The sequence below is a fragment of the Kribbella qitaiheensis genome (assembly GCF_042657745.1).
Taxonomy (GTDB): Bacteria; Actinomycetota; Actinomycetes; order Propionibacteriales; family Kribbellaceae; genus Kribbella; species Kribbella qitaiheensis.
This window is the reverse complement of record NZ_JBHSKE010000002.1, coordinates 166,138-219,898: the sequence shown is the minus strand read 5'-3', so window position 1 is coordinate 219,898 and position 53,761 is coordinate 166,138. Positions and strand designations below refer to the sequence as shown.

The 53,761-nt window shown below is 68.0% G+C and carries 59 protein-coding genes (2 of these 59 running past the window's edge); 39 read left to right on the top strand and 20 right to left on the bottom strand.

Annotated features, from left to right (window positions below):
• The 11 genes from iolC to ACFPJ1_RS01165 form a co-directional block, all read left to right on the top strand.
• On the top strand, positions 1-553 hold the 3' portion of the coding sequence (iolC, locus tag ACFPJ1_RS01215; RefSeq protein ID WP_380100863.1) for a 5-dehydro-2-deoxygluconokinase. The gene continues 389 nt to the left of window position 1, outside the view; 553 of the gene's 942 nt are visible here — the last part of the coding sequence; its start codon lies off the left edge, out of view; the stop codon is at positions 551-553.
• Positions 554-615: 62 nt separating this feature from the next.
• Positions 616-1,506, top strand: coding sequence for a Cgl0159 family (beta/alpha)8-fold protein (locus tag ACFPJ1_RS01210; RefSeq protein WP_380100943.1), 891 nt, complete (start codon positions 616-618; stop codon positions 1,504-1,506).
• A gap of 49 nt (positions 1,507-1,555) precedes the next feature.
• Complete coding sequence (iolB, locus tag ACFPJ1_RS01205; protein WP_380100862.1) at positions 1,556-2,446, top strand: 5-deoxy-glucuronate isomerase; 891 nt, start codon at positions 1,556-1,558, stop codon at positions 2,444-2,446.
• 46 nt (positions 2,447-2,492) lie between these two features.
• Positions 2,493-4,412: a 3D-(3,5/4)-trihydroxycyclohexane-1,2-dione acylhydrolase (decyclizing) gene (gene iolD, locus ACFPJ1_RS01200; RefSeq protein WP_380100860.1), complete on the top strand. Its 1,920-nt coding sequence runs from the start codon at positions 2,493-2,495 to the stop codon at positions 4,410-4,412.
• Positions 4,405-5,298, top strand: coding sequence for a TIM barrel protein (locus ACFPJ1_RS01195; protein ID WP_380100858.1), 894 nt, complete (start codon positions 4,405-4,407; stop codon positions 5,296-5,298). Before iolD ends, ACFPJ1_RS01195 begins: the two co-directional genes overlap by 8 nt.
• Before the next feature lie 81 nt (positions 5,299-5,379).
• A complete protein-coding gene (locus tag ACFPJ1_RS01190; RefSeq protein ID WP_380100856.1) occupies positions 5,380-6,375 on the top strand; it encodes a sugar ABC transporter substrate-binding protein in 996 nt (331 codons plus the stop codon).
• A gap of 8 nt (positions 6,376-6,383) precedes the next feature.
• Complete coding sequence (locus ACFPJ1_RS01185; protein WP_380100854.1) at positions 6,384-7,427, top strand: ABC transporter permease; 1,044 nt, start codon at positions 6,384-6,386, stop codon at positions 7,425-7,427.
• Positions 7,424-8,311 (top strand): ATP-binding cassette domain-containing protein, encoded by an 888-nt coding sequence (locus tag ACFPJ1_RS01180; protein ID WP_380100853.1) that lies wholly within the window; start codon positions 7,424-7,426, stop codon positions 8,309-8,311. Before ACFPJ1_RS01185 ends, ACFPJ1_RS01180 begins: the two co-directional genes overlap by 4 nt.
• Positions 8,308-9,318, top strand: coding sequence for a Gfo/Idh/MocA family protein (locus ACFPJ1_RS01175; RefSeq protein WP_380100851.1), 1,011 nt, complete (start codon positions 8,308-8,310; stop codon positions 9,316-9,318). Before ACFPJ1_RS01180 ends, ACFPJ1_RS01175 begins: the two co-directional genes overlap by 4 nt.
• Entirely contained in the window at positions 9,315-10,181 is an 867-nt protein-coding gene (locus tag ACFPJ1_RS01170) for a sugar phosphate isomerase/epimerase family protein (protein WP_380100849.1), read from the top strand. Before ACFPJ1_RS01175 ends, ACFPJ1_RS01170 begins: the two co-directional genes overlap by 4 nt.
• The gene (locus ACFPJ1_RS01165) at positions 10,178-11,674 is read left to right on the top strand and encodes a CoA-acylating methylmalonate-semialdehyde dehydrogenase (RefSeq protein ID WP_380100847.1); all 1,497 of its coding nucleotides are present in this window, start codon (positions 10,178-10,180) and stop codon (positions 11,672-11,674) included. Before ACFPJ1_RS01170 ends, ACFPJ1_RS01165 begins: the two co-directional genes overlap by 4 nt.
• On the opposite strand, the gene ACFPJ1_RS01160 is transcribed toward ACFPJ1_RS01165, so the two are convergent.
• The 3 genes from ACFPJ1_RS01160 to ACFPJ1_RS01150 form a co-directional block, all read right to left on the bottom strand.
• Entirely contained in the window at positions 11,675-15,091 is a 3,417-nt protein-coding gene (locus ACFPJ1_RS01160) for a beta-N-acetylglucosaminidase domain-containing protein (protein ID WP_380100845.1), read from the bottom strand.
• A 262-nt stretch (positions 15,092-15,353) separates the two neighbouring features.
• Positions 15,354-16,355, bottom strand: coding sequence for a Gfo/Idh/MocA family protein (locus ACFPJ1_RS01155; RefSeq protein ID WP_380100843.1), 1,002 nt, complete (start codon positions 16,353-16,355; stop codon positions 15,354-15,356).
• A gap of 14 nt (positions 16,356-16,369) precedes the next feature.
• Positions 16,370-17,509 (bottom strand): phytanoyl-CoA dioxygenase family protein, encoded by a 1,140-nt coding sequence (locus ACFPJ1_RS01150; protein ID WP_380100842.1) that lies wholly within the window; start codon positions 17,507-17,509, stop codon positions 16,370-16,372.
• 94 nt (positions 17,510-17,603) lie between these two features.
• On the opposite strand from ACFPJ1_RS01150, the gene ACFPJ1_RS01145 reads away from it, so the two are divergent.
• On the top strand, positions 17,604-18,641 hold the full coding sequence (locus tag ACFPJ1_RS01145; protein WP_380100840.1) for a LacI family DNA-binding transcriptional regulator: 1,038 nt from the start codon (positions 17,604-17,606) through the stop codon (positions 18,639-18,641).
• A gap of 27 nt (positions 18,642-18,668) precedes the next feature.
• Here ACFPJ1_RS01145 and ACFPJ1_RS01140 read toward each other — a convergent pair whose 3' ends face one another.
• Complete coding sequence (locus tag ACFPJ1_RS01140; protein WP_380100838.1) at positions 18,669-19,652, bottom strand: LacI family DNA-binding transcriptional regulator; 984 nt, start codon at positions 19,650-19,652, stop codon at positions 18,669-18,671.
• 101 nt (positions 19,653-19,753) lie between these two features.
• Between ACFPJ1_RS01140 and ACFPJ1_RS01135 the strand changes: the two genes are divergently transcribed.
• Genes ACFPJ1_RS01135 through ACFPJ1_RS01125 form a run of 3 tightly spaced genes read left to right on the top strand, consistent with a single transcriptional unit; the run spans position 19,754 to position 22,358 of the window.
• Positions 19,754-20,791, top strand: coding sequence for a Gfo/Idh/MocA family oxidoreductase (locus tag ACFPJ1_RS01135; protein ID WP_380100836.1), 1,038 nt, complete (start codon positions 19,754-19,756; stop codon positions 20,789-20,791).
• Positions 20,788-21,561 (top strand): TIM barrel protein, encoded by a 774-nt coding sequence (locus tag ACFPJ1_RS01130; RefSeq protein ID WP_380100834.1) that lies wholly within the window; start codon positions 20,788-20,790, stop codon positions 21,559-21,561. Before ACFPJ1_RS01135 ends, ACFPJ1_RS01130 begins: the two co-directional genes overlap by 4 nt.
• A 53-nt stretch (positions 21,562-21,614) precedes the next feature.
• Positions 21,615-22,358: a GntR family transcriptional regulator gene (locus ACFPJ1_RS01125; protein WP_380100833.1), complete on the top strand. Its 744-nt coding sequence runs from the start codon at positions 21,615-21,617 to the stop codon at positions 22,356-22,358.
• 39 nt (positions 22,359-22,397) lie between these two features.
• Here the strand turns inward: ACFPJ1_RS01125 and ACFPJ1_RS01120 are convergent, their stop codons facing one another.
• Together ACFPJ1_RS01120 and ACFPJ1_RS01115 are read right to left on the bottom strand one after the other, a co-directional pair.
• Positions 22,398-23,654, bottom strand: a complete 1,257-nt coding sequence (locus ACFPJ1_RS01120; RefSeq protein WP_380100831.1) for a hypothetical protein — start codon at positions 23,652-23,654, stop codon at positions 22,398-22,400.
• Between the two features lie 24 nt (positions 23,655-23,678).
• Entirely contained in the window at positions 23,679-24,179 is a 501-nt protein-coding gene (locus ACFPJ1_RS01115) for a SigE family RNA polymerase sigma factor (RefSeq protein ID WP_380100829.1), read from the bottom strand.
• 322 nt (positions 24,180-24,501) lie between these two features.
• On the opposite strand from ACFPJ1_RS01115, the gene ACFPJ1_RS01110 reads away from it, so the two are divergent.
• From ACFPJ1_RS01110 to ACFPJ1_RS01075, 8 genes are all read left to right on the top strand, one after another.
• On the top strand, positions 24,502-25,779 hold the full coding sequence (locus tag ACFPJ1_RS01110; RefSeq protein ID WP_380100827.1) for a CpaF family protein: 1,278 nt from the start codon (positions 24,502-24,504) through the stop codon (positions 25,777-25,779).
• Positions 25,779-26,639, top strand: a complete 861-nt coding sequence (locus tag ACFPJ1_RS01105) for a type II secretion system F family protein (RefSeq protein ID WP_380100825.1) — start codon at positions 25,779-25,781, stop codon at positions 26,637-26,639. The genes ACFPJ1_RS01110 and ACFPJ1_RS01105 overlap by 1 nt, the downstream gene beginning before the upstream one ends.
• The gene (locus ACFPJ1_RS01100; RefSeq protein ID WP_380100824.1) at positions 26,636-27,574 is read left to right on the top strand and encodes a type II secretion system F family protein; all 939 of its coding nucleotides are present in this window, start codon (positions 26,636-26,638) and stop codon (positions 27,572-27,574) included. Before ACFPJ1_RS01105 ends, ACFPJ1_RS01100 begins: the two co-directional genes overlap by 4 nt.
• A 14-nt stretch (positions 27,575-27,588) precedes the next feature.
• Positions 27,589-27,786, top strand: a complete 198-nt coding sequence (locus tag ACFPJ1_RS01095) for a hypothetical protein (protein ID WP_380100822.1) — start codon at positions 27,589-27,591, stop codon at positions 27,784-27,786.
• Between the two features lie 188 nt (positions 27,787-27,974).
• Positions 27,975-28,328, top strand: a complete 354-nt coding sequence (locus ACFPJ1_RS01090; RefSeq protein WP_380100820.1) for a TadE family protein — start codon at positions 27,975-27,977, stop codon at positions 28,326-28,328.
• Entirely contained in the window at positions 28,325-28,813 is a 489-nt protein-coding gene (locus tag ACFPJ1_RS01085; protein WP_380100819.1) for a hypothetical protein, read from the top strand. Before ACFPJ1_RS01090 ends, ACFPJ1_RS01085 begins: the two co-directional genes overlap by 4 nt.
• A gap of 77 nt (positions 28,814-28,890) precedes the next feature.
• Positions 28,891-29,289 (top strand): pilus assembly protein TadG-related protein, encoded by a 399-nt coding sequence (locus tag ACFPJ1_RS01080; protein ID WP_380100817.1) that lies wholly within the window; start codon positions 28,891-28,893, stop codon positions 29,287-29,289.
• Between the two features lie 62 nt (positions 29,290-29,351).
• A complete protein-coding gene (locus ACFPJ1_RS01075; protein ID WP_380100815.1) occupies positions 29,352-30,146 on the top strand; it encodes an SDR family NAD(P)-dependent oxidoreductase in 795 nt (264 codons plus the stop codon).
• Here ACFPJ1_RS01075 and ACFPJ1_RS01070 read toward each other — a convergent pair.
• On the bottom strand, positions 30,143-30,991 hold the full coding sequence (locus ACFPJ1_RS01070) for an NAD(P)H-binding protein (RefSeq protein ID WP_380100813.1): 849 nt from the start codon (positions 30,989-30,991) through the stop codon (positions 30,143-30,145). The two genes, ACFPJ1_RS01075 and ACFPJ1_RS01070, sit on opposite strands and share 4 nt — an antisense overlap.
• 69 nt (positions 30,992-31,060) lie before the next feature.
• On the opposite strand from ACFPJ1_RS01070, the gene ACFPJ1_RS01065 reads away from it, so the two are divergent.
• From ACFPJ1_RS01065 to ACFPJ1_RS01055, 3 genes are all read left to right on the top strand, one after another.
• Positions 31,061-31,696: a TetR/AcrR family transcriptional regulator gene (locus ACFPJ1_RS01065; protein WP_380100811.1), complete on the top strand. Its 636-nt coding sequence runs from the start codon at positions 31,061-31,063 to the stop codon at positions 31,694-31,696.
• A gap of 75 nt (positions 31,697-31,771) precedes the next feature.
• Positions 31,772-32,893 (top strand): peptide chain release factor 2, encoded by a 1,122-nt coding sequence (prfB, locus tag ACFPJ1_RS01060; protein ID WP_380100809.1) that lies wholly within the window; start codon positions 31,772-31,774, stop codon positions 32,891-32,893.
• Positions 32,894-32,921: 28 nt separating this feature from the next.
• A complete protein-coding gene (locus tag ACFPJ1_RS01055; protein WP_380100808.1) occupies positions 32,922-33,704 on the top strand; it encodes a pentapeptide repeat-containing protein in 783 nt (260 codons plus the stop codon).
• A 16-nt stretch (positions 33,705-33,720) separates the two neighbouring features.
• Here the strand turns inward: ACFPJ1_RS01055 and ACFPJ1_RS01050 are convergent, their stop codons facing one another.
• On the bottom strand, positions 33,721-35,148 hold the full coding sequence (locus ACFPJ1_RS01050; RefSeq protein WP_380100806.1) for an MFS transporter: 1,428 nt from the start codon (positions 35,146-35,148) through the stop codon (positions 33,721-33,723).
• Between the two features lie 131 nt (positions 35,149-35,279).
• Here ACFPJ1_RS01050 and ACFPJ1_RS01045 point away from each other — a divergent pair, with 131 nt between their 5' ends.
• Entirely contained in the window at positions 35,280-36,116 is an 837-nt protein-coding gene (locus tag ACFPJ1_RS01045) for a helix-turn-helix transcriptional regulator (protein WP_380100942.1), read from the top strand.
• A 54-nt stretch (positions 36,117-36,170) separates the two neighbouring features.
• On the opposite strand, the gene ACFPJ1_RS01040 is transcribed toward ACFPJ1_RS01045, so the two are convergent.
• Both ACFPJ1_RS01040 and ACFPJ1_RS01035 read right to left on the bottom strand, forming a co-directional pair.
• On the bottom strand, positions 36,171-37,391 hold the full coding sequence (locus ACFPJ1_RS01040) for a cellulase family glycosylhydrolase (RefSeq protein WP_380100804.1): 1,221 nt from the start codon (positions 37,389-37,391) through the stop codon (positions 36,171-36,173).
• 163 nt (positions 37,392-37,554) lie between these two features.
• Positions 37,555-38,463 (bottom strand): LysR family transcriptional regulator, encoded by a 909-nt coding sequence (locus ACFPJ1_RS01035; protein ID WP_380100802.1) that lies wholly within the window; start codon positions 38,461-38,463, stop codon positions 37,555-37,557.
• A 73-nt stretch (positions 38,464-38,536) separates the two neighbouring features.
• Between ACFPJ1_RS01035 and ACFPJ1_RS01030 the strand changes: the two genes are divergently transcribed.
• Positions 38,537-39,439: an EamA family transporter gene (locus ACFPJ1_RS01030; RefSeq protein WP_380100800.1), complete on the top strand. Its 903-nt coding sequence runs from the start codon at positions 38,537-38,539 to the stop codon at positions 39,437-39,439.
• Here the strand turns inward: ACFPJ1_RS01030 and ACFPJ1_RS01025 are convergent.
• On the bottom strand, positions 39,423-39,977 hold the full coding sequence (locus tag ACFPJ1_RS01025) for an NADAR family protein (RefSeq protein WP_380100799.1): 555 nt from the start codon (positions 39,975-39,977) through the stop codon (positions 39,423-39,425). The two genes, ACFPJ1_RS01030 and ACFPJ1_RS01025, sit on opposite strands and share 17 nt — an antisense overlap.
• Positions 39,974-40,711, bottom strand: coding sequence for a TIGR03943 family putative permease subunit (locus ACFPJ1_RS01020; RefSeq protein WP_380100797.1), 738 nt, complete (start codon positions 40,709-40,711; stop codon positions 39,974-39,976). Before ACFPJ1_RS01020 ends, ACFPJ1_RS01025 begins: the two co-directional genes overlap by 4 nt.
• A 164-nt stretch (positions 40,712-40,875) precedes the next feature.
• Between ACFPJ1_RS01020 and ACFPJ1_RS01015 the strand changes: the two genes are divergently transcribed.
• Positions 40,876-42,048, top strand: coding sequence for a serpin family protein (locus tag ACFPJ1_RS01015; RefSeq protein WP_380100796.1), 1,173 nt, complete (start codon positions 40,876-40,878; stop codon positions 42,046-42,048).
• Between the two features lie 35 nt (positions 42,049-42,083).
• On the opposite strand, the gene ACFPJ1_RS01010 is transcribed toward ACFPJ1_RS01015, so the two are convergent.
• Together ACFPJ1_RS01010 and ACFPJ1_RS01005 are read right to left on the bottom strand one after the other, a co-directional pair.
• A complete protein-coding gene (locus tag ACFPJ1_RS01010) occupies positions 42,084-42,623 on the bottom strand; it encodes a TetR/AcrR family transcriptional regulator (protein ID WP_380100795.1) in 540 nt (179 codons plus the stop codon).
• Positions 42,620-43,084, bottom strand: coding sequence for an SRPBCC family protein (locus ACFPJ1_RS01005; protein WP_380100794.1), 465 nt, complete (start codon positions 43,082-43,084; stop codon positions 42,620-42,622). Before ACFPJ1_RS01005 ends, ACFPJ1_RS01010 begins: the two co-directional genes overlap by 4 nt.
• Positions 43,085-43,246: 162 nt before the next feature.
• Here ACFPJ1_RS01005 and ACFPJ1_RS01000 point away from each other — a divergent pair, with 162 nt between their 5' ends.
• The 5 genes from ACFPJ1_RS01000 (at position 43,247) to ACFPJ1_RS00980 (ending at position 47,438) form a co-directional block, all read left to right on the top strand.
• Positions 43,247-43,432, top strand: coding sequence for a hypothetical protein (locus tag ACFPJ1_RS01000; protein WP_380100793.1), 186 nt, complete (start codon positions 43,247-43,249; stop codon positions 43,430-43,432).
• Positions 43,433-43,612: 180 nt separating this feature from the next.
• Positions 43,613-44,455 carry a nitrilase-related carbon-nitrogen hydrolase gene (locus tag ACFPJ1_RS00995; RefSeq protein ID WP_380100791.1) on the top strand — a complete coding sequence of 281 codons (843 nt, stop codon included), beginning with the start codon at positions 43,613-43,615 and terminating at the stop codon, positions 44,453-44,455.
• Positions 44,456-44,503: 48 nt separating this feature from the next.
• Complete coding sequence (gene hydA, locus ACFPJ1_RS00990; RefSeq protein WP_380100788.1) at positions 44,504-45,910, top strand: dihydropyrimidinase; 1,407 nt, start codon at positions 44,504-44,506, stop codon at positions 45,908-45,910.
• Between the two features lie 27 nt (positions 45,911-45,937).
• Complete coding sequence (locus tag ACFPJ1_RS00985) at positions 45,938-46,930, top strand: TIGR03842 family LLM class F420-dependent oxidoreductase (RefSeq protein ID WP_380100787.1); 993 nt, start codon at positions 45,938-45,940, stop codon at positions 46,928-46,930.
• Positions 46,931-47,009: 79 nt separating this feature from the next.
• A complete protein-coding gene (locus ACFPJ1_RS00980; RefSeq protein WP_380100786.1) occupies positions 47,010-47,438 on the top strand; it encodes a cytidine deaminase family protein in 429 nt (142 codons plus the stop codon).
• Here ACFPJ1_RS00980 and ACFPJ1_RS00975 read toward each other — a convergent pair.
• On the bottom strand, positions 47,431-47,967 hold the full coding sequence (locus tag ACFPJ1_RS00975; protein ID WP_380100784.1) for a winged helix-turn-helix transcriptional regulator: 537 nt from the start codon (positions 47,965-47,967) through the stop codon (positions 47,431-47,433). The two genes, ACFPJ1_RS00980 and ACFPJ1_RS00975, sit on opposite strands and share 8 nt — an antisense overlap.
• A 29-nt stretch (positions 47,968-47,996) precedes the next feature.
• Here ACFPJ1_RS00975 and ACFPJ1_RS00970 point away from each other — a divergent pair, with 29 nt between their 5' ends.
• Together ACFPJ1_RS00970 and ACFPJ1_RS00965 are read left to right on the top strand one after the other, a co-directional pair.
• Positions 47,997-48,398: a VOC family protein gene (locus tag ACFPJ1_RS00970; RefSeq protein WP_380100782.1), complete on the top strand. Its 402-nt coding sequence runs from the start codon at positions 47,997-47,999 to the stop codon at positions 48,396-48,398.
• The gene (locus tag ACFPJ1_RS00965) at positions 48,395-48,727 is read left to right on the top strand and encodes a YciI family protein (RefSeq protein ID WP_380100780.1); all 333 of its coding nucleotides are present in this window, start codon (positions 48,395-48,397) and stop codon (positions 48,725-48,727) included. The genes ACFPJ1_RS00970 and ACFPJ1_RS00965 overlap by 4 nt, the downstream gene beginning before the upstream one ends.
• On the opposite strand, the gene ACFPJ1_RS00960 is transcribed toward ACFPJ1_RS00965, so the two are convergent.
• Together ACFPJ1_RS00960 and ACFPJ1_RS00955 are read right to left on the bottom strand one after the other, a co-directional pair.
• Positions 48,724-50,082, bottom strand: coding sequence for an FAD-binding oxidoreductase (locus ACFPJ1_RS00960; protein ID WP_380100779.1), 1,359 nt, complete (start codon positions 50,080-50,082; stop codon positions 48,724-48,726). The genes ACFPJ1_RS00965 and ACFPJ1_RS00960 overlap by 4 nt on opposite strands.
• 219 nt (positions 50,083-50,301) lie before the next feature.
• Positions 50,302-50,454, bottom strand: coding sequence for a hypothetical protein (locus ACFPJ1_RS00955; RefSeq protein WP_380100777.1), 153 nt, complete (start codon positions 50,452-50,454; stop codon positions 50,302-50,304).
• A gap of 241 nt (positions 50,455-50,695) precedes the next feature.
• On the opposite strand from ACFPJ1_RS00955, the gene ACFPJ1_RS00950 reads away from it, so the two are divergent.
• Positions 50,696-51,940: an MFS transporter gene (locus ACFPJ1_RS00950; protein ID WP_380100776.1), complete on the top strand. Its 1,245-nt coding sequence runs from the start codon at positions 50,696-50,698 to the stop codon at positions 51,938-51,940.
• Here the strand turns inward: ACFPJ1_RS00950 and ACFPJ1_RS00945 are convergent.
• Both ACFPJ1_RS00945 and ACFPJ1_RS00940 read right to left on the bottom strand, forming a co-directional pair.
• On the bottom strand, positions 51,882-52,322 hold the full coding sequence (locus ACFPJ1_RS00945; RefSeq protein ID WP_380100775.1) for an SRPBCC family protein: 441 nt from the start codon (positions 52,320-52,322) through the stop codon (positions 51,882-51,884). The genes ACFPJ1_RS00950 and ACFPJ1_RS00945 overlap by 59 nt on opposite strands.
• On the bottom strand, positions 52,319-52,681 hold the full coding sequence (locus tag ACFPJ1_RS00940; protein WP_380100774.1) for an ArsR/SmtB family transcription factor: 363 nt from the start codon (positions 52,679-52,681) through the stop codon (positions 52,319-52,321). The genes ACFPJ1_RS00945 and ACFPJ1_RS00940 overlap by 4 nt, the downstream gene beginning before the upstream one ends.
• Before the next feature lie 150 nt (positions 52,682-52,831).
• Between ACFPJ1_RS00940 and ACFPJ1_RS00935 the strand changes: the two genes are divergently transcribed.
• Positions 52,832-53,041 (top strand): type II toxin-antitoxin system VapB family antitoxin, encoded by a 210-nt coding sequence (locus tag ACFPJ1_RS00935; RefSeq protein ID WP_199234754.1) that lies wholly within the window; start codon positions 52,832-52,834, stop codon positions 53,039-53,041.
• Between the two features lie 5 nt (positions 53,042-53,046).
• A complete protein-coding gene (locus tag ACFPJ1_RS00930; protein ID WP_132295561.1) occupies positions 53,047-53,475 on the top strand; it encodes a PIN domain-containing protein in 429 nt (142 codons plus the stop codon).
• A 10-nt stretch (positions 53,476-53,485) separates the two neighbouring features.
• On the opposite strand, the gene ACFPJ1_RS00925 is transcribed toward ACFPJ1_RS00930, so the two are convergent.
• On the bottom strand, positions 53,486-53,761 hold the final stretch of the coding sequence (locus ACFPJ1_RS00925; protein ID WP_132295151.1) for a carbohydrate kinase family protein. 774 nt of this gene lie beyond the right edge of the window; the window shows 276 of its 1,050 coding nt (coding positions 775-1,050); the start codon falls outside the window, past its right edge — the gene reads right to left on this strand; its stop codon occupies positions 53,486-53,488.

The following is a 53,761-nucleotide window of genomic DNA, read 5'->3' as shown; positions in this document are numbered from 1 at the left end:
GCGGATCTACTGGTCCACGGTGACGGGGCTGTCGGCCGAGCCCAGCCGGTCGGCGCACTTCGCGGCCTGGGAGGCCCGCGAACGCAAGCCGATCACCGTGCTCGACCTGGACTACCGGCCGATGTTCTGGGCGGACCCGAGCGAGGCGCACACGCAGGTCAGCCGGGCGCTCGAGCACTGTACCGTTGCTGTTGGCAACAAGGAGGAGTGCGAGGTGGCCGTCGGCGAGACCGATCCGGACAAGGCGGCGCAAGCGCTGCTGGACCGCGGGCTCGACCTGGCCGTCGTGAAGCAGGGACCGAAGGGCACGCTCGCCCGGACCCGGGACGAGCGGGTCGAGGTGCCGCCGTTCCCGGTCGAGGTGGTGAACGGGCTCGGCGCCGGCGACGGCTTCGGCGGCGCCCTGTGCCACGGGCTGCTGGCCGGCTGGCCGCTGGAGAAGGTGATCCGCTTCGCCAACATCGCGGGCGCCATCGTCGCCTCCCGCCTGGAGTGCTCGACCGCGATGCCCACCGAGTCGGAGGTCCTGACCTTGATGGGTGAGCCGGCATGAACCACCCCACCAACCCCTCCGCCGGGCGCACAGGCATGAGCCCCGCTCAGCACGGGCTCAGCATGAGCGAGCTGAGCAACATCAACCTCACCGAGATCAGGGTCCGGCATCCTGAGCGGATTGCCGAGGCGTGGCAGCAGCGGCGGCGACGGGAGGTCGTCGGCGAGGACGGGCGGCTGCTGATCGTCGCGGCGGATCACCCGGCCCGCGGCGCACTCGGCGTGCGGGACGACCGGATGGCGATGGCGAGTCGGCCGGCGCTGATCGACCGGCTCTGCACCGCGCTGAAGCGGCCGGGCGTCGACGGCGTGCTCGCGACTCCCGACGTCCTGGAGGACCTGCTGCTGCTCGGCGCCCTCGAGGGCAAGCTCGTCATCGGTTCGATGAACCGCGGCGGCCTGCAGGGTGCCTCGTTCGAGCTGGACGACAGGTTCACGGCGTACGGCACGGCGGATGACATCGCCTCGCGCCGGCTGGACGGCGGCAAGATGCTGACCAGGATCTGCCTCGAGGACGCCGGCACGGTGGCGACGCTGGAGAGCAGCGCGCAGGCGGTCACGGAGCTTGCCGAGCGCAAGCTGATGGCGATGGTCGAGCCGTTCTGGTCGGTCCACAAGGAGGGCCGGGTGACGAACCTGCTCGATCCGGACTCGGTGATCAAGTCGGTGCATATCGCCTCCGGTCTCGGCGCGACGAGCGCGTACACCTGGCTCAAGCTCCCGGTCGTCGACGATCTCGCCCGGGTGATGGAGGCGACCACGCTGCCGACCTTGCTGCTGGGTGGCGACCCGACGGTTGCGCCCGAGGAGACCTACGCGTCGTGGGGCAAGGCGCTGAGCCTCCCTTCGGTCCGCGGCCTCGTAGTGGGCCGAGCTCTCCTCTTTCCCCCGGACGGCGACGTAGCTTCAGCCGTAGACCAAGCCGCCGCCCTAGTTCACGGAGGTGCCGCATGACCGCGCCGCATGTTCCTCAAGCTGTCGTAGCCACCCGAGGAGGTGCTGCATGACCGCCTGGTTCAGGCCCGCCGGTTCCACGGCGCGGGACGGCTTCGAGCTCGCGGTGAGCCCGGGCGAACAGGACTGGCACCACACCGGCCTGTACGTCGCGACGTTGCAGCCCGGACAGTCCGTCGAGTTCGACACGGGTGACTCCGAGTTCTTGGTGCTCCCGCTGAGCGGCTCCGCCGAGGTGGTCGTGGACGGGGAGACCCTGCCGCTGGGCGGTCGCGCGGACGTCTTCGCGGGCCCGACCGACTTCGCCTACGTGCCGCGGAGTACCACCGTCGCTGTGGTCAGCGCCGGTGGCGCCCGGATCGCCTTCCCGCACGCGAGGGCCGCCTCGGACTACCCGTTCCGTCGGATCGGCATCGAGCAGGTCGAGACCGAGCTGCGCGGTGCGGGGGTCGCCTCCCGGCAGGTGCGGAACTTCGGCACGCCGGCGGTGCTCGAGGCGGACTCGATCATCGCGTGCGAGGTTCTCACCCCGGCCGGGAACTGGTCGTCGTACCCGCCGCATAAGCACGACGAGCACAGGCCCGGCAAGGAGAGCGAGCTCGAGGAGATCTACTACTTCGAGCTGCAGCTGTCCGACGATGCCCCTGAGGGTGTCAAGGGCACCGACCCGATCGGCTACCAGCGGGTCTACGGCACCGAGGAGCGTCCCATCGACGTCCTGGCCGAGGTGCGCAGCGGGGACCTGGTACTGGTGCCCCACGGTTGGCATGGTCCTGCGATGGCGCCTCCTGGTTATGACATGTACTACCTGAACGTGATGGCCGGTCCCGGCACTGAACGCCAGTGGCTGATCGTCGACGACCCGCAGCACGGCTGGGTCCGGGAGCTGTGGAACACCCAGACGATCGACCCGCGCCTGCCGTTCGGGGAGGACCGATGACCATCTCCCCGACAGCAAGTCCGCGGCGATCTTTCGGAGGAGAGCGATGACGGTCCGTCTCACGGTCGCGCAGGCGCTGGTGCGATTCCTGAGCGTTCAGTACTCGGAGCGCGATGGGCAGCGGCAGAAGTTGTTCGCCGGCTGCTTCGGCATCTTCGGGCACGGGAACGTGGCAGGCCTCGGTCAGGCGCTGCTGCAGGCCGAGCTCGAGGACCCCGACGCGCTGCCCTACATCCTGGCCCGCAACGAGCAGGCGATGGTGCACAGCGCGTCCGCGTTCGCCCGCACTCGGGACCGCCTGCAGACCTATGCCTGCACGGCGAGCATCGGGCCCGGCTCGACCAACATGATCACCGGCGCGGCCCTGGCCACGGTCAACCGGCTGCCGGTGCTGCTCCTTCCCTCGGACGTCTTCGCGACCCGGGTCGCGACCCCCGTGCTGCAGGAACTCGAGAGCACGACCGGCGGCGACGTCTCCGTGAACGACGCGTTCCGCCCGGTCTCGAAGTACTTCGACCGAGTCTGGCGGCCGGAGCAGTTGCCATCGGCCCTGCTGAACGCCATGCGGGTGCTGACCGATCCGGTGGAGACCGGCGCCGTCACGATCGCGCTGCCGCAGGACGTCCAGGCCGAGGCCTTCGACTGGCCGCAGGAGCTGTTCGCCGAGCGCACCTGGTACATCGCCCGGCCATTGCCTGAGGCATCCATTGTCGACAAAGCGGTAGAGCTCCTCAGGTCGTCGGAGCGGCCGCTGATCGTGGCCGGTGGCGGCGTGGCCTACTCGCAGGCGCAGGACGCGTTGCGCGAGTTCGCCGAGGCCACCGGCATCCCGGTGGCGGAAAGCCAGGCGGGCAAGGGATCGCTGCGCTACGACCATCCCCAATCGGTGGGCGCGGTCGGCTCGACCGGTACGACGGCGGCCAACGCGCTGGCGCGGGACGCCGACCTCGTGATCGGCATCGGGACCCGCTTCGCCGACTTCACGACGGCGTCGCGGACTGCCTTCCAGAACCCCGACGTGCGGTTCGTGAACATCAATGTCGCGCGGTTCGACAGTGGTAAGCATGCCGGTCTCCCTCTCGTCGCGGATGCCAGGGAAGCCCTTGTTTCCTTGCGATCCGCGGTCGGTGAATGGTCTGTACAGGAAAAGTACAAGGATCTGACCGCAGAACTGGCGCGAGTTTGGGACGAGACCGTCGAGCGGGCGTACAACCCGCCTGCGGAGGTTGTGGAAAACGTCGCGGACGGACTGCTGACCCAGGGCGAGGTGCTCGGCGCCGTGAACGAATTGTCGGAGCCGCGTGATGTGGTGGTTTGTGCGGCCGGCTCGATGCCGGGCGACCTGCACAAGCTCTGGCGGACCCGCGACCCGAAGGGATACCACGTCGAGTATGGCTACTCCTGCATGGGTTACGAGATCGCCGGCGGGCTCGGCATCCGCCTCGGCGCACCCGACCGGGACGTCTTCGTGATGGTCGGCGACGGGTCGTACCTGATGATGTCGAGCGAGCTCGTCACCGCGGTCCAGGAGAACGTCAAGATCATCGTCGTCCTGGTCCAGAACCACGGCTTCGCCTCCATCGGTGCCCTGTCGGAATCCCTCGGCTCCCAGCGGTTCGGTACGTCGTACCGGCGGCGCAGCGGCGACGGGCGGCTCGACGGGGACTACCTGCCGGTGGATCTCGCGGCGAACGTGCGCAGCCTCGGCGTCGAGGTGATCGAGGTGAACAGCCGCGCCGAGCTGGAGAAGGCCATCGGTACGGCGAAGGGCGCCACCGGGCCGATCGCGATCCACGTGAAGACGGATCCGCTGATCGGAGCGCCGGACAGCGACTCCTGGTGGGACGTCCCGGTCAGCCAGGTGTCCGACCTGGAGTCGACGCAGACCGCCTCCGCGGCGTACGTGGAGTCCAAGAAGGCACAGCGTCCGTATCTGACGCCGATCGAGGGGGACAACCATGGGTGAGGTCAAGGTCGGCAGTGCGCCGGACTCGTGGGGCGTCTGGTTCGCGAACGACGACCAGCAGACGCCTTGGGAGCGGTTCCTCGACGAGGTCGCGGCCGCCGGCTACACGCGGATCGAGCTCGGCCCCTTCGGCTACCTGCCCACGGATCCGTCGCGGCTGAAGGAGGAGCTGGACAAGCGTGGCCTCGAGGTCACCGCCGGCACGATCTTCGAGCACCTGCACCGGCCGGACTCCTGGGACTCGACCTGGCGTGACGTCTCGGCCGCGGCCGAGCTTGCCGCGGCGATGGGAGCCAGGCACCTGGTGGTGATCCCCTCGATGTGGCGCGGCTCGAACGGGGAGGTGGTCGAACCGCGCCTGGATCATGAGGGTCAGGCGCGGCACGGCCACCAGGTCACCGAGCTCGGCCGGCGGATCGCCGCGGAGTACGGGTTGAAGACGCAGTTCCACCCGCACGCGGACGGGCACGTGGACAGCCAGGAGACGGTCGAGCGGTTCCTCGCCGAGACCGACGGGGAGCACGTCAACCTCTGCCTGGACACGGGGCACATCAGCTACTGCGGCGGCGACAACCTGCAGTTGATCCAGCAGTACCCGGAGCGGATCGGGTACGTGCACCTCAAGCAGGTCGACCCCGTCGTACTGGCGGCCGTGCAGGAAGAAGGACTGGGCTTCGACGAGGCCGTCAAGCGTGGCGTGATGTGCGAGCCGCCGCTCGGGATTCCCGAACTGGCACCCGTGCTCGACGCGCTGGCCGGCCTGGACGCGGACCTGTTCGCGATCGTGGAGCAGGACATGTATCCCTGCCCACCCGACGTCCCGCTCCCGATCGCGGAGCGGACTTTGTCCTACCTCAGGAGCCACGGGGGTGGTGTATCCGTTTGACGACCAGCAGAGTGACTCTGCATGGTCACACCCACACGCCGCGGCGTTACCGCGGAAACGTCTGAAAGGCTGGTTGTAGTCATGGTTCGGTGGCAGAAGAAGGCGGTGGCCACGGGGGCGGCGCTCGTGCTGGTCGCGGCGCTGGGTGCGTGCAGTTCCTCCGGTGGCAAGCAGGAGGAGGAGAGCTCCGGTGGGGCCGCGGGCAACGTCGCGAACACCCCGCGGATGAAGGTCGCGTTCATCACGCACGCGGCCCCTGGTGACACGTTCTGGGACCTGGTCCGCAAGGGCGCCGAGGCGGCCGCGGCGAAGGACAACGTCGAACTGCAGTACTCCGGTGCGCCGGAAGGCGCCGACCAGGCCAACCTGGTGCAGACCGCGATCGACCAGAAGGTCGACGGGATCGCGGTCACGCTGGCCAAGCCCGACGCGATGCAGGCCAACGTGAAGAAGGCGGCCGACGGCGGTATCCCGGTGGTCGCGCTGAACGGTGGCATCGAGGCCTGGAGGCAGGCGGGTGCGCTCGGCTACTTCGGTCAGGACGAGCGGATCGCCGGCCAGGCCGCGGGCCTGAAGCTGGTCGAGCTCGGCGCCAAGAAGGCCGTCTGCGTCATCCAGGAGCAGGGCCACGTCGGCCTGGAGGCGCGCTGCCAGGGCGTGAAGGACAAGTTCCCGAACGTCGAGAAGCTGTACATCACCGGCACCGACATGCCGGGCAGCCAGACCACGATGACGTCGAAGCTCCAGCAGGACAAGAGCATCGACTACGTCGTCACGCTGGGCGCGCCGTTCGCGCTGGCCGCGGTGAAGTCGGTCAAGGACGCGGGCTCGACCGCCAAGGTCGGCACCTTCGACACCAACAAGGACCTGATCGGCGCGATCAAGTCCGGCGATGTGCAGTGGGCCGTGGACCAGCAGCCGTACCTCCAGGGGTACCTCGCGGTCGACAGCCTGTGGCTCTACAAGACCAATGGCAACACCATCGGCGGTGGCCAGGCCACGCTGACCGGTCCTGCCTTCATCGACAAGGGCAACGTCGCAGCGGTGGAGAAGTTCGCCGCCGGCGGGACGCGCTGAGGATCGTCATGGCTTCCACACTGACGGTGCCGCCGACGGTCGACGACCGGGTCTCGACCCGGTCCCTGGGCGCGCGGCTGCTGAGCCGTCCCGAAGTCGGGTCGCTGGTCGGCGCCGTGGTGGTGCTGGTGTTCTTCCTGATCGTCGCGCCGCCGTTCCGCGAGCTCGCCACCACCGGCACGATCCTCTACCAGTCCGCGCTGATCGGCGTGATGGCCGTGCCGGTGGCACTGCTGATGATCGGCGGTGAGTTCGACCTCTCGGCCGGTGTCGCGGTGACGACGGCGGGTCTGACCGCAGGATTGTTCTCCTACCAGTTCAGCACCAACGTGTGGGTCGGCGTCGGAGTGTCGCTGGTCGTCATGATCGGTATCGGTGCGTTCAACGGCTGGCTTCTGATGCGCACGGGGCTGCCGAGCTTCCTGGTCACGCTCGGCACCTTCTTCATCCTGCAGGGCCTCAACCTGGGTGTCACCCGGGTGCTGTCCGGCACGGTCTCGTCGAACTCGATCAGCGACATGGACGGGTTCTCCTCAGCCCAGGCGGTGTTCGCCTCGGAGTTCAAGCTGGGCCCGCTCAACGTGAAGATCCTGGTCGTCTGGTGGATCGTATTCGTCGCGATCGGGACCTGGGTGCTGCTGAAGACGAAGGTCGGCAACTGGATCTTCGCCGTCGGCGGTGACGCGGCAGCCGCCCGGGCGGTCGGCGTACCGGTGAAGCGGGTCAAGATCGGCCTGTTCATCACGGTCGGGGTCTTCGCCTGGTTCTCCGGCATGCACCTGCTCTTCAACCAGGCTGTCGTGCAGTCCGGTGAGGGTGTCGGCAAGGAGTTCATCTACATCATCGCGGCGGTGGTCGGCGGCTGCCTGCTGACCGGTGGCTACGGCTCGGTGGTGGGTTCGGCGATCGGCGCGCTGATCTTCGGGATGACCCAGCTCGGCGTCGTCTACGCCGGCTGGAACGCCGACTGGTTCAAGGCGTTCCTGGGCGTCATGTTGCTGCTGGCAACCATCGTCAACCTCGCCGTGAAGAAGAGGGCGGATCTGAGATGAGTACCACTACAGGGTTCGCGCAAGAGGCCACCACCAGCCCGACCTCGCCGATCGTCCATCTGGACGACGTGGGCAAGAGCTACGGCAACGTGCACGCGTTGCGTGGTGTCACCCTGGCCGTCCGGCAGGGTGAGATCACCTGTGTGCTCGGCGACAACGGCGCGGGCAAGTCGACGTTGATCAAGATCATCGCCGGCTTGCACGAGCACACCGACGGTGTGTTGTCGGTGAACGGCGAGGAGCGCCGGTTCAGCTCGCCGCGCGAGTCGCTCGACAGCGGGATCGCGACGGTCTACCAGGACCTGGCGCTGGCCCCGCTGATGTCGGTCTGGCGGAACTTCTTCCTCGGCAACGAGATCACCAAGGCGCTCGGCACGATGGACGCCACCAAGATGAAGCGGATCGCCCACGAGGAGCTGACCAAGATGGGGATCTCGATCCCCAACCTGGAGCAGCCGGTCGGAATGCTGTCCGGCGGTCAGCGCCAGTGCATCGCGATCGCCAGGGCGATCTACTTCGGCGCCAAGGTGCTGATCCTGGACGAGCCGACCGCCGCGCTCGGCGTGAAGCAGTCCGGCGTGGTGCTGAAGTACATCGTCAAGGCCCGTGACGCCGGCCTGGGAGTCGTCTTCATCACCCACAACCCGCACCACGCCTACCTGGTCGGCAACCACTTCGTGGTGCTGAAGCTGGGCCGGGTCTCGCTCGACACCCATCGGGCCGACATCAGCCTGGAGCAGCTGACCAACGAGATGGCCGGTGGGTCCGAGCTCGAGGCGCTCAGCCACGAGCTGCGCGGCGTCGACCCCGAGCTGGTCGTCGAGCGGGTCGAGGGCAACGGACAGGTCGCGGTCGAATCTCCACTGGACAAGGGGGCGGGATGACGGAGCTGAACATCGGCATCATCGGCGTCGGAATGATGGGCGCCGATCATGCCGAGCGGGTCGCGCGGAGGATCTCGGGCGCCCGGCTGGTGGCGGTGTCCGACCCGGACACCGCCCGGGCGACCTCGCTGGCCGCGGCGCTGGAAGGCGTCCGAGTGATCGAGGAGCCGCTGGCCCTGATCGGCGACGCCGAGGTGGACGCGGTGATCATCGCGTCCCCCGGCTTCGCCCACGCCGACCAGCTGATGGCGTGCCTGGAGCACGGAAAGCCAGTGCTCTGCGAGAAGCCGCTCACGATGGACGCCGAGTCGTCCTTGCGGGTGGTGGAAGCCGAGCACAAGATCGGCAGGCAGTTGATCCAGGTCGGGTTCATGCGCCGCTTCGACCCGGAGTACGCCGCGCTGAAGCGGCTGCTCGACTCCGGTGACCTCGGCCGGACGCTGCTGCTGCACAACGTGCACCGGAACAAGACGGTCCCCGAGACGTTCCGCAGCGAGATGATCGTGCGCGATTCGCTCGTGCACGAGGTCGACGTGGCGCGGTGGTTGTTCGGCGACGAGATCACCCGGATCACCGTGTACACGCCGAAGCCGACCAGCCTGGTCGGGGAAGGCGTGCTCGACCCGCAGCTCGCGGTGTTCGAGATGGCGAGCGGGGCGCTGGCCGACGTGGAGGTGTTCGTCAACTTCCAGGTCGGCTACGAGGTGCGCTGCGAAGCGGTGGCCGAGCGGGGGAGCGCGACGATCGGCCTCGGGGTCGACGTGCTGACCAGGACGGCCGGACACTGGGGTGGTGCGGTGCCGGACGACTTCCGGGTCCGCTTCGGGCTGGCGTACGACATCGAGGTCCAGCGCTGGGTGAACGCCGCGGCGAGGGGCGAGATCGATGGCCCGACGGCCTGGGACGGGTACGCGGCCGCCGCGGTCTGCACGGCTGGCGTGCAGTCCTTGCAGGAGGGGCGCCCGATGGAGGTCGAGATGGTGAGCCGTAGCGAGGTGCTCGGGTGAAGCTCAGCCTCGACCCCTACATGTTCCGGCAGGTGCCGCTGCTGGAGCTCCCCGGCCTGGTGGCCGACCTGGGCTACCAGTGGCTGGAGCTTTCGCCACGGGATGACTTCTTGCCCTTCTTCAATCACCCACGGGTGGACGACGCAAGGGTGGCGGCGTTCAAGGCCGAGCTGGAGGCGACCGGGGTCGGGGTCTCGTCGGTGCTCCCGCTGTACAAGTGGTCGGGACCCGACGAGGACGAGCGTCAGGCCGCGGTCCGGTACTGGAAGCGCGCGATCCGGATCACCGCCGAGCTCGGCGTGGACGTCATGAACTCCGAGTTCAACGGCCGGCCCGAGCAGGCGGCCAGGAGCGAGTCGCAGTTCTGGCGGTCGATGGAGGAACTGCTGCCGGTCTTCGAGGCGGAGGGGGTCCGGCTCGTCCTCGAGCCGCACCCCGACGACTTCGAGGAGGGCGGCCGCGCCGCGATCGACCTGATCCGCGGTATCAACAGTCCACTGGTGAGCTTCATGTACTGCGCACCGCACACGTTCCACATGGGCAACGACGCCGCGGGGATCATCGGGTATGCGGGTGACCTGCTGACCAACGTCCATGTCGCCGACTCGTTCGACCACACCGGGTCGTCCGGTCTGCGCTACATCGTCAACCCGCCCGGCTCGACCGTCCGGGTGCATCAGCACCTGGACATCGGCCAGGGCGAGGTCGACTTCGACGAGTTGTTCGCGAGCCTGGCCTCGGTCGGGTTCGACGGCACCGTCACCGCCTGCGTCTTCGCCTGGGAGGACCGTGCCCGGGACTCGAGCAGGTTCATGCGGGAGAAGATCACCGACTTACTGATGAAGCAAGGGATGCAGCTGTGAGTACTGAGCGAATCACCCATCTGATCGGCGGGACCCCCTGGACGGGCGTCTCCGAGCGCACCAGCAAGGTCTACAACCCCGCCACCGGCGAGGTCACCGGAGAGCTGGACCTGGCCTCGGCGGCGACTGTCGACGAGGTGGTGAAGGTCGCCCACGATGCCTCCAAGGCGTGGGGCCGGACCTCGCTCACCAAGCGTGCGCAGGTGCTGTTCGCCTTCCGCCAGCTGCTGAACGAGCGCAAGGAGGAGATCGCCGCACTGATCACCGCCGAGCACGGCAAGGTGTTGTCGGACGCCCTCGGCGAGGTGACCCGCGGCCTCGAGGTGGTGGAGTTCGCCTGCGGCATCCCGCACCTGATGAAGGGCGGCTTCAGCGAGAACGTCTCCACCAACGTCGACGTGTACTCGATCCGCCAGCCGCTCGGCGCGGTCGCGGTGATCTCGCCGTTCAACTTCCCGGCGATGGTGCCGCTGTGGTTCGTCCCGATCGCGGTGGCCTGTGGCAACAGCGTGGTGATCAAGCCGTCCGAGAAGGACCCGTCGGCGGTGAACGCGGTGGCCTCGCTCTGGAAGGAGGCCGGACTGCCCGACGGCGTGATGAACGTCGTGCACGGTGACAAGGAGGCCGTCGACCGGCTGCTCGAGCACCCGGACATCAAGGCCGTCTCGTTCGTCGGCTCGACCCCGATCGCCCGCTACGTCTACGAGACCGGTACTGCGCACGGCAAGCGAGTGCAGGCGCTCGGCGGTGCGAAGAACCACATGGTGGTGCTCCCCGACGCGGACCTCGATCTCGCCGCGGACGCCGCGGTCAACGCAGGCTTCGGCTCGGCGGGTGAGCGGTGCATGGCGATCTCCGCGCTGATCGCGGTCGAGCCCGTCGCGGACGACCTGATCGGGAAGATCCGGACCAGGATGGCGACGCTGAAGACCGGCGACGGCACCCGCGGCTGCGACATGGGCCCGCTCGTCACCGGCCCCCACCGCGACAAGGTCGTCGGGTACGTCGAGGCCGGGGTGACCGAAGGCGCCGAACTGGCGGTCGACGGTCGCGAAGGTCCGTTCGACGGCGGTGACAACGGCTTCTGGCTCGGCCCCACGCTGTTCGACAAGGTCACCCCGGACATGTCGATCTACACCGACGAGATCTTCGGCCCGGTGCTCTCGGTAGTGCGCGTCCCGTCGTACGACGCGGCGCTCGACCTGGTGAACTCCAACCCCTACGGCAACGGCACGGCGATCTTCACCAACGACGGTGGCGCCGCCCGCCGGTACCAGACGGAGGTGGAGGTCGGCATGGTCGGCGTCAACGTCCCGATCCCGGTGCCGATGGCCTACTACTCCTTCGGCGGCTGGAAGAACTCGCTCTTCGGTGACACGCATGCGCACGGCGCCGAGGGCGTCCACTTCTTCACCCGCGGCAAGGTGATCACCTCCCGCTGGCTCGACCCGTCCCACGGCGGGCTGAACCTGGGCTTCCCCACCCACGACTGATCACTGGATGGTCGGGTAGGCCTCCAGCTCGTAGAGGGAGTAGCCGTAGGTGGTGGCTCGCTTGACGCCCTGGAGGCGGAGGAAGCGGCCGGTGGCGTCGAGCCAGACGGTGTCGACGCCACCGTCGCTGTCCGCGACCTCCGCGGCCGTGGTCCAGGTGTTGCCGTCGTCGGATACCTGGACCTGGTAGGCCTTCCCGTACGCCGCTTCCCAGCGGAGCACGACCTTGCCGAGCGCCGTCGCTGCACCGAGGTCCACCTGCAGCCAGGACGCGTCGGCGTACCCGGAGGCCCAGCGGGTGGCGGGGTCGCCGTCCACAGCGAACTCAGGCGTGTACGACGTGCCGGGCTCGACGCCTGAGGCGGTCACAGGTCGATCGAGCGCGGCATTGATCGTGGAGGTCTTCGGCCGGACCGAGAGAGCAGCAGTGGCGGTGAACGTCTCGCCGCCGGCGTTGAAGGTCACCGGAAGAGTGACTGTGCTCAACGCCGCGTCGGCCGGTGGCGTCACCTTCACGGCGACCGACCGGGTGAAGCCGCGGGTCACCGTGATCGGGGTGCTCGACGGCGTCACGGTCCAGCCCGCGGGTGAAGTGATTGCGAGAGTGCCGGTGAGGTCTTCAGCCCCGGCGGGCGAGAGGTTGACGGTGATGGTCGACGCCTGGCCGCGCACGACATCGGCCTGAGCCGGATCGATGCTCATCGTCACCAACGGCGTATCGGCCCAGCGCGGTACGAGTTCCGCTACCTGCGGAGCAGGACTTCCGTCGTTCCACACCAGGCGGATCGCCTCGGCGAGGAGATCCTTGGTGTCGAGCTCGGCATAGGCGGCGCCCACAGATCCGACCGAGCGCCACTCGCCGCCGACCCGGACCTCGACCTGCGCCTCCCCGACGCCACCGGCCTGCTGGAGCACCGTCAGCGAGGCGAGCCTGCGAGGCGCCGACAAGGTCGCGACCAGGGCGTCACCCTGCGCCGGAGCACCCGAAGCGACGTACGCCGACTCGACGTTGCCATCGGCCGCTCGCTGGTACGACGAGTCCGTGGCCGGCGTAGGCGAGCCGGTGACGGTCAGCGTGGTCTTGTCGCTGCCGACAGTCTGGACGGAGAACTCCCGGACGACGAGCCAGAAGTCGCTCGTGGTGAGCGCGCGATAGCGGACATACCGGGCCTTCGTTCCGGCGGGTGCGGTAGCGCGGACCTCTGCGGTCGTCCCGCGCGCCAGTTCCGTCCACTGCGTCCCGTCTACGGAGTACTCCAGCGCTCCGGAGTGGATGTAGTCATTCGGGCTGCTCGACTTGCCCATCAGTACTGCGATGTCGCTGATCTCGGTGCTGTCGCCAAGGTCCACCCGTACTTCGGCGCCCGGCCCGGGGCTGCCGTTGCTCCAGTAGAAGGTGTTCGGGTCGCCGTCGACCATCCGTGCCGGGACGTTGTCCTGGTAGGTGCCGAGCGACGTCGTGGCAGTCCGGCCCGGTACGACGCCGAGCCAGCGGTCGTGCACTCGGCCGACCTCGGCCAGCAGTTCGTCGACCACCCGCTCGCCGATCCGCGGGTAGGTTCCGTTGTGAGGTGCCCGGCTGTCCCGGATCGCCTTCGCCTGGTTGATCAGCGTGGTGATCTGCTGTCGCTCGGTCCAGGCCGTCGCGCCGTTGCCGGCGTCAAGGGCGGCCAGCAGGACCAGCGCCCGCTGCATCGCCTGTCCCCACAGCTCCGTTGCCTTCAGCCACGACTCTGCCTCGTCGGAGAACGCTGGATCGACTACTCCGGCACGGATCACGGCCGGCGCGGCCGCCACCGCGTTCACTTGCGGCTGAAGCTTCTTCACTGCGCCAGACCGATCACCGGCGCGCCAGGTCTTCCAGAACGTGTCGATCGCCGCTCCGAGCTCCGGCGCGCTCTCGGAGTGCAGCGTGCCGTCGTACGTGTTCAGATCGGCGAACACCCGCAGAGCCCGAGCAGTGGCAGCGTCGCCACCGGCACGCTCGTCGAGTGCCCGCAACCAGGAGGCGTGCTCGTTGTAGCTGGCCGGGTTCCAGCCCAGCTCGCCGAACGAGTACAGCGCCACCTTGCTGACCGCCGCCTGGTTCATCGGGTTCGAGATCACCCCGACGACGTGATCGGCGATGCCCGGCTCGCGACCGCTGTAGTCGGCGAGCAGCAACCGCCCGGCCGCGTAGTCGTTGACCGGGTAGTTGTCCCAGATCAGGATGTCGTGCCCGAACACCGCCTTCGCCTGCGCTGCCTGGGCGGCGGTGATGGTCTGCGGCACCACCCCGATGCCGGTCCAGTGCACCACCACGTCCGGGTCCAGCAAGTCCCGCAACGCCTTCTTGTACGGCGTTTCGGTGACGTTGTAGTACTCCGTGGGCACCATCTGCAGGGGTGCCACGTCGGGCTTGGTCTCCACCCACTCGCGCTGCACCCGGTTCAGCAGGTCACTCTGGGCCCGGCCGGCCGCACCACCTCCGGTCCCGTACTTCGCCCGGTCGGCGTCACAGTGCCAGACGTTGTAGTCGATGTCGTCGAGCGGCACGTTGAACGACCGGCCGCCAAGGGCGTAGAGCGAATCGAACTTCGCCACCAGCGCCTGGAAGTCCGCCTCCGAGGTGTAGCAGATGTCGAGTCCGGGGGAGAGCGCGAAGGTGAAGTCCACCTTGTTCTGACGGGCCCGGGTCACCAGTTCGCCGAGCTGGGCCAGCTTGTCGGCGGGGTACGGCTCGCGCCACGTCTCGCGGTGGTACGGGTCGTCCTTCGGCGCGTACTCGTAGGTGTTCATCCGGTGCGCGCCGAGGTAGTCGAGGTGGTCGAGCCGGTCCGAGTGGGACCACGGCGTGCCGTAGAACCCCTCGATCGAGCCGCGGTACCGCATCGTCGGCCAGTCTCTGATCGCCACGCCAGGCATCCAGTCTGTGCCAGGCCGCGCCTGCACCAACTGGGCCAACGACTGCGCCGCGTAGAACGTGCCGTCGGTGTCGACGCCGTCCAGGACCACGTGGCCGCGGCCCTTCTGGTCCAGCCCGGCGGCGAGCACATAGCCCTCCGCCGCGAGGCCCGCAGTGCCGTTGACGTGCAGTTGAGCCAGAGCAGCGTCGCCCTGGCCGAGCCAGAAGGTGGTCGGCGTGCCCGGGTCACTGCCGTCGGTGGTTCGCACTGTCTTCACGCCGGCGCGTTGGAGCACCTGCCGCAGTACCCGCTCAGAGTCGGCGTCCGAGTCCTTGCCCCGGACCAACCCGACCACCGGGGTGATCGGGAAACCATCGTGGCGCTGGGTCTGCTGCTGCGGTTCGGGTGACACCGGGGACGCCTCGCTCGGTGGGGAATCGGCGGCCGCCGCTCCCGGCGGGATCAACGCCAGAGGTACGGCCAGCGCGATCGCGCCGACGGTGGACAGGAGGGGGTGCGGGCGGAAGCGCATCGAGTCTCCTCAAGGCAGGGCGGGTGCAGACCAGTTAGCCACTGCGCATAAGTGCGCGTCAAGGTGTCATCTGTGGCAACTTCAGGCAACCTGATTCACAACCCGGAGCCTGCAGCCTCCGTCGCGGAGAAGAGCCGTGCTCCCGACGTCTCCCACCAAGTACTGCGACAGCGCGCGCGACCGCCCGGCACTCCTCGGAGGCCGGGCGGTCAGCCGCGGTAGCGCAGCGCAGTAAGAGTCAGGGAGCGCGGCGCAGTACCGCCTAGATGGTGGAGACGGGGCGGGGCTGGAGGCCGGCCGCGCGGTAGCAGGCGTCGATGAGTTCCATCGTGGCGACCGCGTCGTCGGCGTCGATCGGGAGCGGGGTGCCCTCGCGCAGGTGAGCGGCGAAGGCCTCGAGCTGGTAGGTGTACGAGGACTTGCGGCCCAGGTGCTCGACCCAGGTGTCCTCCTTCGTCGTCACCGTGATCCGGTCGTCCAGGTGCGGCAGTACGAAGGAGGGCGCGAAGGCCTCACCCCGGGTGCCGATGACGCGGCAGCTGAAGTCGACCTGCTCGGCGGCCATGCTCGTCCGCACCGCGCCGGTCGCGCCGTTGGGGAAGACCAGGTCGGCGTTGAGCCACTCGTCGACACCAGGAAGACGCTTGCGCTCACCGGCCCGGGCGGTCGCCACGGTCGGCAGTCCGCCACCCCAGGGAGCCAGCATCCGCTGCGCGTGCAGGGCATAACACCCGACGTCCATCACTGCGCCACCGGCGAGCGACAGGGACCAGCGCGGGTCGTCGTCGGCCGGCGGCGGCATCACCATCGTCGTCTCGACGTGCTGCAGCTCGCCGAGCTCGCCCTTGCTGAGCAGCTCGTGCAGCCGTCGCGTCACCGGGTGGAAGACGTAGTGGAAGCCCTCCATCAGGACGACGCCCTGCTCGCGCGCGGCATCGCGGACCTGCGCGGCCTCGGCGGCGTTGCTGGCCGACGGCTTCTCGGTCAGCACGTGCTTGCCCGCGGCAATGGCCTTCAGGTTCCAAGGCCCGTGCAGCCCGTTGGCGAGCGGGTTGTAGATCACCTCGACGTCGGGATCGTTGATCACGTCGTCGTAGCCGGCATGGACCCGCTCGACACCGTGCTCGGCGGCGAACGCCTGAGCCCGTTCGGCGTCCCGGGCGGCGACCGCGACCAGCCGGGCGCCGGTCAGGCGGGCCGGTTCGACGATCGCCTTGCCCGCGATCCGGGCCGCGCCGAGAATGCCGATGCGAAGCGGTTCCATGCCTTCTCCCTTGCTCAGATGTCATCCGTACGGCGGCGTACGGCGTGCTCGTCGAGGGCCTGCCGCAGACGATCGTCCGGCCAGTCCTCGGCGAGGGCCTGCCGGACCAGGTCGGCCTGGGTCGGTGGAGCGAGTCCGCCGATCGGCTGGTCCCGGTCCAGGTTTGTCGGGAAAGCGTAGCCCTCTGCGCTCGCGGCGATGACGTTGTCCAGATCGAAGGCGTCATCCTGCCGCAGCGTCCGCAGTACGGGATAGAGGGTGACCGCCATCCGGACCCGGTCGACGCTCTCCATCGCCCGGCCGAAGGCGGACGAGATCTGCAGCAGGTTCGCCATCCGCTTGATGTCGGTCGAGTGGTTGCTGCCTGCCGCGTGGAAGAGCGCGGGGTTGAAGAACACCGCGTCACCCGTGGCCAACGGCAACTGAACGTGATGCGCGACGAAGTGCTCGCCGAACTCCGGCCTGCGCCAGGCCAGGTAGCCGAGCTCGTACTTGTGCGAGTGCGGCAGGTAGAGCGTCGGACCGCTCTCGACGGGCATGTCACAGTGTGCGACGGCTCCTTGCAACGTCAGCACGCTGGACAGCTTGTGCACATGAGCAGGGTAGGCAGCGGCGACCTCGTTCGACTGGAATCCGAGGTGGTAGTCGCGATGTACGGTCTGACCTTCACCTCCTGGATTCACCACGTTCACCTGCGAAGTCACCTGGTACGCCGGTCCGAGCCATGCCTTCGCCGTCAGAGCCAGCAGATCGTTGGCGTAGTAGGCGGCGAACACCTCGGGCGCCCGGATCGCGAGCTTCTCCAGGGCATTCCAGACTCGGTCGTTCGCACCAGGCTTGGCGAAGTGGTCACCCGCGGCGGTGCCCGCCCGGTGCTGGTCGTCGATCATCCGGTGGAACTCGGCGCTGGTGGCATCGACCACGTCCTTGCCGAAGGCCCCCTTCAGTACCACGATGCCGGGCCCCTCACTGAACGCGCGGGCCAGCTCCGCCTGCACCTCCAGCGGATCCTCCTTCCGCAACCGAGCGGCGTCGTACAGCGGGACCTCCTGCACGATCTCCTCCGCGAACGGATAGTCGGCCGGGTCGGTGCGGTCCTCGAGCACCTTCAGCAGGTCTTCCAGGCGAGCATCCTCGGGGTTCAGCCAGGTCATCGGTGGCTCCTCTCGTTGGATTCAGCCTGGTGGTTCGCTGGTGGGATTGGTACACCTGGAATCCGCCAAAAACCCGTCTTTGGGAGGTTGCCGCGTGGGACGTGCCTACCGGGTGCGGGACATCGCAGTACAGGCCGGGCTGAGCGAGACGACGGTCGACCGGGTGCTGAACGGCCGGGCCGGCGTGAGCTTCCGCGCCCAGCGCCAGGTCGAGCAGGCGATCCGCGACCTCGACCGGCAACAGTCCCAGGTCCGCCTCGGCGGCCGCACCTTCGTCATCGACCTCGTCATGCAGGCCCCTGCCCGCTTCTCCGGCGCTGTCCGTTCCGCTCTGGAGGGCGAGTTGCCCGGCCTCCGCCCCGCCGTCATCCGCGCCCGCTTCGCCCTCGACGAGACCGCGTCAGCTCCAGCGATGGTCGAGACCCTGGATCGCGTACGCCGCCGCGGCTCCCAGGGCGTCATCCTCAAGGCTCCCGCCGAGCCCGAGGTGGTCGAAGCCGTCGACCTCCTCGTTGCCGCCGGCATCCCCGTCGTCACCCTGGTGACCGACCTCCCCACCAGCCGCCGAGCCGCCTACGTCGGCATCGACAACCGGGCAGCGGGCGCAACCGCGGCGTACTTCATCTCCCAGTGGCTGGGCGATGCCCCCGGCAACATCCTGGTCACCCTCAGCCGCGACACCTTCCGCGGCGAAGAAGAACGAGAAATGGGCTTCCGTACGACGCTCCGCCGCCTCGCCCCGCAACGATCCCTGGTGGAGCTCAACAACACCGACGGCCTCGACACCACCATGCACGGACTGGCCCTGGCAGCCCTCTCCGCTGACTCCACCCTCAACGCCGTCTACTCCATCGGCGGCGGCAACCGAGCCATCGTCGAGGCGTTCACTTCTCTCAACCGCCCCTACCGCTGCTTTATCGCCCACGACCTGGACCCCGACAACCACGCGCTACTCCGCACCGGCGCCCTGACCCTCGTCCTCCACCACGACCTCCCCACCGACCTCCGCCGAGCCTGCCAAGCCCTCCTCCAGTCCCACCACCTCCTCCCCAACGCCCCCCACTCGCTCCCTTCCAACATCCATCCGATCACCCCCCACAACCTCCCCAACCGAACTCCCATCTCCACCTGACGACTCGTGACGTAGACGGGCCTGGGCTCAAGTTCGGGGTGAGGTGGTGCTGCGGGGGATTAGGTGGGGGGCTACTACTTCTTCGCTGGGTGGGGTTTTGGTGGTGAGTCTGACCGTTGCCCGTTCTACGGCCAGTTTGGCGAGCGCCGGCGTCGGTTGGGCGATGGTGGTGAGGTCGATGTGGGTGAGGGTGGCGAGGGTGGTGTTGTCGTAGCCGATGACGGAGAGGTCGTCGGGGACGCGGAGGCCGGAATCCCGGACGGTGTTGAGGAAACCCACGGCCGCTCGGTCGTTGAAGATGGTTGCTGCGGTGATCTCGCCGGGGTCTTTGAGGAAGGTCTGTGCGGCGTTGACGCCGTGGTTCTCGGTGGGGCCGCCGGGGAGGACGACCGGGGTCAGACCGGCGCGGCGCATGGTGTTGCGATAGCCGGTACGTCGTTCCGTGGCTCCCGGCGCTTTGCCGCCGTCCACGTGGAGGATGTTGCGATGCCCGAGGTCGATCAGGTGCCGGACGGCCTGGCGGGACCCGTCGAGGTCGTCGGTCCGTACTACGTCTACGCCGGCGGCCTTGACCTTCCGGGCGACGACGACAACGGGTTGATTCGTGGCGAGGTCTGCCAATGCGGACGCGGAGAGTTGCGGGCCCAACAGGATCAGGGCTTCGCAGCGGTAGTCCAGCAACGACTGGATCGCCCGAGCCTCACTACGGGTCCGGGCGACCGCATTGAGAGCGAGGTCGTAACCGGAGGACTCGGCCGCCGCGTACAGAGCCTCGACCAGATCGCCTTGGAAAGGAGCCTGTACGTCGAAGGTGACGCCGAGCAGGCGGGTGCGCGTCCGGCCGAGCAACCTGGCGCGGTGGTCCGGGCGATAGCCGAGGGCGGCGCCGGCCTCCAGTACCCGGGCCCGGGTCGCCTCGCTGGCGCCGGGGGCATCGCGGTAGACGATGGAGACGAGGGCTCGGGAGACACCGGCACGGGCGGCGACGTCCTCCATGGTCGGGCGGCTCATCCCGAGGACTCCTTCGGCTCGACACTTGACGAGCCCTATCAAAGCAGTGTTCGCTAGCCGATGACTAGAGCGCTCTAGTAATTCACGGGAGGCGGGCGGCCATGCGGACAGACCACGGGTTGCAGGTGATTCGTACGGCGTTGATCGGCGCCGGGCGGATCGGCACGATGCATGCGGGCAATGTCGCGCGCCGGGTCGCCGGCGCCGAACTGGCGGCGGTCGTGGACCCGGTGGAGGAGGCGGCCCAGCGGCTCGCCACGAAGTACGGTGCCAGGGCAACGGGTGACATCGACGACGTGCTGAAGGACCCGGACATCGACGCGGTGCTGATCACCTCGATCGCGGCGGTGCACAGCGAGCTGATCGTGCGGGCGGCTGAAGCGGGCAAGGCGGTCTGGTGCGAGAAGCCCGCCTCGCTGACGCTGGAGGAGATGGACCGCGCGATCGAGGCGACCCGGCAGGCGGGGGTGCCGTTCCAGGTCGGCTTCAACAGAAGGTTCGCCGCGGACTTCGCGGCGGCACGCAAGGCGGTCGTCGAAGGCGAGATCGGTACGCCGCAGCTGATGCGCTCGCTCACCCGCGATCCGGGCTGGCCGGGCGGACTCAGCAACGCCGCGAACGTGAAGCCCTGGACGATCTTCCGCGAGACCCTGATCCACGACTTCGACACGCTGCTCTGGCTGAACCCGGGAGCCGAGCCGATCGAGGTCTACACGAAGGCGGACGCGCTGGTCGCCCCGGAGTACAAGGACAGCGGTCTGATCGATACCGCCGCCGTGATGATCACCTTCGACAACGGCGCGATCGCCACTGCCGAGGCCAATTTCTCCGCGCTCTACGGGTACGACGTCCGCGGCGAGGTGTTCGGCTCGAAGGGCATGGTCACCGCCGGGCGGCACGCGAACAGCCCGATGCTCCACTACGGCGAGAACGGCATCCGTCAGCACACGTTGCGAAGTGACGAGGAGATGTTCGTCGACGCCTACACCCAGGAACTGCAGGACTTCGCGGAGGCCGTTCGTACCAAGGGGGCCCCGCCCGTCACCGGTGAGGACGCCCGCCGGGCCCTCGAAGTCGCGCTGGCCGCGATGAAGTCCCACGAGGAAGGCCGGCCGGTCAAGCTGGGCGCCGCGGCATGAGGCTCGCCGTCTGCTCGGAGATGGTGTTCACCGACAAACCTCTGCTGGAGCGCGTCGAGCGCATTCACGAGCTGGGTTTCGACGTGGAGATCTGGGATCACACGACCAAGGACATCGACGCGCTGGTCAGCACCGGAGCCACCTTTTCCTCGATGACGGGGTACGTCCGCGGTTCTCTCACGTTCGACCAGGACGAACTGCTGAAGACAGCCGAGCAATCGATCGAGGTCGCGAAGACCCTGAACTGCCCGCGGCTCAACCTGCACGGCACCGAACTGGGCGAAGGCGGCCTGCCCCGCGTACCGCAGTACGGGGTGAGCGGGGAGATGTGGCTGACAGCAGCCAAGACCCTGACGGGGCTGGCCGAACTCGCCGCTCAGCACGACGTGATGTTCGTGCTCGAGAATCTCAACACCGAGGTCGATCATCCGGGCGTGCCTTTCGCCAAAGCCGCGGACACCTTTGCCTTGGTGAAAGCCGTCGATCATCCGAATCTGCGGATGATGCTGGACCTGTACCACGCGCAGATCGGCGAGGGGAATCTCATCTCCCTGCTCGAGAAGACGCTCCCGTATATCGGTGAGATCCAGGTCGCCGACGTGCCCGGGCGCTGCGAGCCGGGCACGGGGGAGATCAATTATCCGGCGATCGCCGCGGCGCTCCGCAGAATCGGCTATTCCGGCACTGTCGGTCTCGAAGCCTTTGCACAAAGCGATAGCGAGCTCGCACTGCGCCGGTTCCGGGACGCATTCACAAACGAAGAGATCTGATCAAATCCGCGTTCTGACTCGACGGTAAGCCCCTGACACCCCAAGATGTGCCCATGAGCACCGTCCAGGTCAGCGTTGATCGCACCAGTCGCACTCCGCTTCACGTACAACTCGCGCAGCAGCTCGAAGCGGCGATCCAGGGCGGTGACCTCCCGGTCGGTTCTCGGCTCAGCAACGAGGTGGACCTCGCAGAGGCGTACGGACTGAGCCGCCCGACCGTCCGGCAGGCGATAGCCCGGCTGGTCGACCAGGGACTGCTCGTGCGCAAGCGCGGCGTCGGCACCCAGGTGGTGGGCAACTCGGGCCAGGTACGGCGCTCGCTCGAGCTCACCAGCCTGTACGACGACCTGTCGGCGGCGCACCGCAAGCCACAGACAGACGTACTGCGCTTCGGTATCGCGCCGGCGAGCGCAGAGGTGGCTACCGCCTTGCAGTGCGAGCAAGGAGACCGCGTACTGCGCTTGGAGCGGCTCCGCAGGGCTGACGGCGAGCCGCTGGCGCTGATGCGCAACTGGCTGCCGCCGGAGGTGCTCGACACGGACCCGAACACTCTGGCCGAGCGAGGGCTCTACGAGCTGCTCAGAGCCGAAGGGGTCCGCCTGAAGGTGGCGCACCAGACGATCTCGGCGCTGCCCGCTACACCAGAGCAAGCCCGGCTCCTCATGGAGGAGCCGGGCTGTCCGCTACTGGCGACCACCCGGATCACCTACGACGACCACGGGCGTGCGGTGGAGTACGGGTCGCACCTGTTCCGCGCTTCCCGCTACGCCTTCGAACACACCCTCGTCCACCGCTGATCCACCCCTCAGAGGACCAGCGACGGACGAGGGCGAGCCTTACTTCGTCCCGGTACCGGGGAACTTCCAGCCCTTGTTGTTAGCCATCGCCATCAGTTCATCCGGGGTGAACGCGGGCTTGGCGCGGGTGTGCTTGGCATCCTTCTCCTGCGGGCCGTTGTAACTCGTCACGCCGATCGTGCGGCCGTTCGGGTAGTGGATCTCGACGCGGTTGGCGAGGACCCCGTTGACCTTCTGGCGCGCGTCGGAGTACGTGGGTTCGTCCTTCGTCCAACCGACCACGGCACCGTCCGACCGGACCTGGCAGTGCGCGATGCCTTCCGGTCCGCACTTGGTCACGGGCTGCTCGTACGAGACGAAGACGTCGATCCGTGACGCCCCCTTACCGTCGTTGATCACGTAGGCCGCGCCGTTGAAGCCCTCCGTGCCGCCGCCCCACGTCTCCGGCCGGGTGAAGGTCAGGTCGCGCGGCAGCACCTTCTTCAAGGTCAGCAGGGTTTGCTGCACCGGCACCGCCGGCTTCCCTGCACCGGGCGACTTCGGCTCGGGCTTGGTAGGACCGGAGGTCGGCACCTTCTGCTGCAGCGGGAACCGCCAGGTCTGGCTGTCCGCGATCGTGATCAGTTGTTCCAAGGAGAGCGCCGGCATCGCGCGGGACTTGTCGACGCCCTTCTCCTCCGCGGCGTTGAAGCTGATCAAGCTGATCGATCCGGTGCCCGGCCGGACGACAGTGACCGAGTTCCGGATCACCCCGCCCGGATTCCCTTCCCCGTAGGTGGGTTCGCCGGCTTGCACGCTGATGAGTGATCCGTCCGGGCGGGTCTTGCAGGTCCCGGGGTCCATCGTGCAGGTGCCGTCCGCACCGGGCGCGGTCACCCCGAGCGAGATCTTGGACGGCCCCTGACCGTCATCGACGACGACAGCAGCGCCATGGAAGCCGTTGTCGCCCCAGGTCTGGGGCTTGCTGACCTTCAGATTGGCCGGCAGGAGCTTCATGAGCGTCGCCAGCGTCTCCTTCTGCGTGACAGGAGTTGTCGCTTCCCCCGTGACCGACTGGCCGGCTGTCCCGGCGGCGGGCGCCTCGGCGCTACCGCCGAACAGTTGGGTGCCGCCGATGACAATGCCGGCGGTCGCCAGTACTGCGCCTGCGCCGGTGAAGCTGAGCAGGGCGGTCCGGCGGCGGCGCAGGGTGGTGCCGCGGCGCATGCCGCGTTCGACCAGGTCGGTGGACTCGGGTTCGAGGTTCTCGGTGGCCCGGCGCATCAGGTCGGGCAGGGTGTCGTTCAAGTTGTTCATCGGGCTGTCTCCTGGGAGGTCAGGTCAGAGTGCGATCAGGTGGACGGCGTCGTCACCGAGGACGGCCCGGAGCCGGTCCAGCGCCCGGGAGGTCCTGGTTCTGATCGCACCGGCGTTCTTGCCGAGATCGAGCGCGACCTGTTCGACGCTGCGATCTTCGAAGAACCGCAGCACCAGCACCGCACGATCGAGAGGGGCGAGCTCGGCCAGCGCCTGCTGCAGCGACAACCGCAGTTCGACGTCGCCGGGTCGTTCGGCCCGGTCCGGCAGCGCCGACGTGGGCTGCTCGGTCCAGCTCCGCCGGCGGCGCTGCGAGATGAACGTCCGCACCAGCACGGTCTGCGCGTATGCCGGCGGGTGGTCGATCCGCTGCAGGCCCCGCCAGGCGCGGAACATCTTGGCGAGCGTCTCCTGGACCAGGTCCTCGGCATGGTGCCGGTCGCCCGCCAGCAGCCAGGCCGTCCGGTACAGATGAGGGGTCCGCGCCCTGGCGAACTCCTCGAAATCATCCGTCGTCGGTCTCATCACTGCCTTCCGTCGTGGTCTCACTCTCTACGACGCCCCGTCCGGACCTGCGTGTTACACCCCGGCTGTGGCGGTTTTGGGGGATTCCGGGCGGGCTGGACCACTCCGGGCGGCTGGGCGACCCAGGTGGCGGCGGATTGCAACAAGGTGCAATCGGTTGGACCTGGACGTGAGCGAATGGATACGTTCTGTGAGCCTGTGGAGTGTCAGGGTTATCCACAGGCAGCAGAGATCGGGTTGGCGCCGGTACACCCTGGGTTGCGACGATGGTCGCGCACGGTGACCAGTAGGGTCACCGGTCGAGACGTCAACTGGGGAGACGATGACAGCCGACAGACTTGCCGCGCGCCGGTCCGGCTGGAGTGGTGCGGTCGAACTCATCGACGCCCAGGTGCGCGACGTCGTCCGCCGCGAAGGCATCGACCCGCTGCGCGACCCCGGCGCGGTGAACGCCATCGTCGCGACGGTCGTGAAGGAGTACGACGAGCGCAGCCTGACCGGGATCGTGCCGCCGATCGGCGACGTCGAGGCGGTCAGCCGCGAGGTGCACGACCGGGTGGCCGGGTTCGGCCCGCTGCAGCGCTATCTCGACGATCCGGCGGTCGAGGAGATCTGGATCAACGAGCCGAGCCGGGTGTTCATCGCCCGCGAGGGCCGGCACGAGCTGACCACCACGGTGCTGACCGAGGAGGAGGTCAGCGATCTCGTCGAGCGGATGCTGAAGACGACCGGGCGGCGGATCGACGTGTCCCAGCCGTTCACCGACGCGCGGCTGCCGGACGGGAGCCGCGTGCACATCGTGCTCGGCGGTATCACCCAGCGGTATGCCGCGATCAACATCCGCAAGTTCACCGTCCGGGCGACCCGGCTGGCCGACCTCGTCTCGCTCGGCTCGCTGACCCCGCACGCGGCGGCGGTGCTGGACGCGGCTGTTGCCTGCGGCCTCAACATCCTCGTCTCCGGCGGCACCCAGGCCGGCAAGACCACGATGCTCAACGCGCTGGCGGGTTCGATCCCGGGTAGCGAGCGGGTGATCAGCTGTGAAGAGGTCTTCGAGATCAAGCTGCCGATCCCGGACTGGGTCTCGATGCAGACCCGGCAGGCAGGCCTCGAAGGCACCGGCGAGGTCCGGCTGCGCGACCTGGTCAAGGAATCCCTGCGGATGCGGCCGTCCCGGGTGATCGTCGGCGAGGTGCGTGGTGAGGAATGCCTCGACCTCCTGCTGGCTCTGAACAGTGGACTTCCCGGCATGTGCACGATCCACGCCAACTCGGCGCGCGAGGCCCTGACGAAGATGTGCACCCTGCCGTTGCTGGCCGGGGAGAACATCGGCTCACGGTTCGTGCTGCCGACCGTGGCGGGCTGTGTCGACCTGGTCGTGCACCTCGGCATCGCGGCCGACGGACATCGGCGGGTCCGGGAGATCGTGGCCGTGAGCGGCCGGATCGAGGATCAGGCGATCGAGACCGAGACGCTGTTCGGCACGATCGACGGACACCTGCGGCGCGCCGAAGGCCAGTTGCCGCATCCGGAGCGGTTCCAGCAGGCGGGGTATTCGCCTGCCGGGTTGCTCACCGAGTTGCCGCGGGGTGTGAGCTGATGGGACTCCTCCTCGGCCTCTTCTTCGGTATCGGCCTGCTGCTGATCATCTGGACCTTCGTCGCGCCCGCTGACGCCAAGCCGCGCACCGAAGGCCGGCTGACCGTTCGGAGCCGGGAGTTGCTCGCGAGCGCCGGAGTCGAAGGCGTGACCCCGTCGGCCTTCATCGGTGCCTGCTTCATCACGGGGTTCGTGGCGTTCGTCCTGATGTTCGTCGTCTCGGCGACGCTGCCGATCGGGTTGATCTTCGGGATCATGGCGGGTGGCGTGCCGGTGGCCTTGCTCAAGAGTCGCGCTCGCCGGAGGCTGGCCGAGTTCCGGGAGCTTTGGCCAGATGTGGTGGACAACATCGCGTCCGCGGTACGGGCCGGGTTGTCCTTGTCGGAGGCGCTTGCTCAGGTCGGGGAGCGCGGGCCGTTGCCGTTGCGGGAGCCGTTCAGGAGGTTCGGGGCCGACTACGCGTCGACTGGCCGGTTCGCTGATTCCCTCGACCGGCTGAAGGCGCGGCTGGCCGATCCCGTCGGTGATCGGGTCATCGAGGCCTTGCGGATCGCCCGCGAGGTCGGCGGCGGTGACCTCGGCCGGTTGCTGCGGTCGTTGTCGAGCTTCCTGCGCGACGATGCCCGCACCCGGTCCGAGTTGGAGTCGCGGCAGTCCTGGTCGGTCAACGGTGCGCGGGTCGCCGTGGCGGCGCCCTGGCTCGTGCTGGCGATGTTGTCGTTCCAGGGCGACGTGATCCAGCGGTACAACTCACCGGTCGGCGCCTTGATCATCGGGATCGGCGCTGCCGTCTGCGTCGTCGCCTATCGCGTAATGCTGCGGATCGGCCGACTGCCTGAACCTGAGCGGGTGTTGCGATGAGTCCGATCCTCCTCGGTGGGTTGCTCGGGGCAACGTTCGGGGCCAGCCTGCTGCTGATCGTGCGGCGGCTGCCGTTCCTGCGGAAGCCCTCCGTGGACGATCGCATCGGCCCGTATCTGAGGGACATCGGCGGTTCGGACGTCTTCCTGGGCGTGGTCGACTCGGGCTCGCCGTTCTACGCGATCCTGCGGTTGTTCGGGCCGTCGCTCCGGGCCGGCGCGGTCCGCCTCGAGCGCATCCTGGGCGGAGCAACCTCCATCCGGCGCCGACTGGCACGGGCCGGGATCGACCGTACCGTTGAGGAATTCCGGATCGAGCAACTGCTCTGGGGCGCCGCCGGCTTCGGCGGCGGCCTCCTCATCGCGTTGGTCGCCCTGTCCCTCGGATTCGGCAATCCTGTTGGACTACTCGTGCTCTGCGGAATCCTCGCAGTGCTCGGGGTCCTGTCTCGGGACACCTATCTGACCAGCCAGGTGCGGCGTCGGGAACGTCGTCTGCTCGCCGAACTGCCCACTGTCGCAGAGCTTCTGGCGCTTTCTGTGGCTGCGGGCGAGGGCCCTGCCGCGGCTCTCGATCGCGTGGCTCGCTCGTGTCGTGGTGAGTTGGCCGACGAGTTGCATCGGGTGCTTTCGGAGACCCGTGCGGGTGATCCGTTGGTGCGGGCTCTCGACGCGCTGGCTGACCGGAGTGGCCTGCTGGCGTTGACCAGATTCGCCGACGGCCTCGCGGTTGCCCTCGAGCGAGGGACGCCGCTGGCCGACGTACTGCGGGCACAGGCGGGGGACATCCGTGAGTCGAGCAGACGGGAACTGATCGAATCCGGCGCGCGCCGGGAAGTAGCCATGATGGTCCCGGTGGTGTTTCTCGTGCTGCCGGTGACGATCGCCTTCGCCTTCTATCCGGGCGCTGTCGGAATCCGGCTGATCGCCGGATGAACTGAGGAGATGCCATGTCACTGTTGCTGACCAGACTGTTCCTGACTCTGGTGATGAAGCCGCGGCCGAGTCGCCAGGAACGCGGCGACGTCCCCGGCTGGGTCCTGATCACCGTGATGACCGCCGGCCTGGTCGTCGCCATCTGGGGTGTAGCCGGCAAACAACTACAAGACATGCTCGAAAAAGCCCTGGAGTCCGTAACCAACAAGTGACCCCAGCCCCGGCCCGTGCGCTTAGCCGGCCCGTCCGCGTCCCAGCGGATAGTCGGCCCACCAGCGTCCCCACCGGCATCCAACTTCTGTACGCACTGGGCAGCACTCTGCTCCTGCGCTCTCTCCGAGTCAGCCGGTCCATCCGTCGTTCCGGCTCACTCCGCCTGCGGGGGGAGCGGGGGTCGGCGGTGGTGGAGTTTGTGATGGTGGCGATGTTGGTGGTGCCGCTGTTTCTTGGCGTGTTGCAGGTGGGGTTGTTCTTGTATGTGCGGAACACGATCACGGCGGCTGCGTCGGAGGGGGCGCACTACGCGGCGGTGCTGAATCGTGAGCCGGCGGACGGGGAGGCGCGGACGCGGGAGCTTGTCAGCGGCGTGGTTCGCAACGAGTTGATCGAGTCGGTCGAGGGGCAGGCGACGGATGTCGATGGGCAGCCGGGCGTGCTGATCGTCGTGAAGGCGCACATGCCGCCGCTCGGGCTGTGGGGGCCGGGCATGGAGTTCACCGTCGAGGGTCACGCGGTCAAGGAGACGGGCGAATGAGCCGCCGACTTCCGGACCTGGTGGTGCGGTGGATGTCGCCATACCGGCGTGAGGAGAGGGGGAACGCGGTGGTGGAGTTCTCCTGGTTGGCGTTGTTGCTGTTGGTGCCGCTCGTGTACGTGATGCTAGGGGTGTTCGACGTGCAGCGGACCTCGTACGGGGCGACGGCGGCGACGCGGGCGGCTGGGCGGGCGTTCATCATCGTGCCGGCTGGGCTCTCGGAGGATGATGCGCGGGCTCGTGCGTTCGAGGCGGCGCGGCTGGCGATGAAGGACCAAGGGGTGGAGTTGAGCCCTGGGCAGTTGAGGATCAGCTGCAACCCGGCGTGTCTGGAGCCTGGTTCCACCGTCACGGTTGAGCTGGACGCCGAGGTGCCGTTGCCGTTCATCCCGGACGCGCTGGGTGGAGAGCGTCCGGCCGTCCACGTCAGCGCCTCGCACACCGAGCCCTACGGCGACTACCGAGAAGCCAAGGGCAACGGATGACGACCGGTACGGCGTTCAAAGGGCGGCTGACGGCGCGCAGGCCAGGGCGACCCGGTCTGCGGGATGAGCGTGGGCAGATGACTGTGCTGATCATCGGATTCACCGCGGTGATCCTGATGATGATCGTGGTGGTGACCGACATCTCGAAGGTGTTTCTGGTGCGGCGGGATCTGGATGCGACTGCTGATGGGGCGGTGCTTTCCGCGGCCAACGGGTTGGCGGCTGTCTATGCGCAGGCCGGTGCGAGTGGGAATGCGGAGATCGATCCGGAGGAAGCCCGCAGGCTCACCGCGGAGTACCTGGATTCCGTTGGCGCAGGCAACCGTTTCGACGGGCTGGACTGGTCTGCCGAGGTCACCGGGACCACCGTCACCGTTCAGCTGAGCTCCTCGGTCGACCTCCCGTTCGAACCGCCCGGCTGGCAAGGTTCGGCGGAGATCGCGTCGGACGCGGCGGCCGTCGTACCAATTCGCTGACGGTCGCGTGGCCGGGGCGGGTGTGCCCTCAGGCTGTGCAGGTAGTCGGGCACGATGGGGTGATGGATATCGAGCTGGCGGGTCGGAAGGCGTTGGTATCGGGGTCTAGTCAGGGGATCGGGCAGGCGATCGCGACCGAGCTCGCGCGGTCCGGAGCCTCCGTTGTCGTGAACGGGCGGAGCCAGGACAAGACCGAGCGGGCGGCCGAGGAGATCCGGAAGGACGTGCCCGGAGCCGAGGTGATCCCGATCGCCGCCGACCTGGCGTCGGCCGAGGGTGCCGACCAGCTCAAGGAGCAGATCGGCGAGCTGGACATCCTGGTGAACAACCTCGGCATCTTCGGCGCGAAGCCGGTGCTGGAGATCGATGACGACGAGTGGCGCCGGTACTTCGAGGTGAACGTCCTGTCGGCGGTCCGGCTGATCAGGATGTACCTGCCGGGGATGATGGAGCGCGGGTTCGGGCGGGTGATGAACATCGCGAGCGACTCGGCCGTGGTGACCCCGCTCGAGATGGTGCACTACGGGATGACGAAGACCGCGTTGCTGGCGGTGACGCGGGGCTATGCGAAGGCCGCGGCGGGGACCGGGGTGACCGTCAACTCGGTGATGGCCGGGCCGACGCACACGCCGGGCGTCGAGGACTTCGTCCACGAACTGGTCGGTGACGAGCTCCCCTGGGACGAGGCGCAGGCGCAGTTCATGAAGGAGCACCGGCCGTACTCGTTGATCCAGCGGCTGATCGAGCCGGCCGAGATCGGCAACATGGTGGTCTATCTCAGCTCGGAGCAGGCCTCCGCGACCACCGGCGGCGCAGTCCGGGTCGACGGCGGCTACATCGACTCGATCCTTCCCTAGAAGACGGTGGGGTTGTCCTTCAGCCACTGCGCGAAGGTACGGCCGGCGTGGCCGGTCAGCAGTTCGACGGTGTGCTCGATCGGGTGCGGTGTGCCGACGCGGGATGCCCAGTACGACATCAGGGACTCGAGCTGCGCGGGATTGCGCATGCTCGCCGCCATCTCCTCACGAGCCTGGGCCGGGGTCAGCTCGACCTGTTCGATCGGTACGCCGGTGAGCTCGGTGATCAGGTCGATCTGACGGCGTCGGGTCATCGACTCGGGCCCGGTCATCGGATAGCCGCGGCCGTCGTGCTCGCCGCCCGGGCCGTTCAGGAGCACTCTGATCGCCACGTCCGCGATGTCCTGCTCGTGGATCGGCGCTTCCTCGGCCTCGAGGTACGGCAGCCGGATCTGGCCGGTGGCGCGGACCTGGTACGACCAGTAGATCGCGTTCGTCATGAAGGTGCCGGGCTGCAGTCGGGTGCTCGCGAACGCGCCGCCGAGGATCACCCGCTCGACCACTGAGTGCGGATCAACCGCTCTGCCGCCGAGTGCGGATCCGGATGCGGCGTTCTCGTTGCCGGCCTGGGATGACATCGACGACAGCAGGACCACCTGTTTCACCCCGGCCGCCTCGGCCGCTTCGACGAACAACGCCGCGGTCGACGGATCGGAGTACAGGAAGACCTGGGAGATGTCCTTCAAGGCAGTGGACCAGGACGAGACCGAGGCGGAGTCGAGGGTGACGGTGCCGGGGAGGTCGGGTTCGCGGCTGGCGACGCGGACCTCGCGACCGCTGGAGACGAGGCCGGCGTGGACTGCGCGGGCGATCTTGCCGCGACCACCGGTGATGAGGATTGTCATGGACTAGCTCCAAAGATGTAGTGACTACAAGAATGGAGGAAGTAAAGCATGGCGCTCTAGAGTGTGTCCATGCAGATCGAGGGGCGACGGGAGCGGAAGAAGAAGCAGACGCGGCAGGCCATCTCGGACGTGGCGACCGGTCTGTTCATCGAGCGCGGGTTCGACGCGGTCACGGTGGCCGAGGTCGCGAAGGCGGCCGATGTCGCGGTGCAGACCGTGTTCAACCACTTCCCGACCAAGGAAGACCTGTTCTTCGACGAGACCGGTTGGTGGACCGGCCCGGCCGAGGCGATCCGGCAGACCGCCCCCGGCGACGACGTCGTCGAGACGCTCAAGCAGCACTATCAGCAGCAGATCCGCGAGCGGTTGCAGTCGGGGCACTTGGCGACGTGGGCATCGTTTACCCGCACGATCGAAGAGAGTCCTGCGCTGCTCGCCCGGCGGCGGAAGAACGCCGAGGAGATGGAGGAGTTGATGGTCGCGACCCTGCTGGAGCGCGATGAGCAGCTTCGACCGCTGATGGCGCGGCTCATCGCCGCTCAGTACGCGGCCGCTCAGAAGGTGCTGGAGGCGGAGTTCGCCCGCTTCGTGCCCAACCACCCCTCAGGAGTCCAGGTGGCCCACGCAGACGGTGCGCTCGAAGAAGCCGTCAACACGGTCTTCGAAGTCCTGCACCACGGCCTGACCCCCAGCGCGCCGGCCTGAGGCGGCGAGTCCCTGGCGCAGGCCTGAGGTGCTGAATTCCCGGCGTTGGACGGTGAGCGGGTACGCTGCTTGGTTGTGGCTGGACCTGATTTCGACGCTGACCTGAAGCAACTCGACGCAACCCTGACCTCGATCGAGAAAGTGCTCGATCTGGAGGGCATGCGCCGAGAGATCGCCGACCTCGGCGAGCAGGTGGCCGCGCCCGACCTGTGGGACGACCAGGCGAACGCGCAGAAGGTGACGTCCAGGCTGTCCAGCCTGCAGGCCGACCTGGAGCGGGTCACGAAACTGCGCAGCCGGATCGACGACCTCGGCGTGCTGATGGAGATGGGCCGCGAGGAGAACGACGCGGACACGCTGGCCGAGGCGGAGAAGGAGATCCGCGCGCTGACCAAGCTGGTCCAGTCGCTCGAGGTTCGCACCCTGCTGTCCGGCGAGTACGACGAACGCGAGGCGCTGGTGACGATCCGGTCCGGCGCCGGTGGCGTCGACGCCGCGGACTTCGCCGAGATGCTGCAGCGGATGTACCTGCGCTGGGCGGAGCGGCACGGCTACGCCACCGAGGTGTACGACACGTCGTACGCGGAAGAGGCCGGGCTCAAGTCGACCACCTTCGGCGTCAAGGCGCCGTACGCCTACGGCACGCTGAGCGTCGAGTCGGGCACGCACCGGCTGGTCCGGATCTCGCCGTTCGACAACCAGGGCCGCCGGCAGACCTCGTTCGCCGCGGTCGAGGTGGTCCCGGTGCTCGAGCAGACCGACGAGATCGACGTCCCCGAGGAAGAGCTGCGGATCGACGTGTACCGGTCGTCCGGTCCGGGTGGTCAGAGCGTCAACACCACCGACTCGGCGGTCCGGATCACCCACATCCCGACCGGCACGGTGGTCTCCTGCCAGAACGAGAAGTCGCAGCTGCAGAACAAGGCCAGCGCGATGGTGATCCTGAAGGCGAAGCTGCTCGCGCTGAAGAAGGCCGAGGAGCGAGCCGAGATCGACGCGCTGCGGGGTGACGTGCAGGGCTCGTGGGGCGACCAGATGCGCTCCTACGTGCTGCACCCGTACCAGATGGTCAAGGACCTGCGCACGCTGTACGAGTCGGGCAACACCAGCGGTGTCTTCGACGGCGAGATCGATGAGTTCATCGAGGCCGGCATCCGCTGGCGCCGCACCGGCCAGACCGCCGCAGAGCAGAACTAGTACTGCGCTCGCGGCCGTCCAGGTAGTCGTGATCCGAGCAGAACTCCGCGCCGACTGCAGCAACTGCTACGGACTCTGCTGCGTCGCGCTGACCTTCTCGAAGTCCGCCGACTTCGCGATCGACAAGGACGCGGGCGAGCCGTGCCCGAACCTGCAGGAAAACTTCCGCTGCGGCATCCACAGCAAGCTTCGCCCAGCGGGCTTCCAGGGCTGCACGGTCTACGACTGCTTCGGCGCCGGGCAGAAGATCTCGAATCTCGCCGGCGCGAGTTGGCGCGAGCAACCCGGTCAGAAGATGTTCGAGGCGCTGCCGATCATGCGGCAGTTGCACGAGCTGCTCTGGTACCTGGCGGAGGCCCTCGAACGCCCGGAGACCAAGTCGATCCACCCCGACCTGCGAGCCGCGAGCGAACGGATCGAGAAGCTCACCCTCGAGCCTGATGTGACGACGGTCGACCTGCCGGTTGAGCGCGAGGCGATCAACGAACTCCTGCTGCGGACGAGCGCTCTGGTCCGCGGGAAGCAGAGCAAGAAGAAGGAGCGCCGCGGAGCTGACCTCTTCGGGGCCAGACTCCGCGGCGCGGACTTCAACTCCGCCAATCTTCGAGGCGCTTACCTCATCGCGGCCGATCTCCGGGACGCCGATCTCCGCAAGGCCGACCTGATCGGTGCCGACATGCGGGACACCAACTTGGAAGGCGCCGATCTCAGCAGTGCCTTGTTCCTCACGCAGTCCCAGGTCAACGCGGCTCGCGGCAATCAAGCCACCAAGCTGCCCACCGCGCTGAACCGGCCGCCGCACTGGACCTAGTGCCCGACGCAGGGCACTAGTGCGTCCTGAGCTGGTGAGTCACCGGCGTCATCAGCAACGAGATCGCCGTGATCGCCAGCGAGACCGCTGCCAGCGCGCCACCCTGTCCCCACGAGGTCCCGGCCAGCGACAGGTACGCCGTACCGACCGTGGCCGCGCCGAGTGCCAAGCAGGTCTGCTGGCTCGTGAGCAGGATTCCGCTGCCGAGTCCGGCCTGTGCCGGCGGGACCTGCCCGACGACGACACCCATCAGCGGGACCATCACCAGGCCGCTGCCGAACCCAGCGATGAGCATCGGCACCGCCAGGGACCACGGAGTCACGTCAGGCCACAGAGTCAGAGCCACCACAGCCAGTACGGCGTACCCGACCGACTGCACGATCCAGCCGCGCAGGATCAGGCCGGCGCCGTACCGCTGCTGCAGGCGGGGGCCGTAGATCGACGTGATCAGGAAGCCGACGGCCATCGGCAGCAGGCTCAGACCGCCTTCCAGCGGGGACATCCCGGCCTCGCCCTGCGTCGCGAGCGCGAAGACGAACATGAAGCCGCCGAAGGTGGTGAAGAAGCCGACGGCCAGCAAGAGGCCGATCCGCATCGGGCGCAACCGCAGTACCGACGGCGGGATCAGCGGAGCCGAGCCTGCCCGCTCGGACCGATGCTGGTGTACGCCGAGCAGCCCGACGGCTGGAATCGTCGCGGCCAGCGAGATCCAGGTCCACGTCGGCCAGCCGAGCGGACGGCCCTCGGTCAGCGGCAGCAGCAGGAGCACCAGCGCCAGCGCGAGCAAGCCCGCCCCGACCAAGTCGACCCGCTGGGCCTTCTCGGCGCGAGTCTCCGGCAACAGCCTCACAGCCGCAGCAAGGGCGACCAGTCCGACGGGAACGTTGACCAGGAACACCGCCCGCCAGCCGAGATCGAACACGTTGGCCTCGACGAGAACGCCGCCGAGGATCTGGCCGAGGGCAGCAGCCGCACCGCCGGCCACGCCGAACATCGCCATCGCCCGAGCGCGGTGTTCGCCGGTGAGCAGACTGCTGATCGACGCGAGCACCTGCGGAGTCATCGCCGCGGCGGCCGCGCCTTGCACGACCCGGGCAGCGAGCAGTACGCCGATCGTCGGGGCGATCGCGCAGATCAGCGACATCACGGTGAAGCCGAACAGGCCGAGCAGGAAGAGCCGCTTGCGGCCGAAGCCGTCGCCTAGGCGACCGCCGACCACCAGCAGCGTGGCGTTGGCGATGCCGTAACTGCCGACGACGAGTTGGAGTTCGCCCGAGGTGGCGTGCAGGTCGGACCCGATCGCGGGCAGTGCGACGTTGATGATGAAGAAGGAGAGCATCGGCAGGAAGGCGCCGAAGAGGAGAGTGGTGAGCGCCACCGGACCGAGTGGTGACGCCGTGCGCGGCTCGGTGGCCACGCGGGCGGTCTGGAGCTGGTCTGTCATGTCTCCCACTCTGCGCCGACTCCGAGCCGGGTGGTGAGAGCCTGCTTATCCTGGTATTGGCAGCACCTGGCACCAGCCTTTCGCTACCCAGCTCGACGTACCACCATGGAGATGTGAGCGTCGTGACCAGCATGCCAGCCGCCACCGACAACGCCGAGCGGCGACGGGAACTGGCGGCGTTCCTCCGCAGCCGGCGGGAGCGGATCCAGCCCGAAGAGGTCGGCTTCGCCCCAGGCGGCCGACGCCGTACTCCGGGCCTGCGGCGCGAGGAGGTCGCCCAGCTCGCCGGCGTCGGGGTGACTTGGTACACCTGGCTGGAGCAGGGCCGCGACATCAACGTGTCGGCCCAGGTGATCGAGGCGATCTCGCGCACGCTCCGCCTGGACCGGCTGGAGCGGAACCACCTCTACACGCTCGCGGGGATCGCCCTCGGTCCGGCGAAGAACGCCTGCGCGGCGTTGCCCGCCTCCATCCAGAAGATGCTCGACAAGTTCTCGCCCTATCCCGCGCAGGTGCTGAACGCGCGGTACGACGTACTGGCCTTCAATGACGCCTATACCAAGGTGATCATCGACATGGCGGCGGTGCCGTTGGAGGAGCGCAACCTGCTCTGGCTCACCTTCGTGTCCGACGAATGGCGGTGCGCGTTCACGGATGGCGATTCGATCAGGATGCACATGGTCGCGGGGTATCGCGCGGCGCTGGCCGACCACCTCGGTGAGCCGAGCTGGCAGGATCTCACCGATCGGCTGCTCGCGAGCTCCCCGTTGTTCGCCGAACTCTGGGAGCGGTACGACGTGGCCGCGCCGAGCGCCAAGATCAAGCTGCTGCAGAACGAGAAGGTCGGGCTGCTGCGGATGGAGCCGGCCAATCTGTGGCTGACTCAGCTCGGTCAGGTCCGCGCCACCGTCTACACCCCGGTCGACCAGGAGACCGAAGCCAAACTCCACACCTTGGTCTACGGCTAGCAGGTGAAGCCCGGGCCGGCGTAGGGGCGGAACGCCGGCCCGGGGGCTAAAGCCCTAGCTAGTAGGGAAGTCGTCAGCCGTACGCATCCGCTCGCGGACCCAGACGCCGGCCGGCTTCAGCACCGAAGTACCGGTGAACGAGTTCCCGGCGCAGGTGCCTTCCTTGAAGACGGCGCCGGAGCGGAAGTCGTCGGAGAAGTTCCAGTTGGTCCAGCCGATCTTCTTGCTGGCCAGGAAATCCAGGTACTTCTGCGAGTAGGTGAGGTCGTTGCCGCCGTCACCGGTGTAGGTCTGGGTGCCGAACTCGGTGACGAACAGCGGGAGCTTGTCGGCGGCCCGGGACAACGCGTTGAAGTACTCGGCCTGGTGCGAGGCCGCGTAGAAGTGGAATGTGTACATGAAGTTCGTCGCGTTGATCGGGTTGTTCACGATGTCGGTCTCGGTCCGGCCGTCGGAGATGCCGAGCGAGGCCCAGCCGTGCGTCCCGACGAACACCACGCCGTCGGGGTCCTTCGCGCGGATCACCGGGATCATCTGCTCGGCGTACGACTTGATGCCGGCCCAGTTGACGCCGTTCGGCTCGTTGGCGATGTCGTAGATGATGTTGTTCTTGTTCTTGTGCCGGTCGGCGATCTCGGTGAAAAAAGTCTTCGCCCGGGCCAGGTTGGCGTTCGGGTCACCAGGGTCGAGCTGGTGCCAGTCGACCAGCGCGTACATACCGCGCTTGGTGGCCTCCTCGATGTAGCCGTGCACGAGATCGGTGAACTTGCGCGGGTTCGTCTCGTAGCCGCCTTCCTGCACGTACATCGAGATACGCAGGATGTCGGCGTTCCAGTCGGTGGCGAGCGCGTCCAGGGAGGCCGGCTTGATGCAGTTGGCGTACCACTGGATGCCGTGCGTGCTCATGCCCCGGAGCTGGATCGGCTTGTTGTACTGGTTGCAGAGCTTGGTCCCGCAGACGTGCAGCTGACCGTTGATCGCGACCGGCGTGGCGGCGACGCTGATCGTGTCGATGGTGAGCGAGTCCGCGTTCGGGCCGGCCGTCGGCGCGGTCACGGTGTACTCCACCGAACTGCCGGTGACGTTGTCGAAGTTGACGAAGCCGGTGCCGGTGAAGCCTGCGTGGTTCGACTCGACTACGCCCTGGGAGATGGCGGCCGACTCGGACTCGTAGCGGACGGGTGCCGCGGTACTGGTTGCGGCGCTGGTCGTAACAAGGGTCGTCGCGGCCAGCAGTGCGCTGGACGCCAGCGCACACCATCGGGAGCGGGTCATCGCGGGATGCCTCCTACTGCGTCGGGGCGGGGACGGAGCGGGGGAACACTTATGAATAGGAAGGTTTCCTAATAGATTTCCCGGAACTTAACGCCGATGCGGACCGCTGTCAATCGGTCGCGAAGTGTGATCAAATCTTCAGCTCGGCCTTCGACCGCACGGACTAAGCGGTGTCGCGGTCCTGCCAGCCTGCCTTGAGGGCGGCGAGTGTGACTGCGATGGCGGGGCGGCGGGCGGTGGCTGTGCGCCAGACCGCGTACAGCCGCCGGCTCGGGGCCGGCTGCAGCGGTACTGCGACCACTCCCTCGGGCAAGGATCCGCGGCCGAGGCGGGGGAGCAGGCCAATACCGATGCCGCGGGCAAGCATCGCCAGTTGCGTCTGGTACTCCGCGACCGAGTAGGCGACGTCCGGTTCCACGCCGGCCTTGCGCATCGTACGGATCAACCAGTCGTGGCAGATCGTGCCGGCGGGCTGGCAGATCCAGCGCTCGCCCACGAGGTCATCGGCGCGCACGAACTCCTTGCCTGCCAAGCGATGCGACGCCGGCACGAGGATGTCGGCGGGGTCGGAGCCGAGCTTCACCCTGGACACTTCGTCGGGCAGGGCGAGGGGAGTGTTGTGCCAGTCGTGCACGACCGCGATGTGGATCTCACCCCTCGCCACCGCGGCCACCGCCTCGAACGGATCGGTCTCGCTCACCCGCACGTCGAGCGCGGGGTTGTCGTCGATCAGCCTCGGCAGTACGGCGGGCAGCAGGCCGCGGGCGGCCGTCGGGAAGGCGGCGATCAGGAGCGACCCGATCGCTTGGCCGTGCTGCTCTTCCAGGGTCAGTTCGGCAGCTTCGACGAGTTGCAGGACCTGGGCGGCCGTGGTCGCGAGTTGCTGGGCCGCGTCGGTCAGGACGATCCCCCGACCGCGTTTCTCGACAAGGACGGTCCGGGTCTCGCGCTCCAGCTTGGCCAGCTGCTGCGAGATCGCCGATGGGGTGTAGCCGAGCGCGTCGGCCGCGCTGCCGACCGAGCCGTGCGTCGCGACGGCGTGCAGTGCCCGGAGCCTGCCCAGATCGATCATGTAGCACCCCTACAGTGTCAGCCATAGCAATCTTCGCTGGCCCTTAACTGTAGACCAGCCCAGACTGGAGTCCATGAACCCGCGTCACATGCTCCTCGCGCTAGCCGTCGTGGTCGTCTGGGGTGTCAACTTCGTCGTCATCGAGGTCGGCCTGGAAGGCTTCCCGCCGCTGCTGTTCTCGGCCCTGCGGTTCTTCTTCGCGGCGGTGCCGGCGATCTTCCTGCTCGGCAGACCGCGGGTGGCCTGGCGCTACGTGATCGCGGTCGGCCTGGCGCTCGGTGTGGCGAAGTTCGGCCTGCTCTTCATCGCGATGGATCGTGGGGTGCCGGCCGGATTGGCGTCGCTGGTGCTGCAGTGCCAGGTGATCTTCACGTTGCTGTTCGCAGTACTGGTACTGCGGGAGCGGCCGCGCCGAACGCAGCTGACCGGGATCGCGATCGCCTGCGCGGGAATGGTGCTGATCATGCTCGACCATGGGCTGGCGGCGCCCCTCGGAGCGCTCCTGCTGGTGATCGCCGCAGGCGCGTGCTGGGGAGCGTCGAACATCGTCACCCGGCACGCCAAGCCGCAGGACACGTTGCGGTTCATGGTCTGGGTCAGCGCGGTCGCAGTACTGCCCCTGTTGCTGCTCTCCCTGCTGACCGAGGGCGCCGGCCGCGATTTGGATGCCTTGCGCAACATCAGCCTCACCGGAGTAGGCGCCATCGGCTATCTCTCGTTCATGGCCACCCTGTTCGGCTTCGGCGTCTGGGGCTTCCTGCTCCGCCAGTACGACGCGAGCACCGTCGCGCCGTTCTCCCTGCTCGTCCCGGTGGTCGGGATGGCAGCGGCCTGGCTGCTCCGCGGCGAGGCGGTCGGCCTGCAGCAGGGGATCGCGGCCGCCCTCATCATCGGCGGCATGGCGTGCACCGTGCTCCGCCAGCGGGCCCGGCCTGCCGCGAAATCGCCCGAGCAAGCGCTCACCGGAGCAGTCTGAGCCGGGCCTGCATCAGGGCGAAGCCGAGCAGGTTGAGGCCACGCCACTGGGCTGGGTGCTGGGCGCGTTCGTCCTGCGCGCCCAAACCGATGCCCCAGATCCGGTCGATCGGGCTTGCCTCGACCAGGACGCGATCGCCGGTGCCGAGGAGGTAGTCGAGCAGCGGCCGGTTCTGGCCGAACTTGTGAACGTTGCCCTCGACAACCAGATCGAAGCAGTGCCGATGCCAGGTCTCGGTGTCGAAACCCTGGACGGTCCGGCCGATCGCCTTAGCCTGCCCGGGGTGCCCGGCGGCGATCGCCTTCTCCTCGGATTCGCGATCGCCGAACAGCCGCGCCTTGCCGGCCATCATCCAGTGTTCGGCGGTCGAGTAGCGAACCCCGCCGACGGTGAACGGCGCGTGGTACCACTGGCTGAGGCCACTCGCGTCGACGGAGCCGTCACGCCTCGGCGTGTCACTCCAGAAGAAGACGTACTTGTAGCGCAGGCCCGACGCCAGACCCTCGAGTAGGTCGGCGGTGCTGAGCGGCGCGGTCACTCGTACTGGTTGGCCGGCGGTGTCACGTTCCGCACCCCGGTGATGTTGAGAGCGGCGACGTCCCCGTCGGCGCGCTTCGTCGGCTCGGCCCACCCGCCGGTGACGGTGACCCACTGGTTCTTCGGCGGCGCGACCTGGCCGCGGACCTCCACCATGAACGCGGTGCCGTCGGCGACGCAGCAGGTCAGCCCGATCCGGGAGACGTACCAGGTGCCGTTCTTGCCCGGAGTCACGAACCCCGTCAACTGGAAGTTCCGGCCCTTCATGCTCTCCTTCTCCCAAACGGCCCAGACGGCGTAGTCGCGCACGGCCAACGGTACTGGGGTGTCGCCCTGGGCGCTCTCGGCCAGCCAGGAGTGGCCTTTGGGTGCGATCGGTTTCGCGGCGACCGGGGACTGCCGCTGCGCCGCGTTCGCGAAGAAACTGGCGGGGACGAGGGCGGTGAGCGCGGCGGACAGCAGGACGCCAAGCACCAGAAACGGCATCGCCTGGACGGTGACGCCAACGAACATCGTCGCCCAGGTCCGCACCCCGTCATCGGTGAACAGCCCGGCGAAGATCCTCCGCCCGAACAACGCCAGCCCGACCAGGACCACCAACGTCGCCGTGAACCCGATCGACGACCCCATCGAATCCCCTGCCGGCGGGGCGGGTGAGCGGGTGCCGAGAGTTCCCGGGGTGGTGGGGGAATCTGGGGGTTTGGTGGCCTCGGCGGAGTCGGCGGGCGTGCTCATGGGCGGCATCCTGACACAGCGGAACGCGCCCGCACGAGCACGGACAGCAGCGGTGAAATGAAAATCAGCAGCATTCCGCTGAATAGTCGCGATCGCCCCTGACAGGCCCCTGCAGACTCCCGTTCGACGGGTCCGATGACCATTCACATGGCACTGTGGTCCGTATGGATGCCGACGTCGTGCAAGCCGTCAACAGCCTCACCTCCCGCTGGGCGAAGCAATTGCCGCCCGGCAACACCGTCGTGTCCGGGCTGGGCCTCTGGCCTCTGCTCGCGCTCCTCGCGACAGCCGCCGACGAACCCGGACGCTCCGAGCTCGCCGAGGCGGCAGGTGTCGCTGCCGACAGGGCTGCGGCCGACGCGGTCGAGCTGATCCGGACCGTCGACGAGTCCGCCGATCTGCACGCCGCACTCGGCGTCTGGGTCCACGAGCAGCTGAAGCTGAGCGAGTCGTTCGACACCGTCATCCCGACCGAGCTGACCGGCACGCTCACCGGCGACTCGTCCGCCGACAAGGCGAAACTCGACGCCTGGGCCGCCCGCCACACGGACAACCTGATCCGCGAGATGCCACTTGAGGTGACGCCGGACCTGTCCGTAGTACTGGCGTCTGCTCTCTCCCTGCGCACCACCTGGACGCGCCCGTTCAAGGAACAGATCAAGCGCCAGTACGACGGGCCGTGGGCGGGTGGCTCGTGGCATTGGCTCGAACGGAGCGATCGGGAACTCGACTCGGTTCGGTTGTACGAGGGCGGGCTCACGGTGATCACCGTGCAGGGTGACGCCGATGTGGACGTACTGCTCGGAATCGGCTCGCCGGGCGCGACGCAGCCCGAAGTACTGGCTGGGCTTCTTGCTGCATCGGTGGAACCGTCGGGCGGGCAGTCGGGTGGGGCGCTGGTGCAGCAGGGCCAGCCGGGGCAGGAAATCGCGCCCGGGATCACGATCGGGTTGAGCATGTCGCCCGTACCGGAGGTGAAGCTGTCGCTGCCGTCGTTCAAGGTTGAGATGGAACACGATCTGCTGGCGCAGCGGGAACTCTTCGGGCTGAGCACGGTGACTTCACCGCCTGACGGGCCGGGTCATTTCAGCGCGATCAGCCCGGAATCGTTGGTGGTCGGACAGGCCAAGCAGACGGTGCTCGCACGGTTCTTCGCCACCGGTTTCGAGGCGGCCGCGGTGACGGCGATGGGGCTGATGCGCGCGTCGATGCCGACGAAGCAGGAGCGCCGGCTGGACGTCTCCCTCGACCGCCCGTTCGGTTTCGTCGCGGTGCACCGCCACTCCCGCCTGCCAGTCGTCGCCGGCTGGATCGCCGAGCCGACCGAACCTGAGTGATCTTTGCGGCAATGTTCTTTAGGACGTCGTGATCCTTACGGCGTAAAGAGTTTGTTGAGCAGGTCTGAGGCCGCGTCGACGCCGGCGCGGTCGCCGGTCAGCAGCAGGTCGAACAACAGGCCGCGCGACGCTGCCAGCCCGAGCCGCGCGTACGCCGGTGCCTCGTCCGGCGGGAGTCCGGCGCGAATGCACAGGTCGATCAGCGGAGGTAGCCAGACGTTGATCAGGTCTGCCTTCAGTGCCTCGGTGTGCGGCAGGTCCTGCATCGCGTGCGCGGACAGTTCGAAGAACAGCGGGCCGTAGATCAGCGCTGCCTCCGTGACGAGTCGCCAGAACTGCTCGGCCTGCTCCGCCAGCGGGAGATCCTTCTCGCTGAGCATGGCCAGCAGGTCGCGCTGTTGCGCCTCGACCGTGCGAACCACCTCGGCAAGCAGCCCCTCGCGCGAGCCGAAGTGGTAGATCAGCATCCGGTGGCTGGTGCCGATCGAGGCCGCGATACTGCGCAGGCTCGCGTCACCGATCCCGTTCTTCGCGAAGTGCTCGACCGCGCCGTCGAGGAGACTCTCGCGACTCACGCCGGCTCGGCGCGGTGGCCCGGCTCCGGATCGGTCCCGGACGACGTCTGTTCGCTGATCTTCTTCAGGCTCTCGCCCTCGATCGCGATGTAGCGACGGGTGAGGCCGGCGTAGAGCTTGCCGAACACCCAGCCGATCGGTCCTTCCTGGATGATCGTCGAGGTGGCGACCGTGCCCTCGGGCGTCACGGTGACGCGATGGCCGCCGATCGTCCTGATGCCGGGGGCGCGCGAGACCCATTCGAAGTACTCGCCCTCGACGACCTCGGTCACCTCCCAGATCGCGACCGGGAGCTTCGGCTGACGGATCCGGGTCTTGGCGCCGACGTGGATCCTGCCCTCGTCGAGCCGTTCGACCGAGTCGATCGTCGAGGTCCATTCGGGCCACTTGGCGACATCGCTGAAGATCGCCCACACGCGTTCGGGTGGGGCCTGGACTGTGACTGAGTGATCGAAGCGCATGTACCAAATGGTACATCGATCTGGTCAGGCCGCAACGGGTTACCTGAGCGTGCGCAGGCGGAGTACGGAGGGTGAACACTGAGCGCGGCGGAAGCGTAAGAGTCCGGTCAGTTCGGGCCGCGGTGAGTGTCGGCGATCCCGTACCCCGGTAGGGTCTCCGCCATGGCTGAGCACAATGTCACGGACAACGAGCAGGACCCGGGAGCGAGCACCCAGATGTTCCGCGCCTTCGTCAACGAGGGCCAGGTGTCCCCCACCGAGGAGCCGAAGGTCAACGGCCGCATGCTGGCCGTCGTCGGCGCGGTCGTGGTCCTCATCGCCGTAGTCGCCGCAATCCTCGTCTTCTGAACCCTCCCTTCGCCGGTCGTCCTACCGACCGACGAACTAGCCGCCGTGCGGGCCTCCACCAACCCGCCCGGCCACTCCGTCAACCCCCTCACCACCGCCGACGGCTCCCTGGTGCCAACCCATCGTTGACGGGGCTGGGGTGGCGGATGAAGGATGGGGGCTCGGCTAGGGAGGTTGGCTATGGCGGAGGTTGTCAGGGCGGCGCTGGTGCAGACCAACTGGACGGGTGACCAGGAGTCCATGGTCAAGGCGCACGAGGAGTACGCACGGCAGGCGGCTGCGGCGGGGGCGAAGGTCATCTGCTTCCAGGAGTTGTTCTACGGGCCGTACTTCTGCCAGCTGCAGGATCCCAAGTTCTACGAGTACGCCGAGTCCGTGCCGGGGCCGACCGTCGAGCGGTTCCAGGCGCTGGCCGCCGAGCTCGGCCTGGTGATGGTGCTACCGGTGTACGAGCAGGAGCAGCCGGGCGTGCTCTACAACACCGCGGCCGTGATCGATGCTGACGGCAAGTACCTCGGCAAGTACCGGAAGAACCACATCCCGCAGGTGAACGGGTTCTGGGAGAAGTTCTACTTCCGCCCGGGCAACCTGGGCTACCCGGTGTTCGACACCGCGGTCGGGCGGATCGGCGTCTACATCTGCTACGACCGGCACTTCCCCGAGGGCTGGCGTGCGCTCGGACTCGCCGGCGCCAAGATCGTCTTCAACCCGTCGGCGACCAGCCGCGGCCTCTCGTCGTACCTGTGGAAGCTCGAGCAGCCCGCCTCCGCGGTGGCCAACGAGTACTTCATCGGCGCGATCAACCGGGTCGGGATCGAGTCGGACTTCGGCGAGAACGACTTCTACGGTTCGTCGTACTTCGTCGACCCGGAGGGGAAGTTCGTCGGGGAGGTCGGGCACGACCACGACCCCGAGCTGATCGTCCGGGACCTCGATCTGAGTCTGCTCGACACCGTCCGGGACCGCTGGCAGTTCTACCGTGACCGCCGGCCGGACGCATACGGGGACCTGACCAAGCCGTAGCAGCCGGGACAAGCGCCGGAACCGGGTTCGACAGAAGGAGCTTCGAGGATGTCGTTGCTGGTCAAGGGTGGAACCGTGATCGGGCCGACCGGTGCGCAGCCGGCCGACGTGCTGGTCGAGGGCGAGAAGATCGCCGCGCTGCTCGACCCGTCGTACAGCCAGACCGTGCAGGCCGACGAGGTGATCGATGCCACCGGCAAGTACGTCATCCCGGGCGGGATCGACGCGCACACGCACATGGAGCTGCCGTTCGGCGGGACGGCGGCCAGTGACACCTTCGAGACCGGGACGCGCGCCGCGGCCTGGGGTGGCACCACGACGATCATCGACTTCGCCGTGCAGCGGACCGGTGAGGTCGTGCAGGACGGGCTGGCCGCCTGGCACGCGAAGGCGGAGGGCAACTGTCACATCGACTACGCGTTCCACATGATCCTGGGCGGTGTCGACACCGACGCGCTGAAGGCGATGGATCAGCTGGTCGCGGACGAGGGCATCACCAGCTTCAAGCTGTTCATGGCCTATCCGGGTGTCTTCTACTCCGACGACGGGCAGATCCTCCGGGCCATGCAGACCGCGCGCGAGAACGGCGCGATGATCATGATGCACGCGGAGAACGGCATCGCTATCGACGTGCTTGTGCAGCAGGCGCTGGCCCGTGGCGAGACGGATCCGATCTACCACGGGATCACCAGGCCCGCGGCGCTGGAGACGGAGGCGACCAGCCGGGCGATCACGCTGGCATCCGTCGCGCAGGACTGCCCCCTCTACATCGTCCACCTGTCGGCGAGTGGAGCGCTCGAGGCTGTCGCGGAGGCGCGCGACCAGGGCCGGAACGTGTTCGCCGAGACCTGCCCGCAGTACCTGTACCTGACGCTGGAGGACCAGCTCGGCGCGCCCGGCTTCGAGGGCGCCAAGTGGGTCTGCTCGACGCCGCTGCGCAGCAAGCACGAGCCACACGCGAAGGACCTCTGGAAGGGGCTTCGCAGCAACGATCTGGCCGTGGTGTCGACGGACCACTGCCCGTTCTGCTTCAAGGACCAGAAGGAGCTCGGCGTCGGCGACTTCTCCAAGATCCCGAACGGCATCGGCGGAGTCGAGCACCGCGTCGACCTGATCTACCAAGGTGTGGTAGACGGCCAGCTGTCGCTGGAGCGCTGGGTGGAGACGATCGCGACCACCCCGGCCCGCATGTTCGGGCTCTACCCGCAGAAGGGGATCGTTGCCCCCGGCTCCGACGCGGACCTGGTCGTCTACGACCCGAACGGGACCACCCGGATCGGCGTCGAGACGCACCACATGAACATGGACTACTCGGCGTACGAGGGTACCGAGATCGCCGGCCGGGTCGGCACGGTGATCTCCCGCGGCGAGGTGATCGTGGCCGATGGCAACTACCATGGCCGCAAGGGCCGCGGGAAGTACCTGCGCCGCGGACTCTCGTCGTACCTGGTCTGACAATGCTTGATGGGGAGGGGAGACGCCGTGGACTTCGGAGTGGTGTTCCAGTGTGATCCGCCCGCGGCCGCGGTGGTGGACCTCGCGCGCAAAGCCGAGGAGGCCGGCTTCGACTACGTCTGGACCTTCGACTCGCATCTGCTCTGGCAGGAGCCGTTCGTCATCTACAGCGCGATCCTCGCGGCCACCCAGCGCGTCATCGTCGGCCCGATGGTGACGAATCCGGGCACCCGGGACTGGACCGTGATCGCGTCCCAGTTCGCCACGCTGAACGAGATGTACGGCAACCGGACGATCTGCGGCATCGGCCGGGGCGACTCGGCGCTGCGCACGCTCGGCGCCAAGCCCGGCACGATCGACCAGCTGAAGCAGTGCGTCGAGGTGGTCCGCGAGCTCGCGGCCGGCCGGACGGTCTCGTACCGCGGACAGGAGCTCAAGTTCGCCTGGGTGGACAACGGCGCGCTCGAGGTCTGGGTCGCCGCCTACGGGCCGAAGGCGCTCGCGGCCACCGGCGAGGTGGGCGACGGGTACATCCTGCAGCTCGCCGACCCCGACATCGCCGCATGGATGATCTCGGCCGTACACCGGGCCGCCGAACAGGCCGGCCGTGATCCCGCGAAGATCAAGTTCTGCGTGGCCGCGCCCGCGTATGTCGGGGACAACCTCGCGCACCAGCGCGACCAGACCCGCTGGTTCGGGGGAATGGTGGGCAACCACGTGGCGGACATCGTCGCGCGGTACGGGACGTCGGGGGAGATCCCCAAGGCGCTCACCGACTACATCGCCGGGCGCAAGGGCTACGACTACGCCGAGCACGGACGGGCGGGGAACACCCACACGGACTTCGTCCCCGACGAGGTGGTCGATCGCTTCTGCATCCTCGGCCCGGTGGAGAACCACCTCGCCCGGCTCGAGGAGCTCAAGTCGCTCGGCGTCGACCAGTTCGCCCTCTACTTGCAGCACGACGCGAAGGAAGACACCCTCGCGGCCTACGGCAAGGACATCATCCCGGCCTTCTGACCTGTACGCCGCCGCGGCGAACCGCGGGCCGCCGGGAACCCGATGGAAGCGGCCTGGTGGGTTGTGGGAGCGTTGGGGGATGACGATCGAGGTGCGGCCGTTGACCGCTGAAGATCACGAGCTGATCGAGCTGGCCCGGCGGACGGTGGACGAGAACACGGATGGCCCCGACGGCGTCTACACGATGGGTGCGGCGGTCCGCGCCGCCGACGGGCGGATGTTTGCCGGCATCAACCTCTACCACTTCACCGGCGGTCCCTGCGCGGAGCTGGTCGCGCTCGGCCGCGCCCGGGCCGAGGGTGCTCGCGAGCTCACCATGATCGTTGCAGTCGGCAACGAGGGGCGCGGCGTCTACGGCCCCTGCGGGCGCGACCGCCAGATCCTGTTCGACTATCACCCGGACATCCGCGTGATCATCCCGACTGCCCAGGGGACCGGCAGCGTCCGCATCATCGACCTGCTGCCAGAGGCCTTTCCCTGGGAGCCTTCGGCCTCGGACGTCAGTTAACCGCCAGCCGAGTTGCAGCCAGCGCGAGCGGTACTGCGCGCGCCGTGGTGCCGTAGTTGGTCGTCGGCGGGTAGGTGGTGGTCACGACCCGCGAGACGAGTCGTGCCGCCTCCAGGTCCTTGAGCGCGAGGGTCAGCGCGCGAGGCGTAGTACCGGGCAGGGCATTGCGCAGTTCGGAGTACCGGAGTCGGTCCTCGGCGAGGGCGTTCAAGATCGGCAGGGACCACTTCCTGAGGCCGACCTCTGTTGCGTGGAGTTCCGCCAGGAGATCGATCACGACGCGGCTGGGCTCGGCCAGGCGCTCGCCGGTCGCGGTCAGGAGGTACTCGGGGCGCAGCGGGTGGCCGTAGCCGGGGTTGCGGTGGATCAGTCCATAGGACTCCAACGCAGTCAGGGTCCGCCGCAGGGATTCGCGGCTGACGCCCAGGCTGTGGGTGAGGTTGACGAAGCGGCCGCCGCCGGCACTGTGCAGTTGGGCGAGCACCGGGATGGCCCAGCGGTGGTGGGCGAGGCGGACCAGCGTTGACACAGAAGTAAGCCTAGTATAAAAACGAGACTATGACGGATTCTCGGCCGGGTGCGTCGCGGGACGCATCGCGCATCGCCTACGACGGGCGCCTGGTCTGCGCTCTGGAGGTCAACGACCTCGAGCGGTCTCTCGGCTGGTACCAGGAGGCGCTCGGCTTCGAGGTCGTGCACCGGCTGGACGCCTGGGGATGGGCGGAGCTGAGCACGCATCTGCCCGGCGTTGGGATCGGCTTAGGCGAGGTCGAGGAGCCGCACATCGAGGGCGGCCCGGCGATCACGTTCGGCGTGTCGGACATCGACAGCGCCCGCCGCCACCTCGAGTCCCTGGGCACCCGTTTCGACGGCGAGACCCGACTGGTCGCCGACGAGGTCAGGCTGGCGACGTTCTACGACCCGGACGGCAACACCTTCATGCTCTCGGAGCGGATGTGAGTACGCCGCCGCGGCCGGGGATGGAGGGCCTGACGCTGGTGTTGCTGCGCCGGAGGCCGGACCGACCGGATCTGCCCGAGGATGAGGAGGACCGGATCCAGCAGGCGCACCTCGACTTCCTGGACTCGCTGCGGCAGCGCGGCCTGATGGCAGCAGCAGGTCCGTTCCGTGACGGCCTGGACGCGACGCTGAGCGGCCTGTGCATCTACCGCGTCGGAGTGGAAGAAGCCCGGCAGTACGCCGCTGAGGACCCCGCGGTCCAAGCCGGCTGGCTGGACCCCGAGGCCCTCACGTGGTGGTTCCGCGCAGGTGAAGTACGGCTGACCTAGCTCGGCGGGCCGTAGGGGAAGAGCGTGTTCGGGTCGTGCGCCGTCCGGACCTCCGCGAGCCGCGTGAAGGTCGCGGCCGGCCACGACGCCTCGTACGAGCCCGGGACCGTCAGACCGCCCGCCATATTGACGGTGTTCTCGGCGGCGATCCACGGGCGCAGCGGCTCGAGCAGCGCGTCGGCGGCCATGGGTAGCACCTTCTCGAACAGGCTCGGATCGGGCACACCCACCATGAACAGCGTGTAAGCGCCGCCACGACCGCCGACCGCACTGCCCTCCGGTACGTCGCGCCGGGTGGCTCCGCCGAGGTGCCGCATCTCGACGACGACGAAGGGGAGCTGCTGGTCCGGACCGGCCGCTGCGAGGAACGCCGCGACGTAGTCGGCATCGATCTCGTTCAGCAGCAGGCCACGATCCCAGCCCGGCCCTGGATCCTTGGGGTCGTTGTGGATCGTCGCGATCGCCGACGCGGGCATCTCGGCGACTGCGTCGATGAGGGTGGGGCCCACGTCGCGGATCGGCTTGAACAGACGCTCACCCTCGGCCGGATCGCCGACGAAGGCGAACCGCACGCTGAGCACGGTCTTGCCCCGCAGCGGTTCGGGAATGAACTCCAGCGGTGGCAGCCGGAGGATGACGGCCGACGAGGTCGCGGTCTCCGGCAAGGTCTTGGTCCAATCGACCCAGGTGGACACCCCAGCACTGATCTCGGCGGTGTCGAAGAACACCGAGCCGCCGTAGAGCGTGGTGAGCTCGACGAGTTCGAAGTCCATCGACGTGACGATGCCGAAGCCGCCCTTGCCGCCGCGCAACGCCCAGAAGAGGTCCGGGTTCTCGGTCGCGTTGGCGGTCACGACCTCCCCGGAGGCGACGGCGATCCGGAAGCCACGCGCCCAGTCGGAGGAGAACCCGTACGTCCGGGCGAGTGGGCCGAGGCCGCCGCCGAGGGTGTAGCCGATGCACCCGACGGTGTCGGACGCCCCGGTGATCGGTGCGAGCCCGTGCTCGGCCGCGGCCGCGACCACCTCCGCCCAGCGGCAGCCCGCCGCGATGTGGGCGATCCGGTTCTCCGCGTCGATGGTGACGCCGGTGAGCCGCGAGGTGGTGGCGAGGATGCCGTCGGTGACAGGTGTGGCGGAGCCGTGGCCGGTGGCAAGCACCCGGATCGGCGTACCGGCCTCGGCCGCGGTACGTACCAGGGCGGCGGCGTCGTCCTCGGAGGTGAGGCCGACGGCGACCTCCGGGGTGTGCTGGTTGGCGGTGTTCCAGGCCGCGATCTCGGTGGCGAAGTCGTCGTCTGCCGGACCGAGTACCGGGCCGGCCAAGCGACCGCGAAGGTCGTCGATCAGTGTCACGATGCCTCTCTTTCCGTGCTATTCGCTGATCCCTGAGCGTTCGATGGTGGCGGCGATGAAAGTCGGGGCAGGTCGATGGTCTGCGCGGTGAGGAAGGTGGAGAGCGCGATCTGAACCGTCCAGGGGGTCTGATCGGGGGCGATGACCAGCGGCCACAGGAACGCGTTCCAGGAGCCGATGAAGGTGATCGTACCGATCGCGGCGACGAAGCTCTTGGAATTAGGAACGACCACCCGCCAGCAGCGTCGCCACGATGAAGTAGAACACCGCATTCGCATATCTGTAAGGGATCCGTGCCAGTCCGTAGCCGGCCAGCCCGGAGACCGCGAGGAACCGCCGCGTGGTGAACCCGTTGCCTCCAGCATCCGACATCTCGCCGTACCTCCACCGCTCGGGGGCCGCGGTCCCACAGCCCGCACGCCGATCCTTCGACCCTACGACCGGTGGGTGTCTCCGGACCGCCTTCCACCCTGTGAAAAGCCCACGAGTTCGAGGGGCGATCAGAGGTAGGATGCGGCGCATGTCCGACCCCCGTGCCTAGAGAGCGCTCCCCGCGACGCTGACGCTGTCGCGGAGCTGAGCCCTGTCCTCTTACTGCTCTAGGAGCGTTCTCGTGTCCGGCACAACCCGTGCCGGGAGCTACCGCGACGTCCTGCTGCTGCCCTACGCGTTGCGCACGTTCGTGCCGGCGTTGTTCGGCCGGCTGTCGTACGGTCTGCTCCCGCTGTCCGCTTTGTTTACCGTTCAACAAGCCACCGACTCCTTCGCCACCGCCGGCTCGGCCGTCGCCGCGTTCGGCCTGGCCTCGCTGACGATGCCGTGGAAGGCGCGCCTGGTCGACCGCTACAGCCAGCGCCGCGTCCTCCCGCCACTGGCAGCCCTCTGCGGATCAGGCCTGGCCGCAACAGCGTTCACCCGTACGCCGAACGCGGCCGTGCTGGTGCTCCTCGTCGGCCTGACCGGGGTGTTCGCCCCACCACTCGGGCCGTCGATGCGCTCGACCTGGCGGCTCATCACCGACAAGTCCGACCTGAAGCAGCGTGCCTATGCCCTCGACGCGATCTGCGAGGAGTCGCTCTACCTCGGTGGTCCGCTCATCGCCGGACTCCTGACCAGCTTCTGGTCCGCGCCGGTCGCGTTGTCGTGCGCGGCGGTGCTGATGATCTGCGGGACCTTCGCGATGGTGACGACGCCACTGGCACGTCAGGTCGCGGAGCAACCTCCGACTCCGCGGAAGTTCCTGGATCCCGGGCCGCTCCGCAGTACGAGATTGCGGCGGGTCCTGCTCGTCATCTTCTTCGTGGCCGCCGGGGTGAGCGTCGCCTATGTCTGCGTGGCAGGCGTTGCGCAGAGCCAGGGTCGCGCTGGAGCGGCCGGATTCGTCGAAGCCGCTATCGGCTTGGGCAGTGTGGTCGGCGGGCTGGTGTGGGCCCGCCGTACCCATACTCGATCTCACTGGCAGCACTTGGCCGGCCTGATCGCCTTGCTGGGCTTAGGTTTCCTTGCGGCGTCGCTGGCCGGCAACCTGATCGTGCTGGGTGTGGTGCTGGGGATCGGCGGACTCGCCGTGGCGCCGCTGTTCGTCGTGTCCTACCTGGCCGCCGACGAACTCACCCCGGCCCACGAGCGGACCGAGGCGAGCACGTGGATCAACACGATCAACAACCTCGGCAGCTCGGCCGGCTCGTCGTTGGCCGGCCTCGCGATCGATCGCACGACCCCTTCCCACGGCTTCCTGGTCGCGGGGCTGCTGCTTCTAGCTGTCGCGCTGATCAGCACGATCAGCACAGTCGGGACGGTCAGTTCTGGGCGGCGAGCACCTTCTCCATCGAGTCGAAGAAGCCGTTGTAGCCCATGATCGTGGCCTCGACCTGCTCCTGGGTGAAGTCGCCGCGGAGCTGGGTCAGGGTCATCTCGGTGCCACCGGCGACCTCTGCGAACACGACCACGATCGGCACGTCCGACGGGTTTGCGGGGTCGTCGGTCATCGTGAACGACAGCCGCTCGGGCGGGTCGACCTCGGTGTACTCGCCGACCCAGTGGATCTGGTTGCCGTCGGGCAGTTGCATCACGGCGTTCCACGCGCCGCCGACCCGGACGTCGAGGCTGAGGGTGTCCAGCGGTACGTCGACCGCGTCGGTGCCGAACCAGACGGAGAAGTGCTCGGGGTTGGTCCACGCCTCGTAGACGAGTTCGCGGGGCGCGTTGAAGGTACGGGTAACGACTACGTCGTTGCTCATGGCAGTTCTCCTGGGGTGTCGTTGGATGGCGGGTTGGTCTGCTGCAGCTTGTCGAGATAGCTGCCGAGCGTGTCGAAGCTGTCGGCCCAGAACTTTTCGTAGTCGCCGATCCACTCCGACGCCGCGGCGAGCGGCCGCGCGTCCAGCCGGGCCGGCCGGTACTGCGCGTCCCGGCCGCGGGTGACCAGGCCCGCGGTCTCGAGCACCCGGAGGTGCTTCGAGACCGCGGCGAAGCTCATCGCGAAGGGTTCGGCGAGCTGGCCGACCGTCGCCTCGCCCGCCGACAACCGCGCCAGGATCGCGCGCCGCGTCGGGTCGGCGAGAGCCGCGAAAGTGCGGCTGAGCTGGTCGGTCGGCATGGTCGCTGGCTCCTATTCAACTACTTGGTTCTAAACCGATGAGTTGAATATAGCGCGGAAAGCGGGAGAGTCAAGTGACGAGCGGTGATAGGTATCGGTTTGGGGACGGAGTATGTCTCGGTGTATATATGCGGCTATATCGTTGTCTACATGAAGACGATGATCGATCTCAATGACGAGGCGTTGGCGCTCGCGGCGAAGGAGTTGGGAACGGTGACGAAGAAGGACACGGTGAACGCCGCCTTGGAGTTCGTCGCCAGAAGACGCGAACGTATCGAAGCGCTGCTCGACGACCCGTTCGCCCTGGGGGTCGGGCCTGATATCGCCGATTCGGACATCATGCGGGAGGCTCGCCGTTGAGCACGGTGACCGGTGTCGGCAAGCTCTATCTGGTTGACACGTCGGCGCAGGCTCGCAGTCGGCATCCTGCGGTGCGAACCGTGATCGCCGGTCTGATCGTGGATCGTGCGGCCGCAACCTGCGTCACTGTCGATCTCGAAGCCGGTTACTCGGGCCGGGATCTTGAGGACCTACGGACGATCGCCGCCCGGAGGAAGGCGTTGTACACGGTGCTTCCGGTCACTGAGGCCATCGCCGATCGGGCCCGTGAGGTCCAGCTTCGGATGGCGGCGCGGGGACATCATCGCGCCGCCGGAGTGGTGGATTTGCTGACCGCCGCCGTCGCAGAAGAACACGATGCGGTGATCCTGCACTACGACGCCGATTTCGAGCACATCGCCGCAACCACGGGGCAGCCGCATCTCTGGGTGGCGCCGCGCGGGACTCTGGACTGATTCGCTGACGTCAAGCGTCGGAGAGGCGGGCGATGGTGGCGCTGGCGCGGCGGACGATGGGGACCGGTCCTTCGGGGAGGACGTCGCCGATGAAGGTGTAGTGGCGCAGCACCTCGGGGTCGACGTCGCCCGGGCGGTGACGGCTGTGGTCGCGAACCCAGTCGATGATGTCGCCCCAGCCCGGCGCCGCCAGGGATCCGCCGAAGTGCTGGACGGACAAGCCGGCGCAAAGGTTGCCGAACGCGAGCCGGTGAGCCAACGGCCAGCCACGCAGCGTCCCCAGTAC

What these genes read in the sequence shown, in the direction of transcription:
- ACFPJ1_RS01210 (WP_380100943.1), top strand. Translation starts at nt 616, where the DNA reads ATGAGCGAGCTGAGCAACATCAACCTCACCGAGATCAGGGTCCGGCAT.
- iolB (WP_380100862.1), top strand. Translation starts at nt 1,556, where the DNA reads ATGACCGCCTGGTTCAGGCCCGCCGGTTCCACGGCGCGGGACGGCTTC.
- iolD (WP_380100860.1), top strand. Translation starts at nt 2,493, where the DNA reads ATGACGGTCCGTCTCACGGTCGCGCAGGCGCTGGTGCGATTCCTGAGC.
- ACFPJ1_RS01195 (WP_380100858.1), top strand. Translation starts at nt 4,405, where the DNA reads ATGGGTGAGGTCAAGGTCGGCAGTGCGCCGGACTCGTGGGGCGTCTGG.
- ACFPJ1_RS01190 (WP_380100856.1), top strand. Translation starts at nt 5,380, where the DNA reads ATGGTTCGGTGGCAGAAGAAGGCGGTGGCCACGGGGGCGGCGCTCGTG.
- ACFPJ1_RS01185 (WP_380100854.1), top strand. Translation starts at nt 6,384, where the DNA reads ATGGCTTCCACACTGACGGTGCCGCCGACGGTCGACGACCGGGTCTCG.
- ACFPJ1_RS01180 (WP_380100853.1), top strand. Translation starts at nt 7,424, where the DNA reads ATGAGTACCACTACAGGGTTCGCGCAAGAGGCCACCACCAGCCCGACC.
- ACFPJ1_RS01175 (WP_380100851.1), top strand. Translation starts at nt 8,308, where the DNA reads ATGACGGAGCTGAACATCGGCATCATCGGCGTCGGAATGATGGGCGCC.
- ACFPJ1_RS01160 (WP_380100845.1), bottom strand. Translation starts at nt 15,091, where the DNA reads ATGCGCTTCCGCCCGCACCCCCTCCTGTCCACCGTCGGCGCGATCGCG.
- ACFPJ1_RS01155 (WP_380100843.1), bottom strand. Translation starts at nt 16,355, where the DNA reads ATGGAACCGCTTCGCATCGGCATTCTCGGCGCGGCCCGGATCGCGGGC.
- ACFPJ1_RS01150 (WP_380100842.1), bottom strand. Translation starts at nt 17,509, where the DNA reads ATGACCTGGCTGAACCCCGAGGATGCTCGCCTGGAAGACCTGCTGAAG.
- ACFPJ1_RS01140 (WP_380100838.1), bottom strand. Translation starts at nt 19,652, where the DNA reads ATGAGCCGCCCGACCATGGAGGACGTCGCCGCCCGTGCCGGTGTCTCC.
- ACFPJ1_RS01135 (WP_380100836.1), top strand. Translation starts at nt 19,754, where the DNA reads ATGCGGACAGACCACGGGTTGCAGGTGATTCGTACGGCGTTGATCGGC.
- ACFPJ1_RS01130 (WP_380100834.1), top strand. Translation starts at nt 20,788, where the DNA reads ATGAGGCTCGCCGTCTGCTCGGAGATGGTGTTCACCGACAAACCTCTG.
- ACFPJ1_RS01125 (WP_380100833.1), top strand. Translation starts at nt 21,615, where the DNA reads ATGAGCACCGTCCAGGTCAGCGTTGATCGCACCAGTCGCACTCCGCTT.
- ACFPJ1_RS01120 (WP_380100831.1), bottom strand. Translation starts at nt 23,654, where the DNA reads ATGAACAACTTGAACGACACCCTGCCCGACCTGATGCGCCGGGCCACC.
- ACFPJ1_RS01115 (WP_380100829.1), bottom strand. Translation starts at nt 24,179, where the DNA reads ATGAGACCGACGACGGATGATTTCGAGGAGTTCGCCAGGGCGCGGACC.
- ACFPJ1_RS01110 (WP_380100827.1), top strand. Translation starts at nt 24,502, where the DNA reads ATGACAGCCGACAGACTTGCCGCGCGCCGGTCCGGCTGGAGTGGTGCG.
- ACFPJ1_RS01105 (WP_380100825.1), top strand. Translation starts at nt 25,779, where the DNA reads ATGGGACTCCTCCTCGGCCTCTTCTTCGGTATCGGCCTGCTGCTGATC.
- ACFPJ1_RS01100 (WP_380100824.1), top strand. Translation starts at nt 26,636, where the DNA reads ATGAGTCCGATCCTCCTCGGTGGGTTGCTCGGGGCAACGTTCGGGGCC.
- ACFPJ1_RS01095 (WP_380100822.1), top strand. Translation starts at nt 27,589, where the DNA reads ATGTCACTGTTGCTGACCAGACTGTTCCTGACTCTGGTGATGAAGCCG.
- ACFPJ1_RS01085 (WP_380100819.1), top strand. Translation starts at nt 28,325, where the DNA reads ATGAGCCGCCGACTTCCGGACCTGGTGGTGCGGTGGATGTCGCCATAC.
- ACFPJ1_RS01080 (WP_380100817.1), top strand. Translation starts at nt 28,891, where the DNA reads ATGACTGTGCTGATCATCGGATTCACCGCGGTGATCCTGATGATGATC.
- ACFPJ1_RS01075 (WP_380100815.1), top strand. Translation starts at nt 29,352, where the DNA reads ATGGATATCGAGCTGGCGGGTCGGAAGGCGTTGGTATCGGGGTCTAGT.
- ACFPJ1_RS01070 (WP_380100813.1), bottom strand. Translation starts at nt 30,991, where the DNA reads ATGACAATCCTCATCACCGGTGGTCGCGGCAAGATCGCCCGCGCAGTC.
- ACFPJ1_RS01065 (WP_380100811.1), top strand. Translation starts at nt 31,061, where the DNA reads ATGCAGATCGAGGGGCGACGGGAGCGGAAGAAGAAGCAGACGCGGCAG.
- ACFPJ1_RS01050 (WP_380100806.1), bottom strand. Translation starts at nt 35,148, where the DNA reads ATGACAGACCAGCTCCAGACCGCCCGCGTGGCCACCGAGCCGCGCACG.
- ACFPJ1_RS01045 (WP_380100942.1), top strand. Translation starts at nt 35,280, where the DNA reads ATGCCAGCCGCCACCGACAACGCCGAGCGGCGACGGGAACTGGCGGCG.
- ACFPJ1_RS01040 (WP_380100804.1), bottom strand. Translation starts at nt 37,391, where the DNA reads ATGACCCGCTCCCGATGGTGTGCGCTGGCGTCCAGCGCACTGCTGGCC.
- ACFPJ1_RS01035 (WP_380100802.1), bottom strand. Translation starts at nt 38,463, where the DNA reads ATGATCGATCTGGGCAGGCTCCGGGCACTGCACGCCGTCGCGACGCAC.
- ACFPJ1_RS01030 (WP_380100800.1), top strand. Translation starts at nt 38,537, where the DNA reads ATGAACCCGCGTCACATGCTCCTCGCGCTAGCCGTCGTGGTCGTCTGG.
- ACFPJ1_RS01020 (WP_380100797.1), bottom strand. Translation starts at nt 40,711, where the DNA reads ATGAGCACGCCCGCCGACTCCGCCGAGGCCACCAAACCCCCAGATTCC.
- ACFPJ1_RS01015 (WP_380100796.1), top strand. Translation starts at nt 40,876, where the DNA reads ATGGATGCCGACGTCGTGCAAGCCGTCAACAGCCTCACCTCCCGCTGG.
- ACFPJ1_RS01005 (WP_380100794.1), bottom strand. Translation starts at nt 43,084, where the DNA reads ATGCGCTTCGATCACTCAGTCACAGTCCAGGCCCCACCCGAACGCGTG.
- ACFPJ1_RS01000 (WP_380100793.1), top strand. Translation starts at nt 43,247, where the DNA reads ATGGCTGAGCACAATGTCACGGACAACGAGCAGGACCCGGGAGCGAGC.
- ACFPJ1_RS00995 (WP_380100791.1), top strand. Translation starts at nt 43,613, where the DNA reads ATGGCGGAGGTTGTCAGGGCGGCGCTGGTGCAGACCAACTGGACGGGT.
- hydA (WP_380100788.1), top strand. Translation starts at nt 44,504, where the DNA reads ATGTCGTTGCTGGTCAAGGGTGGAACCGTGATCGGGCCGACCGGTGCG.
- ACFPJ1_RS00980 (WP_380100786.1), top strand. Translation starts at nt 47,010, where the DNA reads ATGACGATCGAGGTGCGGCCGTTGACCGCTGAAGATCACGAGCTGATC.
- ACFPJ1_RS00970 (WP_380100782.1), top strand. Translation starts at nt 47,997, where the DNA reads ATGACGGATTCTCGGCCGGGTGCGTCGCGGGACGCATCGCGCATCGCC.
- ACFPJ1_RS00955 (WP_380100777.1), bottom strand. Translation starts at nt 50,454, where the DNA reads ATGTCGGATGCTGGAGGCAACGGGTTCACCACGCGGCGGTTCCTCGCG.
- ACFPJ1_RS00945 (WP_380100775.1), bottom strand. Translation starts at nt 52,322, where the DNA reads ATGAGCAACGACGTAGTCGTTACCCGTACCTTCAACGCGCCCCGCGAA.
- ACFPJ1_RS00940 (WP_380100774.1), bottom strand. Translation starts at nt 52,681, where the DNA reads ATGCCGACCGACCAGCTCAGCCGCACTTTCGCGGCTCTCGCCGACCCG.
- ACFPJ1_RS00935 (WP_199234754.1), top strand. Translation starts at nt 52,832, where the DNA reads ATGAAGACGATGATCGATCTCAATGACGAGGCGTTGGCGCTCGCGGCG.